51 protein-coding genes and 3 pseudogenes (2 of these 54 cut by a window edge) are annotated in these 56,230 nt (G+C 69.8%); 24 read left to right on the forward strand and 30 right to left on the reverse strand.

The window, feature by feature from the left end:
* The 6 genes and pseudogenes from AB0K21_RS25480 to AB0K21_RS25505 all read right to left on the reverse strand — a co-directional run.
* Positions 1–690 carry the 5' portion of a LacI family DNA-binding transcriptional regulator gene (locus AB0K21_RS25480; RefSeq protein ID WP_364153979.1) on the reverse strand. Its footprint begins 339 nt before the window's first position, so 690 of the gene's 1,029 nt are visible here — the first part of the coding sequence; its start codon is at positions 688–690; its stop codon lies off the left edge, out of view.
* Positions 670–2,064 (reverse strand): annotated as a pseudogene (locus AB0K21_RS25485) (GH1 family beta-glucosidase); the annotation flags it as partial. The pseudogene AB0K21_RS25485 and the gene AB0K21_RS25480, both read right to left, overlap by 21 nt.
* 205 nt (positions 2,065–2,269) lie before the next feature.
* Positions 2,270–2,899 (reverse strand): TetR/AcrR family transcriptional regulator, encoded by a 630-nt coding sequence (locus AB0K21_RS25490; RefSeq protein ID WP_343961534.1) that lies wholly within the window; start codon positions 2,897–2,899, stop codon positions 2,270–2,272.
* A 99-nt stretch (positions 2,900–2,998) separates the two neighbouring features.
* Positions 2,999–3,787 (reverse strand): hypothetical protein, encoded by a 789-nt coding sequence (locus tag AB0K21_RS25495; protein ID WP_364153784.1) that lies wholly within the window; start codon positions 3,785–3,787, stop codon positions 2,999–3,001.
* Between the two features lie 6 nt (positions 3,788–3,793).
* Positions 3,794–4,435: a response regulator transcription factor gene (locus AB0K21_RS25500; RefSeq protein WP_364153787.1), complete on the reverse strand. Its 642-nt coding sequence runs from the start codon at positions 4,433–4,435 to the stop codon at positions 3,794–3,796.
* Complete coding sequence (locus AB0K21_RS25505) at positions 4,426–5,664, reverse strand: histidine kinase (RefSeq protein ID WP_364153790.1); 1,239 nt, start codon at positions 5,662–5,664, stop codon at positions 4,426–4,428. Before AB0K21_RS25505 ends, AB0K21_RS25500 begins: the two co-directional genes overlap by 10 nt.
* A 302-nt stretch (positions 5,665–5,966) precedes the next feature.
* Between AB0K21_RS25505 and AB0K21_RS25510 the strand changes: the two genes are divergently transcribed.
* Positions 5,967–6,929 carry an asparaginase gene (locus AB0K21_RS25510; RefSeq protein WP_364153982.1) on the forward strand — a complete coding sequence of 321 codons (963 nt, stop codon included), beginning with the start codon at positions 5,967–5,969 and terminating at the stop codon, positions 6,927–6,929.
* Between the two features lie 176 nt (positions 6,930–7,105).
* On the opposite strand, the gene AB0K21_RS25515 is transcribed toward AB0K21_RS25510, so the two are convergent.
* Positions 7,106–7,615: a VOC family protein gene (locus tag AB0K21_RS25515; protein ID WP_343961543.1), complete on the reverse strand. Its 510-nt coding sequence runs from the start codon at positions 7,613–7,615 to the stop codon at positions 7,106–7,108.
* Positions 7,616–7,686: 71 nt separating this feature from the next.
* On the opposite strand from AB0K21_RS25515, the gene AB0K21_RS25520 reads away from it, so the two are divergent.
* Entirely contained in the window at positions 7,687–8,139 is a 453-nt protein-coding gene (locus tag AB0K21_RS25520) for a MarR family transcriptional regulator (RefSeq protein ID WP_364153794.1), read from the forward strand.
* Between the two features lie 188 nt (positions 8,140–8,327).
* Here the strand turns inward: AB0K21_RS25520 and AB0K21_RS25525 are convergent, their stop codons facing one another.
* A complete protein-coding gene (locus AB0K21_RS25525) occupies positions 8,328–9,488 on the reverse strand; it encodes an ROK family transcriptional regulator (protein WP_364153797.1) in 1,161 nt (386 codons plus the stop codon).
* Between the two features lie 78 nt (positions 9,489–9,566).
* On the opposite strand from AB0K21_RS25525, the gene xylA reads away from it, so the two are divergent.
* The 6 genes from xylA to AB0K21_RS25555 all read left to right on the forward strand — a co-directional run bounded on the left by xylA (position 9,567) and on the right by AB0K21_RS25555 (position 16,077).
* The gene (gene xylA, locus AB0K21_RS25530; RefSeq protein WP_343961549.1) at positions 9,567–10,718 is read left to right on the forward strand and encodes a xylose isomerase; all 1,152 of its coding nucleotides are present in this window, start codon (positions 9,567–9,569) and stop codon (positions 10,716–10,718) included.
* Positions 10,715–12,085 (forward strand): xylulokinase, encoded by a 1,371-nt coding sequence (xylB, locus tag AB0K21_RS25535; protein WP_364153801.1) that lies wholly within the window; start codon positions 10,715–10,717, stop codon positions 12,083–12,085. Before xylA ends, xylB begins: the two co-directional genes overlap by 4 nt.
* A 114-nt stretch (positions 12,086–12,199) precedes the next feature.
* Positions 12,200–12,859 carry a DUF998 domain-containing protein gene (locus AB0K21_RS25540; RefSeq protein WP_343961553.1) on the forward strand — a complete coding sequence of 220 codons (660 nt, stop codon included), beginning with the start codon at positions 12,200–12,202 and terminating at the stop codon, positions 12,857–12,859.
* Between the two features lie 141 nt (positions 12,860–13,000).
* On the forward strand, positions 13,001–15,205 hold the full coding sequence (locus tag AB0K21_RS25545) for a nitrate- and nitrite sensing domain-containing protein (protein WP_364153805.1): 2,205 nt from the start codon (positions 13,001–13,003) through the stop codon (positions 15,203–15,205).
* A 114-nt stretch (positions 15,206–15,319) separates the two neighbouring features.
* On the forward strand, positions 15,320–15,709 hold the full coding sequence (locus AB0K21_RS25550; protein ID WP_343961557.1) for a roadblock/LC7 domain-containing protein: 390 nt from the start codon (positions 15,320–15,322) through the stop codon (positions 15,707–15,709).
* The gene (locus AB0K21_RS25555; protein ID WP_364153809.1) at positions 15,706–16,077 is read left to right on the forward strand and encodes a DUF742 domain-containing protein; all 372 of its coding nucleotides are present in this window, start codon (positions 15,706–15,708) and stop codon (positions 16,075–16,077) included. Before AB0K21_RS25550 ends, AB0K21_RS25555 begins: the two co-directional genes overlap by 4 nt.
* A 61-nt stretch (positions 16,078–16,138) precedes the next feature.
* Here AB0K21_RS25555 and AB0K21_RS25560 read toward each other — a convergent pair whose 3' ends face one another.
* The 4 genes from AB0K21_RS25560 to AB0K21_RS25575 all read right to left on the reverse strand — a co-directional run bounded on the left by AB0K21_RS25560 (position 16,139) and on the right by AB0K21_RS25575 (position 19,976).
* Entirely contained in the window at positions 16,139–16,714 is a 576-nt protein-coding gene (locus AB0K21_RS25560) for an ATP/GTP-binding protein (RefSeq protein ID WP_343961561.1), read from the reverse strand.
* On the reverse strand, positions 16,695–17,042 hold the full coding sequence (locus AB0K21_RS25565; RefSeq protein WP_030916054.1) for a DUF742 domain-containing protein: 348 nt from the start codon (positions 17,040–17,042) through the stop codon (positions 16,695–16,697). Before AB0K21_RS25565 ends, AB0K21_RS25560 begins: the two co-directional genes overlap by 20 nt.
* A gap of 67 nt (positions 17,043–17,109) precedes the next feature.
* On the reverse strand, positions 17,110–17,517 hold the full coding sequence (locus AB0K21_RS25570; protein WP_030916058.1) for a roadblock/LC7 domain-containing protein: 408 nt from the start codon (positions 17,515–17,517) through the stop codon (positions 17,110–17,112).
* Positions 17,514–19,976 (reverse strand): nitrate- and nitrite sensing domain-containing protein, encoded by a 2,463-nt coding sequence (locus tag AB0K21_RS25575; RefSeq protein ID WP_364153814.1) that lies wholly within the window; start codon positions 19,974–19,976, stop codon positions 17,514–17,516. Before AB0K21_RS25575 ends, AB0K21_RS25570 begins: the two co-directional genes overlap by 4 nt.
* Positions 19,977–20,141: 165 nt before the next feature.
* On the opposite strand from AB0K21_RS25575, the gene AB0K21_RS25580 reads away from it, so the two are divergent.
* Positions 20,142–20,948 (forward strand): SDR family NAD(P)-dependent oxidoreductase, encoded by an 807-nt coding sequence (locus tag AB0K21_RS25580; RefSeq protein ID WP_343961568.1) that lies wholly within the window; start codon positions 20,142–20,144, stop codon positions 20,946–20,948.
* A 107-nt stretch (positions 20,949–21,055) separates the two neighbouring features.
* On the forward strand, positions 21,056–22,084 hold the full coding sequence (locus AB0K21_RS25585; RefSeq protein WP_364153817.1) for an acyltransferase family protein: 1,029 nt from the start codon (positions 21,056–21,058) through the stop codon (positions 22,082–22,084).
* A gap of 18 nt (positions 22,085–22,102) precedes the next feature.
* On the opposite strand, the gene AB0K21_RS25590 is transcribed toward AB0K21_RS25585, so the two are convergent.
* The gene (locus AB0K21_RS25590; RefSeq protein ID WP_364153820.1) at positions 22,103–24,073 is read right to left on the reverse strand and encodes an FAD/NAD(P)-binding protein; all 1,971 of its coding nucleotides are present in this window, start codon (positions 24,071–24,073) and stop codon (positions 22,103–22,105) included.
* 471 nt (positions 24,074–24,544) lie between these two features.
* Between AB0K21_RS25590 and AB0K21_RS25595 the strand changes: the two genes are divergently transcribed.
* The 3 genes from AB0K21_RS25595 (at position 24,545) to AB0K21_RS25605 (ending at position 26,701) form a co-directional block, all read left to right on the forward strand.
* Entirely contained in the window at positions 24,545–24,745 is a 201-nt protein-coding gene (locus AB0K21_RS25595) for a hypothetical protein (protein ID WP_343961574.1), read from the forward strand.
* Between the two features lie 32 nt (positions 24,746–24,777).
* Positions 24,778–26,268: an SPFH domain-containing protein gene (locus AB0K21_RS25600; protein ID WP_364153823.1), complete on the forward strand. Its 1,491-nt coding sequence runs from the start codon at positions 24,778–24,780 to the stop codon at positions 26,266–26,268.
* A gap of 160 nt (positions 26,269–26,428) precedes the next feature.
* Positions 26,429–26,701: a GlsB/YeaQ/YmgE family stress response membrane protein gene (locus AB0K21_RS25605; RefSeq protein WP_343961578.1), complete on the forward strand. Its 273-nt coding sequence runs from the start codon at positions 26,429–26,431 to the stop codon at positions 26,699–26,701.
* Positions 26,702–26,832: 131 nt separating this feature from the next.
* Here the strand turns inward: AB0K21_RS25605 and AB0K21_RS25610 are convergent.
* Together AB0K21_RS25610 and AB0K21_RS25615 are read right to left on the reverse strand one after the other, a co-directional pair.
* Positions 26,833–26,967, reverse strand: a pseudogene (locus AB0K21_RS25610) (transposase); the annotation flags it as partial.
* Positions 26,968–27,014: 47 nt separating this feature from the next.
* A pseudogene (locus AB0K21_RS25615) lies at positions 27,015–27,758 on the reverse strand (TetR/AcrR family transcriptional regulator); the annotation flags it as partial.
* A 32-nt stretch (positions 27,759–27,790) separates the two neighbouring features.
* Between AB0K21_RS25615 and AB0K21_RS25620 the strand changes: the two are divergent.
* Both AB0K21_RS25620 and AB0K21_RS25625 read left to right on the forward strand, forming a co-directional pair.
* Positions 27,791–28,735, forward strand: coding sequence for an ATP-binding cassette domain-containing protein (locus tag AB0K21_RS25620; protein ID WP_343961582.1), 945 nt, complete (start codon positions 27,791–27,793; stop codon positions 28,733–28,735).
* Entirely contained in the window at positions 28,732–29,550 is an 819-nt protein-coding gene (locus AB0K21_RS25625) for an ABC transporter permease (RefSeq protein WP_343961584.1), read from the forward strand. Before AB0K21_RS25620 ends, AB0K21_RS25625 begins: the two co-directional genes overlap by 4 nt.
* Before the next feature lie 156 nt (positions 29,551–29,706).
* On the opposite strand, the gene AB0K21_RS25630 is transcribed toward AB0K21_RS25625, so the two are convergent.
* The 4 genes from AB0K21_RS25630 to AB0K21_RS25645 form a co-directional block, all read right to left on the reverse strand.
* Positions 29,707–30,633: a leucine-rich repeat domain-containing protein gene (locus tag AB0K21_RS25630; RefSeq protein ID WP_364153828.1), complete on the reverse strand. Its 927-nt coding sequence runs from the start codon at positions 30,631–30,633 to the stop codon at positions 29,707–29,709.
* Positions 30,634–30,888: 255 nt separating this feature from the next.
* Positions 30,889–31,113: a DUF397 domain-containing protein gene (locus AB0K21_RS25635; protein WP_343961588.1), complete on the reverse strand. Its 225-nt coding sequence runs from the start codon at positions 31,111–31,113 to the stop codon at positions 30,889–30,891.
* 108 nt (positions 31,114–31,221) lie between these two features.
* Positions 31,222–31,461: a DUF397 domain-containing protein gene (locus tag AB0K21_RS25640; protein WP_343961590.1), complete on the reverse strand. Its 240-nt coding sequence runs from the start codon at positions 31,459–31,461 to the stop codon at positions 31,222–31,224.
* Complete coding sequence (locus AB0K21_RS25645; RefSeq protein ID WP_343961594.1) at positions 31,458–32,402, reverse strand: helix-turn-helix transcriptional regulator; 945 nt, start codon at positions 32,400–32,402, stop codon at positions 31,458–31,460. Before AB0K21_RS25645 ends, AB0K21_RS25640 begins: the two co-directional genes overlap by 4 nt.
* 124 nt (positions 32,403–32,526) lie before the next feature.
* On the opposite strand from AB0K21_RS25645, the gene AB0K21_RS25650 reads away from it, so the two are divergent.
* Positions 32,527–32,814, forward strand: a complete 288-nt coding sequence (locus AB0K21_RS25650) for a hypothetical protein (protein WP_364153833.1) — start codon at positions 32,527–32,529, stop codon at positions 32,812–32,814.
* Positions 32,811–33,344, forward strand: coding sequence for an ATP-binding protein (locus AB0K21_RS25655; protein WP_364153836.1), 534 nt, complete (start codon positions 32,811–32,813; stop codon positions 33,342–33,344). Before AB0K21_RS25650 ends, AB0K21_RS25655 begins: the two co-directional genes overlap by 4 nt.
* A 501-nt stretch (positions 33,345–33,845) precedes the next feature.
* On the opposite strand, the gene AB0K21_RS25660 is transcribed toward AB0K21_RS25655, so the two are convergent.
* The 3 genes from AB0K21_RS25660 to AB0K21_RS25670 form a co-directional block, all read right to left on the reverse strand.
* The gene (locus AB0K21_RS25660; protein WP_364153839.1) at positions 33,846–35,903 is read right to left on the reverse strand and encodes a glycosyltransferase; all 2,058 of its coding nucleotides are present in this window, start codon (positions 35,901–35,903) and stop codon (positions 33,846–33,848) included.
* A gap of 63 nt (positions 35,904–35,966) precedes the next feature.
* Positions 35,967–37,136: a UDP-N-acetylglucosamine 2-epimerase (non-hydrolyzing) gene (wecB, locus tag AB0K21_RS25665; RefSeq protein ID WP_343961605.1), complete on the reverse strand. Its 1,170-nt coding sequence runs from the start codon at positions 37,134–37,136 to the stop codon at positions 35,967–35,969.
* A 49-nt stretch (positions 37,137–37,185) separates the two neighbouring features.
* On the reverse strand, positions 37,186–37,686 hold the full coding sequence (locus AB0K21_RS25670) for a hypothetical protein (protein ID WP_364153842.1): 501 nt from the start codon (positions 37,684–37,686) through the stop codon (positions 37,186–37,188).
* On the opposite strand from AB0K21_RS25670, the gene AB0K21_RS25675 reads away from it, so the two are divergent.
* The 5 genes from AB0K21_RS25675 (at position 37,670) to AB0K21_RS25695 (ending at position 44,289) form a co-directional block, all read left to right on the forward strand.
* A complete protein-coding gene (locus tag AB0K21_RS25675) occupies positions 37,670–39,220 on the forward strand; it encodes a glycosyltransferase family 4 protein (RefSeq protein ID WP_364153845.1) in 1,551 nt (516 codons plus the stop codon). The two genes, AB0K21_RS25670 and AB0K21_RS25675, sit on opposite strands and share 17 nt — an antisense overlap.
* A 129-nt stretch (positions 39,221–39,349) precedes the next feature.
* A complete protein-coding gene (locus AB0K21_RS25680) occupies positions 39,350–40,615 on the forward strand; it encodes a nucleotide sugar dehydrogenase (RefSeq protein WP_343961611.1) in 1,266 nt (421 codons plus the stop codon).
* A 19-nt stretch (positions 40,616–40,634) separates the two neighbouring features.
* Entirely contained in the window at positions 40,635–41,723 is a 1,089-nt protein-coding gene (locus tag AB0K21_RS25685; RefSeq protein WP_343961613.1) for a glycosyltransferase, read from the forward strand.
* 60 nt (positions 41,724–41,783) lie between these two features.
* A complete protein-coding gene (locus tag AB0K21_RS25690) occupies positions 41,784–43,601 on the forward strand; it encodes a DUF4434 domain-containing protein (RefSeq protein WP_343961615.1) in 1,818 nt (605 codons plus the stop codon).
* A gap of 19 nt (positions 43,602–43,620) precedes the next feature.
* Entirely contained in the window at positions 43,621–44,289 is a 669-nt protein-coding gene (locus AB0K21_RS25695) for an NUDIX domain-containing protein (RefSeq protein ID WP_343961618.1), read from the forward strand.
* A 94-nt stretch (positions 44,290–44,383) separates the two neighbouring features.
* Here the strand turns inward: AB0K21_RS25695 and AB0K21_RS25700 are convergent, their stop codons facing one another.
* The gene (locus tag AB0K21_RS25700; protein ID WP_364153851.1) at positions 44,384–45,007 is read right to left on the reverse strand and encodes a Uma2 family endonuclease; all 624 of its coding nucleotides are present in this window, start codon (positions 45,005–45,007) and stop codon (positions 44,384–44,386) included.
* 62 nt (positions 45,008–45,069) lie between these two features.
* Here AB0K21_RS25700 and hisC point away from each other — a divergent pair, with 62 nt between their 5' ends.
* The gene (gene hisC, locus AB0K21_RS25705; RefSeq protein ID WP_343961622.1) at positions 45,070–46,131 is read left to right on the forward strand and encodes a histidinol-phosphate transaminase; all 1,062 of its coding nucleotides are present in this window, start codon (positions 45,070–45,072) and stop codon (positions 46,129–46,131) included.
* Positions 46,132–46,209: 78 nt separating this feature from the next.
* Here hisC and AB0K21_RS25710 read toward each other — a convergent pair whose 3' ends face one another.
* The 5 genes from AB0K21_RS25710 to purD form a co-directional block, all read right to left on the reverse strand.
* Positions 46,210–47,151 (reverse strand): EamA family transporter, encoded by a 942-nt coding sequence (locus AB0K21_RS25710; protein ID WP_364153854.1) that lies wholly within the window; start codon positions 47,149–47,151, stop codon positions 46,210–46,212.
* Between the two features lie 219 nt (positions 47,152–47,370).
* Positions 47,371–48,660, reverse strand: coding sequence for a GTP cyclohydrolase IIa (locus AB0K21_RS25715; protein ID WP_343961626.1), 1,290 nt, complete (start codon positions 48,658–48,660; stop codon positions 47,371–47,373).
* A 225-nt stretch (positions 48,661–48,885) separates the two neighbouring features.
* The gene (murA, locus tag AB0K21_RS25720) at positions 48,886–50,154 is read right to left on the reverse strand and encodes a UDP-N-acetylglucosamine 1-carboxyvinyltransferase (RefSeq protein ID WP_364153857.1); all 1,269 of its coding nucleotides are present in this window, start codon (positions 50,152–50,154) and stop codon (positions 48,886–48,888) included.
* A gap of 244 nt (positions 50,155–50,398) precedes the next feature.
* Complete coding sequence (locus tag AB0K21_RS25725; protein ID WP_364153860.1) at positions 50,399–51,433, reverse strand: hypothetical protein; 1,035 nt, start codon at positions 51,431–51,433, stop codon at positions 50,399–50,401.
* A gap of 181 nt (positions 51,434–51,614) precedes the next feature.
* Complete coding sequence (gene purD / locus AB0K21_RS25730) at positions 51,615–52,847, reverse strand: phosphoribosylamine--glycine ligase (RefSeq protein ID WP_343961633.1); 1,233 nt, start codon at positions 52,845–52,847, stop codon at positions 51,615–51,617.
* Positions 52,848–53,297: 450 nt separating this feature from the next.
* On the opposite strand from purD, the gene corA reads away from it, so the two are divergent.
* Positions 53,298–54,416 carry a magnesium/cobalt transporter CorA gene (gene corA, locus AB0K21_RS25735; RefSeq protein WP_343961635.1) on the forward strand — a complete coding sequence of 373 codons (1,119 nt, stop codon included), beginning with the start codon at positions 53,298–53,300 and terminating at the stop codon, positions 54,414–54,416.
* A 9-nt stretch (positions 54,417–54,425) separates the two neighbouring features.
* Here corA and AB0K21_RS25740 read toward each other — a convergent pair whose 3' ends face one another.
* Both AB0K21_RS25740 and AB0K21_RS25745 read right to left on the reverse strand, forming a co-directional pair.
* The gene (locus AB0K21_RS25740; protein WP_343961637.1) at positions 54,426–55,352 is read right to left on the reverse strand and encodes a glycerophosphodiester phosphodiesterase family protein; all 927 of its coding nucleotides are present in this window, start codon (positions 55,350–55,352) and stop codon (positions 54,426–54,428) included.
* A 188-nt stretch (positions 55,353–55,540) separates the two neighbouring features.
* Positions 55,541–56,230: the 3' portion of an adenylosuccinate synthase gene (locus AB0K21_RS25745; RefSeq protein ID WP_343961640.1), read on the reverse strand. 594 nt of this gene lie beyond the right edge of the window; the window shows 690 of its 1,284 coding nt (coding positions 595–1,284); the start codon falls outside the window, past its right edge; it ends in the stop codon at positions 55,541–55,543.

A 56,230-nucleotide genomic window follows, 5' to 3' on the forward strand; every position in this document is an offset into this window, starting at 1 on the left:
GGCGATGATCGACCGGTGCCCGGTGTCGCGCAGTGCCTCGCGGTATCCCCTGAGCCGGTCCTGCGCGGCGATCGTGTCCGGGGGACCGGCGATCGCGGCGATCCGCCGCCGTCCCCGGGCGAGCAGGTGCCTGACCGCGGAGGCGGCGCCGCCGGCGTTGTCGATGTCGGCGTACGAGGAGGGCACCGACACCGCGGGCCTGCCGAGCGACACGACGGGGATGCCGGTACGGGCCAGCGCGGCGGGCAGCGGGTCGGAGCTCAGCGTCGAGTTGAGCACCACCCCGTCCAGGTGCCCCGAGGCGGCGTACCGCTCGACTCGGAGCCGGCCTTCGGCCGAGTCGGCGAGCATGAGGGTGACCCGCTTGCCCGCCTCCTCCAGATACCGGGTGGCCGAGCGGACGATCGCGGAGAACAGCGGGTCGTCGGCGTGCGCCTCGGACGGGGAGTCGGAGACGACCAGCGCGATCGAGTCGGTGCGCCTGGTCACCAGGGAGCGGGCCGCCGAGTTGGGCACGTAGCCCAGCTCGTTGACCGCGTTCAGGACGATGGCGCGGAACTCGTCGCTGACCGTGTCCTCACCGTTGATCACCCGGGAGACCGTCGACCTCGACACGCCGGCGCGGGCGGCGACCGCCTCCAGCGTGGGACGCCGGACACGCTCGCGGTGCAGTCCGTTGTGCCGGATCACCTCGCGGTACCAGAGCGCGCTGTCCTTGGGCAGCCGCCGCTGCGTCTCGAAGTCGACGTGCACGATCCCGAAGCGCTTGTCGTACCCCTCGGCCCACTCGAAGTTGTCCAGCAGCGACCAGACCAGGAAGCCGCGCAGATCCGAACCGGCCTCGATGGCGGCGTGCGCGGCCCGCAGGTGGCCCTCGAAGAAGGCGGTCCTGTCGGTGTCGTGCACCTGGTCGCCCGTCACCACGTCGTCGAACGCGGCGCCGTTCTCGGTGACCAGCAGGCCGACCTCGGGGTAGTCGCGCGAGAGCCGGGTGAGCAGCTGGGAGAGCCCGGTCGGCACGATCGCCCAGCCCATCGCGGTCGTCGGGGCGTGGGCGCCGCTGAACAGGATGTCCTCGGTGCCGGGGTAGGCGGCGTTGGAAGGCTCGCCGGGCTCCGATCGCACCACGCAGGGCGTGTAGTAGTTGATCCCGAGCAGGTCGACGGGCTGGTTGATCGCTTCGAGGTCGCCGTCGCGGATGTGGCCGAGCCCGCCCACGCGGCCCATGATCGCGAGTACCGGTTCCGGATAGCTCCCGCGCAGGGCGGGGTCGAGGAACTGCCGGTTGATGAGGCAGTCGACCCGGTTCACCGCCTCGGCGTCCTCGGCGGACGGCACGAGGTCCGGGTCGCTCACCTGGCCGGGCGTGATCACCGGTGCGAGGTTCAGGGTGAGCGCGATCTCCCGGGCGCCCGCCTCGCGCAGCACCCGGGCACCCAGTCCGTGGGCGAGCAGGAGATGGTGGGAGGCGCGGAAGGCCTCCGCCGCCGACGCACGGCCCGGCGCGTGCACGCCGATGCCGTACCCCAGCACCGCGGCCACCCACGGTTCGTTGATCGTCATCCACGTCCCGACGCGGTCGCCGAGCCGGTCGTGCACGGCCCGCGTGTAGTCGGCGAAGCGGTAGGCCGTGTCGCGGTTGGTCCACCCGCCGAGGTCCTCCAGCGCCTGGGGGAGATCCCAGTGGTAGAGCGTCACGTACGGCGCGATGTCGGCCGCCAGCAGTTCGTCCACCAGCCGGTCGTAGAAGTCGAGCCCGGCGGCGTTGGCGGGTCCCGATCCCGACGGCTGGATCCGGGGCCAGGCCACCGAGAACCGGTACGCCCCGAGGCCCAGCTCGGCCATCATCCGGACGTCGCCGGCGTAGCGGTGGTAGTGATCGCAGGCCTCGTCGCCGGTGTGGCCGCCGGCGGTCCTGCCGGGCGTGTGGGAGAAGGTGTCCCAGATCGACGGGCCGCGCCCGTCGTCCCGCGCGGCGCCCTCGATCTGGTACGCGGCGGTGGCCGCACCCCAGACGAAGCCACCGGGAAAGGCCAGGGTCTCACCCCGAGCTGAGACGGTCATCGCGGTCATCCTTTGACAAACCCCCGTTGGTTCTTGCGGTCGTCGGGACGCGAGGAACGTCCTGGCCGACGGAAACACCTCACCGACATTCTGGGCATGGCCGGGGGTCGGCGTCGAGAGGACCACTCCCGCGTCCATGAACGGCGACAACGAGGGCATGCCGCCCGGCCCTCCGGAACCGTCGGAGACCTTCCGGCGCACGTCCTCAGGCGCCGCGCGGAGTCAGCATGCGGTCGACCAGCTGCCGGAGATGGGCGAGGAAGGGCTGCAGCGCCTGCGGGTCGGTGGAGGCGGGGCCGTGCCCATCGGCGTTGATCTCGCCGTGCATGAACCCGTACACGCTCCAGATCAGCGTCTGCACCGTCAGTTCCAGGTTCACCCGGTCGTCGATCAGGCCGGCCTCCACGGCGGGGCGCAACGCGTCGCAGATGAGGTTGATGACGGGGTCCCGGTAGGTCTCCTCAAGTCCGGGGATGTCGGCGGCGTCGCCGAGCCAGCGGTGTGCCCACAGCGAGGGGACCTGCGGGCTGGCGAGGAAGAACTCCAGAAGGCGCGTCGAGAGCCGGTACACGACGGCGCGGGCCTCCTCGGGGTCGGCGGCGGGGAGCGCGCCGAGCACATCCGCCACGATGCCGCGCTCCATCCGGCTGCCGTGATCGACGACGGTCAGGTAGAGCTCACGTTTGTCACCGAACCGCTGCTGTAACCACGCCATGTCCTCCCCCGAGGCCTCCGCGATGTCGTGCAGCGACGTGCCGTCGTAGCCGAACGCGGCGAAGAGCCGCGACGCGATGTCGATGACCGCCTGGCCCCGCGGGTCGTCGGAGGGAAGCATGATTCCCATTCAAGTCCCGCAGGCGGGTGAAGAGGGCCACGTACTGGTTTCGACCCGGTCAAACCTGTGTGCGCAATACGTCGTCGGCGAGGGAACGGATCATGAGGGGAGGACGCGGAGCTCGCCCGCCGCGGTCACGGCGGTGATCCGCCGAGGGGCGGCGGAGTCGCGCCGCACCTGGATGATCGCGTTCCCGTCGCCGGCCCGCACGTCGTAACCGTCCTCGTCCGGCACCCTGACCTCCACGTCCCCGGCCGTCCGCACCACGGCCCTGACGTCGCCGGGCGGGGCCGCGAATCCCAGATCGACGTTCCCCGCGCCGGTCTCGACGTCGGTCCCGGCGGACCGCAGGCCGGTGCCGCTCACGTTTCCCATCTCCGCCCGCACCCGCAGCGCGCCCTGTGAGTCGTCCACGACCACGTCGCCGGCGGCGGTCGAGAGGCGCAGGTCGCCCTGGACGCCGCCGACCGACACGGTCCCGAAGCGGCTCGTCACCTCGACGTCGGTGGTCATGGGCAGGATCAGGGTGTAGTCGGCCCGGCAGTTCGGGCCGTCTGGACGGTCACCGCCGGGGCAGCGGACGCCGATCGTGAGCGTCCGCCCGTCCCAGTCCTCGGTGACCACGGGCCGGTCCAGGGTCCACTGGAGCGTCCGCTCCAGGTCCAGCCGCCGATCGGCGCCACCGACGACCGAGACGTTGACGTGACCGGTGGTCTCCACGGCGATCCCCGGGGAGGTGAGCGCGTGGGACCGCAGCGTGGTCTCGGCGACCCGGCGGGCCTGGGTGACCTCGCTCCACGCCGCGATGGAGGTGATGCCCACGGTGAGCGCGGTGAGCGCACCGCCCACGACGATCCAGGCTTTTCTGGTGTTGCTCCGTATCGGCATGTTCTCTCAAACCTTCAGGAATTGCAGGACGGCGAGTACCCGGCGGTGGTCCTTGTCGGCGCCGGAGAGGTCGAGCTTGGTGAAGATGTTGTTGATGTGCTTTCCGACCGCGCTCTCCGAGACCACCAGGGCCTCGGCGATCCCGGTGTTGGACCGGCCCTCCGCGATCAGCGAGAGCACCTCGTGCTCCCTGCGGGTCAGCCGGTCCAGCGGGTCGCTGTGCCTGCGCAGCAGGAGCTGGGCGACCACCTCGGGGTCCAGTGCGGTGCCTCCGGCGGCGATCCGGCGCAGCGCGTCGAGGAACTCCTCGACGTCGGCCACCCGATCCTTGAGCAGGTAGCCGATCCCGCTGGTCGCGGTGGACAGCAGCTGGGTGGCGTAGCGCTCCTCGACGTACTGGGAGAGCACCAGGATCGCGAGCGTCGGCCGCTGGCGGCGGAGTACGAGCGCGGCGCGCAGGCCCTCGTCGGTGTGCGTGGGCGGCATCCGCACGTCGGTGACGACGAGATCGGGAACGTGTTCGTCCACGGCGCGCAGCAGCCCCTCGGCGTCGGAGACGGCGGCCACGACCTCGATGCCCGCCGAGCCGAGCAGGCGGATGAGCCCCTCTCGCAGCAGTACGGAGTCCTCGGCGAGCACTACGCGCACGGTAGCTCCACTCTGATCGTCGTCGGCCCGCCCGACGGGCTGTCGACGTACAGGATGCCGTCCACGGAGCCGACCCGGTGGGCCAGGCCGCGCAGCCCCGTGCCCAGGTCGGGGTCCGCGCCGCCCTGGCCGTCGTCGTGGACGGCCAGGTACAGCCGGTCGCCGCGACGCTCCACCGTGACCTCGGCGCCGGACGCCCGCGCGTGCTTGGTGATGTTGGTCAGTGCCTCGGAGACGACGAAGAACGCCACCGCCTCGACCGTGGCGGAGACCCGCTCGGAGATGTCGACGTCCAGCCGCACGGGGAAAGGGGCACGCGCGGCGAGGCCGGACAGTGCCGCGTCCAGGCCCTGGTCGTTGAGCACGGCCGGGTGCAGTCCCCGGACGAGGTCGCGCAGTTCCTTCAGCGCCTGCTTGGCCTCCTCGTGCGCCTGCACGATCACCTCGCGGGCCGGTTCGGGCAGGTCGGTGAGGGTCGCGCGGGCCATGCCCAGGTTCATCGCCAGCGACACCAGCCGCTGCTGGGTGCCGTCGTGCAGGTCCCGTTCGATGCGGCGGCGCTCGGCGTCCGCGGCGTCGACCACCCCGGCCCGGCTCTCCCGCAGCGTCTCGACCCGCAGCACCAGCTGGTCGCTGAGGCTGGGCCCGAGCAGGGCCTCGGCGGCGATCACGTCCAGCACCGCGAATCCGCGGGCCACCCACGGCCCGGAGACGAGCAGCGTCCCCGAGACGAGGACGAACACCGTGCTCTGCCAGGTCTCCCCCATCGCCCAGCTCCGCGTCGCGAGCGCGGCGGTGACCAGGCCGCCCGCCCACGCCCCGACGACCGAGGCGGCGCCGACACCGCTGATCAGCGGAGCCAGCAGGTGGTACGAGAGCCGGCGCCAGGTGCTCCGCGTCCTGGCCTCCTGGAGCAGCCGCCCGAAGGGGTTCCTGCTCAGCGGGCGGCGCGGGACCGGGGGGATGTCGACGTCGAGGAAGGCGGCGAACCGGGATCGCTGCACCCGGGTGAGCAGCCGGACGATCCAGAAGAACAGCAGCAGCGCGACCACCGGGACCACCACGGTCCATACGAACAGCACCGACGCCACGGTCAGCCCCACGATCACCGCCGCGCCCAGCAGGGCGATCGGCAGGCCCGTGACCAGGTGCGCGGTGCGGAGCCAGGTCCGGGCCGACCAGTGGGCGCTGATCCTCGACCAGGGGGTGGTCGCCTCGATGCTGCTCATGGGACCACCGTAGGGACCGCGGCGGTCAGGGCACATGGGCGAGGTATCCCGGAAAAAGGTGGGGTTTACCCCACCATTCCCGGCAGGGCCGGCGTGCTCTCGGCAGCCCGATTTCATCACGTGCTACCGGGATTTCCCCGCCCGGACCTCCTGACATCGCGGGAGCCCGCCCGGGTTCCCCGTCCGGTACGCCGTTCGCTCTGGACCGCGCCGCCCGAACATAACCCTAAAGGGGGTATCTGTGGGTTATAAATAGAGGTGATCGAACATGGCCCGTCGAAGGGATTCCGTCCTTGAAGCGTGTGCTGCTGCTGGCGACCGGTGACACCATCGCCCACTCCTACGATGCCGTCCGTCCGGGCGTCGCCTCGGGGGCCGAACTCCTGAGCGCGCTCCCGCCCGGCACGATCGCGGCGGACGTGCTGGCCGAGGACGTGATGGCGGAACCCAGCTGGGACATGTCCCCCACGACCATGCTGGAGCTGGCCCGCAGGGCGCGCTCGGCCATCCTGGACCGCGGATTCGACGGTGTCGTGATCACTCACGGCACCGACACGCTGGAGGAGACCGCGTACCTGGTGGATCTGCTCGCCGGCCGGGCGGCCGAGCAGGGCGCCATCGTGCTGACCGGTGCCGTCCGCTCCCTGGACGAGCTCTCTCCCGACGGCCCGCGCAACCTCGCCTCCGCGCTCGCGGCCGCGGCCGACGACGCGTTGCGGGGCGCCGGGGCCGTCGTGTGCGTGAACGACGAGATCCACGCGGCCCGCTGGGTCACCAAGGTCGACGCCGTCAGCGTCGCGGGGTTCTCGTCGGCGCCCTTCCCCGTGCTGGGCCTCCTGACCGGTGGCCGGGTCGAGACGCTGTCCGCCCCACCGCGCCGGCCGCCCGCCTTCGGTGGGGACCCGGCGTCGGACGTCGCGCTGATCAAGACCTATCCGGGGATCGAGCCCGTGCTGCTCACCGCCGTGGTGGACGCCGGAGCGCAGGGCGTCGTGCTGGAGGGGACAGGCCTGGGCAACGTGCCGGTCGGGCTCTTCACGGCGATCGCCGAGCTGACGGAGTGGGGGATCCCCGTGGTCGTCGCGTCGAGGTGCCGTACCGGTGCGGTCCCGCTTGACGAGATGCGTCTCGGTACGGGGCTCGCCGCCCGAGTCGGGGCGATCGGGGCCCGCGGCCTGGCGCCCTCGAAGGCCCGGTGCGCGCTGATGGTCGCCCTCGGGACCGGCGGAATCGACGCCGTACGCGACTGGTTCGGCAGGCTCTGACACCCGCGAGGAAATTATGGGCGGCTGAAAATCGTAAAAAAGGGAGTATCCCCGAATCGGGTGGGCAGGTCCGGGGAGACCGTGATCCGGCGGAGGGCTGGGGAGGCCTCCGCCGGGTCACCTTCCTTTCCCCCGCGCGGGTCGCGCGTGCTGGACGGCCCAGCCACCCGAGGTGGTCAGACGGGGATCGAGACGCCGAGACCGCCGCGGGTGTCGGCGCCGTAGCGCTCCTTCTCCCTGGCGATGTCGAGAGGTTTGATGCTGCTGCGCCCGCTCAGCGTCTCCGAGGTGAGCAGGTCGGCGGGGACCAGCCAGGAGACCTCGAACTCCAGCCCGTCGGGGTCCTTGGCGTAAAGGGCCTTGGTGGTGGAGTGGTCGGAGGCGCCGACGAGGGCGTTGAGCTCGCCGAGCTTGACGGCGATCCGCTCCAGCTCGGCCAGGGTGTCGACCTCCCAGGCCAGGTGGTAGAGGCCGACGGTCGAGCGCCCGGCTCCCGAGGGGCCCGCCTGCGCGCCGAGCTCGAAGAGGCCGAGGTCGTGGTCGTTGCTGGACCCGGAGGCCTGCAGGAACGCGGCGCCCGGCATGCCCATGACCACCCTGAAACCGAGCGCCTCCCGGTAGAAGGCGACGCTGCGCTCGACGTCGCGCACGAAGAGAACGGCGTGGTTGAGCCGCTGGACCGGCATAGTTCCTCCTGAAACTTGAACTCTCAAGTAGATTACCCCCGCTTTGTTGAGAGTTCAAGTAAGCTGGTTCCGTGACGCGATGGCTGGACGACGAAGAACAACGCACCTGGCGTGCGTTCATGGCCGCCTCACAGCTCGTCCAGGAGGAGCTGGACCGGCAACTGCAGCGCGACTCCGGCATGCCGCACGCCTACTACGCCATGCTGGTGAAGCTCTCCGAGGCGCCCGACCGGATGATGCGGATGAGCGAGCTGGCGACGGAGCTCAACTCCTCGCAGAGCCGCCTGTCGCACGCGATGAAACGGCTGGAGGAGCGTGGCTGGGCACGGCGCGAGCCGTGCGCCGCGGACAAACGGGTGAGCTGGGCGATCCTCACCGACGAGGGGCTCGCGGCCCTCACCGCCGCCGCCCCCGGCCACGTCGAGGCCGTCCGCCAGGCCCTCTTCGACCGCCTGACCCCCACCCAACTCCGCGGGCTACGGGAGATCTGCGCCTCTCTCCTCCCCACCTCGAACCCCTCGTAGCCGAACGAGCCCCAAGACCGCAGCCCCCGCCACCGGAGAGAAGCCGACCGTGATCCCGGCAAGTGGCCGGCTGAGTGAGGCCACCTGGCGCTTCGGCGCCATCGTCGCGCGCCTGCGAAGGGACATCAAGATCGGATGAGACTTCTCTTCGCGCTTCTTGGAACTTGCGAGCTTCAGCAGCGCACCCGCTAGGCGTTCTCACCGCGGCGCGTCAGCGTCGCGATCGGATTCGCGAGGACCCGGTGGATGATCTGTCCGGCGGCTCCCAGGGGCGCGGCGTCGCTGCCGAGGCGGGAGACGGTCAGGTCGGGGACGGTGTGCCGCATCCCGGTCAGCCGGGCGGCCATCGCCTGCCGGACCGGGTCGCGGATCCACGGGAAGAGCGGGGCGAAGACGCCGCCCAGCACGATCGTGCCGGGATCCATCAGATGGATCGCCGAGGTGAGGGCGATGCCGAGCGCGGACCCGGCGCGTTCGCAGGCTTCCAGCGCGCCGGGCTCGCCCGCGCGCAGGCTCTCCAGCAGTTCGGGGACGCCGGTCAGGCCGCAGGCTCCGAGCAGGGCCTCCTGGCCGGCGTACCGCTCCAGGCAGCCCCGGCCGCCGCAGCGGCAGGCCGGGCCGTCCGGGTGGACGACCACGTGTCCCAGCTCTCCGGCGAGACCGCGGGCGCCGCGGAACAGGGTGCCGCCCACCACCAGGCCCGCGCCGATGCCGATCTCCCCCGACACGTGCAGGAAGTCGCCGGGGGCCGAACCGAACCAGAGCTCGCCCAGGGCCGCGAGGTTGGCCTCGTTGTCCACCTCGACGGGGAGGTCCAGCAGGTCGGAGACGCGGACGTGGTGCCAGCCGAGGTTGGGGGCGGTGTGCACGAGTCCCCCGTCCACGAGACCGGGCACCGCGAGGGTCGACCCGGCGACGGCCAGGCCCTCCCGGCGGGCTTCATCCACAGCCCTGTGGGCAAGTTCTGCCAGGTGGGAAAGGGTTTCCACAGGGGAGGCCGCACGGTTGTCCACAGCCTGTGAATATCGGAGCCGCACCGCGAGGGTGAGGTCGACCACGCAGGCGGACAGGTAGTCGACGTTGATCTCCAGGCCGAGCGCGGCGACCCGCCGCCCGCTGAGCACCACCGCCGTGCCCGGACGTCCCCGCTCGCCGTCCCGCAGCGCGCCGGACTCGGCGACCATGCCCGCCTCGATCAGGTCGCCGACCATCTTCGACACCGTCGTCTTCGTCAGCCCGGTGATCTCGGCCAGCGCCGCCCGGGTGACCGGGCCGTTCCTGCGGATCTCGCCGAGGACCACGCCGAGGTTGCGGGCGCGCATCGAGTCATGGCGTACGGCCTGTGTCATGGAGCATCCACCTCTTGACGATCCCACCATCCCGATCCATATTAAGTCCATAAAGTGGATTAAATCGGAGGAACGTAGATGAGCGCCTACACCCCCAAGCCCGAAGATCGCTTCACCTTCGGGCTCTGGACCGTCGGCTGGCAGGCCCGCGACCCCTTCGGTGACGCGTCGCGGGCCCCGCTGGACCCGGTGGAGAGCGTTCACCGGCTCGCGGAGCTCGGCGCGTACGGCGTCACCTTCCACGACGACGACCTGCTCGCCGTCGAGCCCGACCGGGACCGGGCCATCGCGAACTTCAGGAAGGCACTGGCCGAGACCGGGCTCAAGGTCCCGATGGCCACCACCAACCTGTTCACCCACCCGGTTTTCAAGGACGGCGCGTTCACCAGCAACGACCGTGAGGTCCGCCGCTACGCGCTGCGCAAGGTCATCCGCAACATCGACCTGGCCGCCGAGCTCGGTGCGACCACCTACGTCTGCTGGGGCGGGCGCGAGGGCTCCGAGTCCGGGGCCGCCAAGGACATCCGGGCCGCGCTCAGCCGCTACAAGGAGGGCATGGACCTGCTCACCTCGTACGTGATCGAGAAGGGCTACGACCTCAGGTTCGCCATCGAGCCCAAGCCGAACGAGCCGCGCGGCGACATCCTGCTCCCGACCGTCGGCCACGCGCTCGCGTTCATCAACGAACTCGAACACCCCGACCGCGTCGGCCTCAACCCCGAGGTGGGCCACGAGGAGATGGCCGGGCTCAACTTCGCGCACGGCATCGCGCAGGCGCTCTGGCACGGCAAGCTCTTCCACATCGACCTGAACGGCCAGCACGGCCCCCGTTACGACCAGGACCTGATCTTCGGCCACGGCGACGTGAAGAACGCCTTCTTCCTGGTCGACCTGCTGGAGAACGGTGGCTACGAGGGCCCCAGGCACTTCGACTACAAGCCGCTGCGCACCGAGGACGCCGAGGACGTCTGGGTCTCCGCCGCGGCCAACATGCGCACGTACCTGATCCTGAAGGAGAAGGCGAGGGCCTTCCGCGCGGACCCCGAGGTCGTCGAGGCGCTCGCCGCGAGCAAGGTCGCCGAACTCTCCGAGCCCACGCTGGCAGCGGGCGAGACGATCGCGGACCTGAGCCGCGACTCCTTCGACCTCGAAGCGGTGGCCGCGCGCGGCTTCCACTTCACCCGCCTGAACCAGCTCGCCATGGAACACCTCCTCGGGGTCCGCGGATGACGCTCGTGGCCGGTGTCGACTCGTCGACCCAGAGCTGCAAGGTGGTGATCAGGGACGCCCGCACGGGCACCCTGGTCCGCCAGGGCCGCGCGGCCCACCCGGAGGGCACCGAGGTCGATCCCGAGGCCTGGTGGGAGGCGCTGCGGGAGGCTCTCACCCGGGCGGGCGGGCTGGACGGCGTCGAGGCGATGAGCGTCGGCGCGCAGCAGCACGGCATGGTCTGCCTGGACGACTCGGGCGACGTGGTCAGGAAGGCGCTGCTCTGGAACGACACCCGCTCCGCCGGGGCGGCGGCCGACCTGGTCCGGGAGCTGGGCGGCCCCGAGCGCTGGGCCGAGGCGGTCGGCAGCGTGCCGGTGGCGTCGTTCACGGTGACCAAACTCCGCTGGCTGGCCGAGCACGAGCCCGACTCCGCCCGTCGTACGGCGAAAGTATGCCTGCCGCACGACTGGCTCACCTGGCGGCTGGGCGGGGAGTTCGTCACGGACCGGGGTGACGCGTCGGGCACCGGATACTGGTCGCCCGCGACCGGGGAGTACCGGACCGATCTCCTTCGGGCGGCCTTCGGCGCCCTCCCCGAACTCCCCGAGGTGCTGGGGCCTCGCGACGGCGCGGGAGAGGTCAAGGCGTTCGGAGACGGGACGGTGCGGCTCGCGCCGGGGACGGGCGACAACATGGCGGCGGCCCTCGGGGTCGGCGCCCTGCCGGGAGACGTGGTGGTGTCGATCGGGACGTCGGGGACGGCCTTCGCGGTCGCCGGCAGCCCGAGCGCCGACCCGAGCGGCGCCGTGGCCGGGTTCGCGGACGCCACCGGGCGGTTCCTGCCGCTGGTGGCCACGCTCAACGCGGCCAGGGTGCTGGACGCCACCGCGCGGCTGCTCGGGGTCGGCCTCGACGAGCTCGACCGGCTGGCCCTGGCGGCGCCCGCGGGGGCCGGCGGCCTCGTCTACGTCCCGTACCTGGAGGGCGAGCGCACCCCGAACCTGCCCTCGGCCACGGGGTCGCTGCACGGGCTGACGCTGGGTACCTCCACCCCGGCCCACCTGGCCAGGGCGGCGGTGGAGGGGTTGCTCTGCCACCTCGCCGACGCCTTCGACGCCCTCGGGCTCGACCCGGCCAGGGTGCTGCTCATCGGAGGCGGCGCCAGGTCCGAGGCCGTACGACGGATCGCCCCCGCGGTCTTCGGGAGGCCCGTGGTCGTTCCCGAGCCGGGGGAGTACGTCGCGGACGGGGCGGCCAGGCAGGCCGCCTGGCTGCTCGGCGGCGACGAGCCTCCGGCCTGGGAGGCGGGCGGGTCCGAGCGCTACGAGGCCGACCCCGCGCCCGGGATCAGGGATCGCTACGCCGAGGTCCGTGGCCTCCGCTGAGACGGGCCGGGGCGTGAGGGGGCGCCCCGGCTTGGCCGTCTCAGGGACGGCTCAGGGTTGGATCAGGGGTGCCGCCGGATGCCCGAAACCTCCTCCCGCGAGCAGACTTGATCCATGCTCGCCTCGAAAAGGCTCTACCCCCTGATCGCGTGCGCCGGGATCGCGGCGGCCGCGGTGGCGGCCCTGGCCGTCGCGGTGGGGCGGCCCGACCCGGTTCCGTACCCGGACTCGCTCGATCTGACCATCAGCGAGTACGCCGCGCTGGACCGCAGCGGAGCCACCGGGTTCGTCATGGCGTCGCTGGGGATCTCCTCCCTCGCGCTGGTCGCCGGGCTGCGCGCGACCGGGGCGCCGGTGGGTGTCCTGGCCGAGCGGCTGATGCGGGTGTGGGGTGCCGGGCTCGTCCTTCTCGCGGTGCTGCCACCGGTCCTGCCCGGCACGGGCACCGACCTGATCGGCCAGACGTACCGCTACCTGTCGATCGCCGTGTTCGTGGCGATGCCGGTGGCGGGCGGCCTGCTGGTGGCGCGGTTCGACGAGGACGAGCGGTGGCGGCCGGTGGCCAGGACCGTGGAGTGGCTGGCGCTGGCCGGAGGTTTCGGCCTGTTGGCGATCACCTACGTGGCGCTCCCCGGGCACGGGGTGCTCGCGGGTCTCGCCGAGTGGATCCTGCTCGGCACCGAGGCCGCGCTGGTCGGCGTGCTGGCCGCCCGGCTCGCGCGGCTGGCCTGGACACGAAGCGCAACTCAGGCATCACACGCCGCTCTAGGCTGACTTCTCACTTCTCATGACTATTTCATGACATGTCACAAATAGGCTACAAATAGCAGGAGTCGCCAGTGCTATTCTCGTCGGCGATCTAGAGATCGTCCGGGGGCTCCCCCTGGCGTTCCGTGAGCGAGCCGTTGAGGTGACATGGCATCGAGCAAGTCCATCCGGTTCAAGGTCTCGGTGCTGCTGGCCATTCCTCTCACCTCGCTGGTGGCGGTATGGGGCTTCGCCTCGGTCGTCACGGTCGGCGACTCGATGAGCCTGCGCTCCATCGGCACGCTGTACGAATCCGTCGGCAAACCCTCGAACGACCTGAACAACGCGATCCAACGCGAGCACATCCTGTCCGCCGAGTACCTGGCCACCCGCTCCAACGCCGACCACAAGACCCTCGCGGGACAGCGCGCGGTCACCGACCAGGCCCGCACCCGCCTCCGCCAGGAGATGGGCCGGGACGAGGTGCAGGCGGTGATGTCCGACGAGACGAGGACCCGCCACGCCGAGCTGATCAGGCAGGTGGAGGGGCTCGACGCGATCCGAGCCAGGGTCGACGCGGGGCGGATCGACTCGGTGGGGCTCTCCGAGGAGTTCGCCCGGCTGCCGGACGCGCTGAACCGGCTCTTCAACACCCTGAGTCCCACCAACGACCTCCCGCTCTACCGCGAGTTGCGCGCCGTCACGATGGTCGACCAGAGCATGAACCTGTTCAGCCGCGAGCGGGCACTCGCCACGGGCCCGCTGGCGCTGCGGAGCCCGATGACGGAGCACGAGGCGCGAGTGTTCGCCCGGATCGCCGCCAACCGGGCATTCCTCATGGAACAGGCGATCTCCGAGCTGGGGCCCTCGCTGCGCGCCCCCTTCACGGAGCTGATCGCCTCCTCGACGTACGCCAGGTTCGTCGCCCTGGAGTCGCGCCTGCTGGCCGGCAGCGGTGTCTCGGCCACCGAGTGGCGTGCCGCGGGCGACGCGCTGGACGCCCTCTACCAGCGGTCGACGACGGAGGTCGGCCCCACGCTCGTCAAGCGGGCCGAGCCGGTGACCATGGGCGTCTACATCCGCGCCGGTGTCGTCGGCGTCCTCGGCCTCGTCGCGGTCGTCGCGTCGCTGCTCGTCTCGTACCGGATCGGCAGCGGGATCGCCAGGGAACTCGCCGGCGTGCGGCGGGCCGCCACCGACCTCGCGGAGGTGCGGCTTCCACGGGTGATGGAGAAGCTGCGCCGCGGCGAGAAGGTGGACGTGACGGCCGAGGCGCCCGAGCTGGAACCGCTGGGCAGCACCGCCGAGATCCACGATGTCGCCGCCGCCTTCGACAGCGTCCGGCGCCGCGCCGTGGACGCCGCCGTGGAGCAGGCCAGGCTGCGCGAGGGCGCCGCCCACTCCTTCCGCAACCTCGCCCGCCGGAGCCAGTCGCTGCTGCAGCGCCAGCTCAAGCTGCTCGACGGCATGCAGAAGCGGGCGGAGAACCCCGAGTCGCTGGAGAACCTCTTCAGGCTCGACCACCTCACCACCCGCATGCGCCGCCACGCCGAGGGCCTGGTGATCCTGTCCGGCGGGGCGGCGGGCCGCAAGTGGCGCTCGTCGGTGCCGATGGAGGACGTACTGCGCGGGGCCGCAGCCCAGGTCGAGGACTACGCCCGGGTGCGGATCCTCCCGACGGGCGGCACCACCCTGGTGGGCAACGCCGTCGCGGACATGATGCACCTGTTCGCCGAGCTCCTGGAGAACGCCACGGTCTTCTCCCCGCCCGGCAGCCAGGTCTCGGTCCGCGGCGAGCTCGTGGGCCGTGGCTTCGCCGTCGAGATCGAGGACAGGGGGCTCGGGCTGACCGCGGAGAAGCGTGCCGCGATCAACGAGCGCCTGGCCAGTCCGCCGGAGTTCGACCCGGCCGACACCGATCGGCTGGGCTTCGCCGTGGTCGGGTTGCTGGCCGCCAGGTACCGGGTCGAGGTCGCGCTGCACTCCTCGCCGTACGGCGGGACCGGGGTGGTCGTCCTGATCCCCGAGGAACTGCTCGGGGAGCCGGAGCCCGTCGAGCAGCCGTCGGAGCCGCCGGTGCTCACCGTCATCAGCGTGCGGCCCGAGCCCGAGGGGCAGCCGGAACGGGCCGGGTCCGGTGAACCCGCGGTACCGATTTCCACGGACCTGTGGCGGCCGCTGCGGCGCGGCGGCGGGTTGCCACGTCGGGTACGGCAGGCGAACATGCCGTCGATGCGGGCCAGGGAGCCACGTTCGCCCAACGCCGAGATCGAGGAGCGGTCACCGGAGGAGACGAGGGCGCTGATGAGCGCCCTGCAGTCCGGCTGGCAGCGCGGCCGGGCCGACGACGAGGACGGCGGTGCCGAGCGTTGAGCCGGGGCCGTGAGAGCGGGAGCGCGAACGGAGACGGGTCCATGAGACCGGCTTCGTCGCGCCGGTGGGGGGTAAAGATCAACAGGATCATCAGAGGGGAAGGGGTTTAACCACGTGCCGGGTGAGCTTTATTGGCTTCTGGATGACTTCGTCACGAGTGTGGCGGACGTTTCGCACGCACTGATCCTGTCCAACGACGGGTTGATGATGGCCTCGTCCAGAGGGTTGACCAAGGAGGACGCCGACCATCTGTCGGCGGTGGCGTCCGGCTTCCAGAGCCTTGCGAAGGGCACCAGCCTGCAGTTCGGCGGCGGAGCCGTACGCCAGACGATGGTGGAGATGGACTCCGCGTTCCTCTTCGTCACCTCCGCCGGTCAGGGGAGCTGTCTGTCGGTCATGACCACCGGCGCCGCCGACGTGGGCCTGATCGCCTACGAGATGGCCCGCCTGGTCACCAGGGTCGGACAGCACCTGGCCACCGGACCCCGGATGGCCGGCCAATGAGCGACGACATCGAGTGGGTGGACGAGGAGGCCGGTCCCGTCGTTCGCCCCTACGCGGTGACCGGGGGGCGCACCAGGGCGTCCTGCTCCTCGTTCGACCTGCTCTCGATGGCGGTGGCGACAGGGGCACCGGTCTCCCCGGGAGCGTCTCTGGGCTCCGAACACCGGCGGCTGCTCAACCTGGTCAGGCGGGCACGCCCGATCGTGGAGATCGCGTCGGACGCCGAGCTGCCGGTCGGCGTGATCAAAGTCCTCCTGGGCGACCTGCTCGACCAGGGCCTGATCCTGGTGAGATCGCCGCTTCCCGCCGCCTCCGTGCCGCCGGAGAGTCTGCTGAGGGAGTTGATCAGCGGCCTGCGGGCACTGTGATCTCCTGGCGGGGCGCCTGGGCTCTCGGTGGCGAGGGCCGGGGAACCCCCCGGCCCGCCTCTCAGCTCTGGCTGGCCGTCAGCACCTTCAGCGAGTGCTCCACGAGGGTCACGAGCACCGTCTTCGCCGAGACACGGCGCCGCACGTCGCAGAGGAGCACCGGCACGTCCACGTCGAGGTCCAGGGCGACGCGCACGTCCTCCGCCTCGTGCCGGTCGGCGCCGTCGAAACAGTTGACGGCCACGATGAACGGCGTGCCGCGCTGCTCGAAGTAGTCGATCGAGGGGAAGCAGTCGGTCAGCCGCCGGGTGTCGGCCAGCACCACGGCGCCCAGCGCGCCGTAGGACAGCTCGTCCCACATGAACCAGAACCGCTCCTGGCCCGGGGTGCCGAACAGGTAGACGACCAGACCCTCCCTGATCGTGATGCGGCCGAAGTCCATCGCGACGGTGGTGGTGGTCTTGCCCTCCACGCCGTCGACGTCGTCGATGCCGATACCGCGGTCGGAGAGCACCTCCTCGGTGCGGAGCGGCCGGATCTCACTGATGGCGCCCACGAGTGTGGTCTTTCCCACCCCGAAGCCACCCGCGATGAGAATCTTGAGGGCGACGGGTTCGTCAGAGGGCCCGAAGTCCATTGATCACTTCCTTGAGAATGCGCTCGCTCGCGGAGGCGCGCCCGATCGAGATGAGCTTGTGGTCCTGCAGGTCGCCGAGAAGGACCTTGACCACGCCGAGTGGCAGGTTGAGGTCCGAGGCGACGTCGGCGACCGAGGTCGGGGTGGTGACCATGGCGAGAATGCGTTCCTGTTCCGGCCCGGGGACGAATCCCCCGGACGGAACGGCGCGGGTCGAGGTGACCATCGCGACCAGGTCCAGAGTGTCACCGGAGGAGCGGGTGCGACCCCTGATGAGCGCGTAGGGCCGGACGACCGGTCCGGCCTCCTCGTCCATCCAGTGTGTCATCCGGACCTCCGGCACCGGGTTCGGGGATCCGACGGTTCATGGACGGCGCCACCACCCGCTCCCCCGCTCATGAGAGACCCTGGCGCGGACTGGTGGAGATATGCTGGCCCACCCGCTTGACCAGCATCGCCATCTCGTACGCGATGTGACCCACATCGGCGTCGGAGCTGCTCAGCACGGCCAGGCAGGTGCCCTGTCCGGCGGCGGTGACGAACAGGAACGCCGACTCCATCTCCACGATGGTCTGGCGCACCTCACCGCCGCCGAAATGGCGTCCCGCGCCGCGTGCCAGGCTCTGGAATCCGGCTGCGACCGCGGACAGATGTTCGGCGTCCTCGCGGTTGAGCCCCTTCGAGAAGCCGACGGCCAGCCCGTCGGTGGAAAGGATCACCGCCTGGCGCACCGCGCCCACCCTGGTGGTCAGGTCGTCGAGGAGCCAGTTCAGCTCGCCGGTGTTGGTCAATTTTCCGGTCATTTGTCCCCCTTGTCGCCTGTCGTGTGGTGTGCGAAGTCGTCGTCCTGCTCCTCGCGTCCGCGCCGCGCACCCGCCTGGAAGGCGGAGAACAACGCGCGGACCTCGTCGGGCGAACGCTCCTCGCACGGTTCCGCCCTTGGCTCCGGCTGGGCGGGCTCCGCCGCCTCGGACTCCTGACGGAGCTGAGGCGCCAAGTTCGCCTGCCGGATCCGGCGGGGCAGGCCGCCCGGCCCCTTGGGGGGCTGGGTGGCCGTCTTACGTGTCGGAGCGTCATTGCCGAGCTCGGACTCGTGAGGTGTCCGGAGGGTCTCACCGGTCCCCTGTGGCGTCTCCTCGGGCGACGCGGCGAAGGGGGCGTGGGCCCAGCCGGTCTCCTGGTCCGCGGTCCCGCCCGGATGTCCCACCTGCCCGGCGGACCGGGCATGGGCCGGCGGGTCGGTCACCACGCTGAGTGCGGGCGCGGCGGTGAACTGGGCAGGAGAGGCCGGCCTCATCCTGCGGGGCAGGCCGTTGCCGTTGGCGGAGGGGGCGAACGCGTCGTGCGAGGAGGAGTCGAACGGCTCTCCCGAATGCTCGGCGGCGAGTTCGGTGGCGGAGGACGTCTGCTCCACGGTGAGGGCGAGCGGCGCGCCCTGCTGGGCGATCACCGTACGGGGGATGAGCACGATGGCCGTGGTGCCGCCGAACGGTGAGCCGCGCAGGATGACCTGGATGCCGTGCCGGGAGGCGAGCTGGCCCACCACGAACAGGCCCAGCCGGTCGCTGTCGGCCAGGTCGAACTCCGGTGGGTTGGCCAGCCGCTCGTTGATGGCCGCGTACTCCATGGGGCTCAGGCCCAGGCCGCGGTCCTCGACCTCGACGGCGAACCCGTTGGCCACCACGTCGCCGCGCACGGTCACCATGGTCTGCGGCGGGGAGTAGATCGTGGCGTTCTCGATCAGCTCGGCCACCAGGTGGGTGATGTCGGCGACCGCGGCCCCGTCGAGCGAGATGTCGGCCACCGGCATCACGTTGACCCGGGTGTAGTCCTCGACCTCGGCGATCGCGGCTCGCAGCACGTCGACCACCGGCACCGGCTTGCGCCACGACCGGCCGGGTGCCGCGCCGGACAGGATGATCAGGCCCTCGGCGTGCCGCCGCATACGGGTGGTCAGGTGATCCAGCCGGAACAGGTCCTCAAGGCTGTCGGGGTCAGTCGCCCGGTGCTGCATGCTGTCGAGCAGGGTGAGCTGGCGGTGGAGCAGGCTCTGCTTGCGCCGTGCCAGGTTCACGAAGACCTGGCTGACGCCACGCCTCAGGTTGGCCTGGCCGACGGCGGCCTCGACCGCGGTCCGCTGCACCGAGCCGAAGGCCTGGGCCACGTCGTGCACCTCGGTCGAGCCGCCCGCCTGGATCGGCGGCGCCTCGGCCCGCACGTCGACCTCCTCGCCGCGCCGCAGGCGCTCCACGACGCGGGGGAGCCGCACGTCCGCCAGCTCCAGGGCGGCCGAACGGAGCCCGGCGAGCTCGGCGGCCAGGCGGCGGCCGAAGCGGACCGAGATGATGATCGACGCGACCACCGCGATCAGGCCGACGCCGCCGGCGATCACGATCCGGAGCAGGATGCCGGTGGCCGCCGTCTGGGCTCGCTCCGCCAGCTTCTTGGAGGCGGCGAGGTTGACCTTGTCCAGCCAGGCCGACATCTCGTTCGCGGTCGTCTTCCACCTGGCCGCCTCGGGGGCCAGCCGGTTACCGGTCGACCCGATGACGGCCTTCTCCAGGTCCGTGAACTTCTCGAAGGCCGCGGACTCGAAGGTCTCGCGGTAGGTCCTGCCCAGTTCGGGATCGAGCAGGGCCACACCCTTGGTGTGCAGGAAGTTCCGGGTGGTGACGTACTCGCCGAAGGCCTTGCGCTCCTCCTCCGACAGCCGGTAGTCGATCAGGGCCCCGCTGATCAGCGCGTTCTCCCTGGCGAACATCTCATAGGCGTTGCCCATGCCCTGCATGGCCGTGGCCTGCTGGAAGATCGACAGATCGGGCACCGCGGCCATCTGGTCGTACACCAGGAAGACCGCGTCGAGGATCCGGTTGTAGCTCGACAGCACGGTCAGCCGTGCCTGCTGTCCGCTGTCGACGCCCGACCGGATGTTCGGAAGCCGGTTGAGCTGGCTGAGCAGCGCGTCCAGTGAGCTACGCAGTTCCGGGCTGCCGGAACTCTCGGAGGCGGTGGCCTTCCTGAACGCCTCGACCGCCCGGTCGGTCCGGGAGCGCTGCTCACCCATCCCGCTCGTGAGGACCCGGGAGCTGATCGCCACCGACGACTGTGTCCGCTCCGCCTGAAGCTGTAGTCCCAGATCAGTGGAGGTGACACCCACCGACTGGTAGATGCTGTTCGCGTTGAGCAGCGTGATCCCGTCACCGACGGTCAGGTTGAGCACGAAGCCCCACAGTGCGCTCAGTGACAACAGCGGCAGGAGCAACAGCAAGAAAATCTTGAACCGAATCGAGCGGTTTCTAGAGCCCATGTCCACTCGTCCCAACCTCTGAGCGTGTGGAGGCTCGTGCCGGTTTAGGGATGGATAGGCCTCCGGAAGATCGCATAGGAGACTAGCACCGAATACGCTTTCTGCGCAGTGGAGGATCGGATGATTAGTGTGATTACCGGGGCTAGTGCCGGAATTGGTGAGGCGGCGGCGGTAGAGCTCGCGAGGCGCGGGCAGCGGGTTGTTCTGGTCGGCCGTAATCCCGGTAAGACAGCTCACGTGGCGGAAAGGGTGGCGGCGGTCTCGGGAACGGTCCCGGATACGTTCACCTGCGATTACACCTCCCTGGACGATGTGCGCAGACTGGCGGCCGAGCTGCTCTCCCGTTACGAGCGGATTGACATTCTCGTCAACAACGCGGGTGTCATGACCACCGAGCGCACGCTCACCCGCGACGGCCACGAGACGATGATCCAGGTCAACCACCTCGCCCCCTTCCTGCTGACGAACCTGCTGCTGGAGCGGATCGGGGAGCGGGTGATCACCACCTCCTCCCGGGCGGGCAAGACCGGGCGCCTCGATCCGTCCGATCTCGACCGCGAGCGGCGGCGCTGGAGCGGCTGGCTCCAGTACGGGGACTCCAAGCAGGCGGGCGCCCTCTTCACGGTGGAACTGGCCCGGCGCCTCGCGGGCACCGGGGTGACCGCGACCTGCTTCCATCCCGGTGTGATCAAGACCGAGTTCGCCCCGGCCACGCTGATGATGTGGATGGTGAAGAACATCCCCGGCATGGGCCAGACCGTCGAGGAGGGCGCGAGCACCATGGTGCACCTCGCCACCCACCCGGACGGCACCGCCCACCCGGGCCGCTACTTCGCCAAAAGCGCCCCGGCGGCCGTCCCCGGCAGAATGGCCGACCCCGCGCTGGCCCGCGCGCTCTGGGACGCCAGCGCCGCCGCCGTCGGGTAGCCGTCGCACGATCCCACCGGGTGGCACCGGTGGGACCGCGCGGGGATTTCCCCGGCGGTCACCGGTTGTTCGCCGGGCGTTGGGCGGGTCTGGCTACGGTCCGGGCTGTGACTGTCGCAACCCCGCTGCGGGCCGCTCTCCCGCCCGCCGCGGGCAGGGACCCGTTCTTCGACAACGCCAAGTTCCTGGCGATCACCCTGGTCGTCTCGGGCCACCTGATCGAGGACCTGCGGGACGTGCCGGTCGCGCACGCGGCCTACTTCTACGTGTACACGTTCCACATGCCGCTGTTCATCGTGCTCAGCGGCTACCTGTCGCGGAACTTCACCTTCTCCTCCGGCAAGGCGCGCAAGCTGATCAGCACGCTCGCCGTCCCGTACGTGATCTTCGAACTGCTCTACTCGCTGCCTCGCCTCATCCTGTACGGCAAGCTCGACATCAGCCTCCTCGACCCGTACTACCTGACCTGGTTCCTGATGTCGCTCTTCCTGTGGCGGCTGTCCACACCGGTCTGGCAGCAGCTGCGGTGGCCGCTGACGGTCGCGGTCGGGCTGTCGCTGCTGTCGGGGACGAGCAGGCTTCCCGACGAGCTGTCGATGAACCGGACCCTCGGCCTGCTCCCGTTCTACGTGCTCGGGCTGATGCTCCGTCCCGAGCACTTCGAGTGGCTCAGGCGGCGGTGGGTACGGGCCGCGGGGGCGATCGTGCTGGTCGGAGGCGGCATCCTGGCGCTCGCCACGCACAGTCTGGTGAAGACCGAGTGGATCCGGTGGCGGCACGCCAACGACGCGATCGGCGTCGACGACCTCACCGGCAGCCTGATCCGCCTCGGCATGCTGGCCGCCGGGGCACTGCTCGTCGCGGCGTTCCTGGCGGTCACCCCGGCCAGGCGCACCTGGTACTCGGGGCTCGGCGCGGCGACGATGTACGCCTACCTGCTGCACGGCCTGGTGGTGAAGGTCGCCGAGCGGTTCTACGGCGACTGGGCCCAGACCCTGCCGGGGGTGACGGCCGTGGCGCTTCTCGGGGTCGGGCTCGCCGCCCTGCTGTGCACGGAGCCGGTGCGGCGCGCCACCCGCTGGGCGGTCGAGCCGAGGATGAGCTGGGCCTTCACCGGGCTGAGAAAGCCCGTCTGATTCCCCGTCGGCACCCCGTCAGCGCTGTAGCTCCGCGACCGCGCGGTAGGCGGCGGTGACGGCCGCGTCGGCGCGGGCGGCGGGCACGGAGTCGGCGTTGGCGATCGCGATCCGGCCGTGCGGCCGGCGGGCGACGGCCGCCGGTGGCCGGCCGTCGGGGTAGAAGTCGAGATCCCACGGGGTGGCGTACTCAGGGGTGTGGCCGTGCCCCCACCGGTTGACCGTGATCGCCTCGATGTCGCGGGCCGCGTCGAAGCCTCCCGGGCCGAGCAACCGGGTGAGCTGGTCGCGGATGCTGTACTCCAGGTGCCCGTACGGCGTCTCGATCAGGGCGTACCGGCCGGCGACCGAGCCGTGCGCGGGTGACACGCCGGGTGTGACGGCCGTACTGACCATGTGCACCGCGATCGGCTCGGAGGGGGTTCTCGGACACCGGTAGCCGCCGATGTCGGCCGGGTCGTCGAGTTCGGCCACGCACCAGCGGGCGCCGGTGAACCTGGCGCGCCTGATCCCGATCTCCTGCCAGGCGCGCCAGTCACGGAGCTGGACCGTCGCGTACAGCAGGGGCACCTTGACCGCCCGGTACAGCGCCGCCCGCTGCGCGAGCGGCAGATCGCCGACCAGGTAGGGGATCATCGAGTTCCAGCAGGCCATGATCACGCTTCCGGCCCGCACGGTCCGCACCCGCTCGCCGTCGAAGTAGCCGACAGTGGCGCCGGTGGCCGCCTCGGGCCGGCCGTCGTTGGCCGCCGAGACCACCGGGCTGGACAGGCGCACCCGGACCCGGTTGCCCGGCCGGTCGAGCGCGCCGTAGTCGAAGCTCGCGGTGGTGATCCCCGCCATGTCGGCGGTCGTGGCGAAGCCGGGGATCATCCGGGCGGCCATCATCCGGACGATCGCCTGGTTGCCCTCGGGGAAGCGGTAGGCGCGCGGCTCGCCCGCGTCCCACTCCTTGATCACGGTCGGGGAGTTGTACCTGGACGGCTTGGAGGCGTCGAGGCCGAGCCCCTGGAATCCGGCGTACCGGTGCTCGTCGGCGCAGGCCCAGGCGTCGATCGCGCCGAAGGCGTCGGAGCCGTAGGCCCACTCGTCACTCGGCATGGTCTGGACGAACTTCAGCACGTCCGGATGGACCCCGCAGACCTCGGCGAGGAAACCCGAGTAGGTGAGCCTGGCCAGCCGCTCCTGTTTCTCCTCGCCGGACAGGCCGGGAAACCAGTCCGGCGGGTCGCCGTACAGCATGAGCAGGTCCTTTCCGGCCTGCTCCGCGACCGGCAGTTCGGCGATCCACCGCGGTGCCCCCTTGCCGGGGGTGAACACGACCAGCCGCTCGGCCGGGAAGGTCTCCCGGTCGCAGAAGACGCTGTCGTGCATCCCCAGGTCCGCGTAGAGCCTCCGCTCCCCGGCGAGCCTCTCGGGGCGGATGTCCAGCTTGGCGAGCAGGTCCTTCCCCTCGGGGGTCCAGGCCGCCGGGTTGATGATCGACCGTGACCCGCCGTACGCGACCAGCGGCCCCCTCCTGGCCCTCGGGCGGAACTCGTTGCGCAGGGCGTGCCCGCCGATGTCGTCGTGGTTGTCCAGGATCAGGATCCGTGCGCCCGGATCGCGTTCCAGCCACCGGTGGGCCGCGCTGAGGCCGCTGATCCCCGCGCCGACCACGACCAGGTCATAGCGCTCGCCGGTGGGTTCCGGCATCCCGGCGTATGCCCAGAACCGCTGGTCACGAAGGGCGTGGGGCACGCTCAGCGCCTCCGCGGTGTCACCGCGCAGCCCGGTGAGGGACGGCGGGTAGGAGGTGTCGGGCGAGAGCTCCAGGTCTTCCGCGCCCTTGGCCGGGGAGGTGTTCCGTCCGCCGATCCCGGGCAGCGAGCACGCCGCCGCGATCCCCGTGGCCGCGATCACCCCGTCGAAGAAGTCCCGGCGGGAGATGGGCCGGTCCATACCGAGTTCCAGGGCCTTACGTGGATTGATCTCATCAGGATCGGTCATGGGGCGATCATCACGATGTGAATGGATCGCCGCGGTCGCCGCGCTGTGTTTTCGGGAAGTTTTTACCCATGCCATTAGCGTGCTGTCACGATATCTCCTGCATGAGAGTCATGTCATGGTCGCCGGGAATTGAAAGGAGGGGCGGGCGACGACGGCACGCCGTGACCTATCCGGTCCGAGGAAAGGACCCCCACCTGGCGCGACCGGGACGTACCACTCCGCATGGTTCCCCGCTGCTCCGTCCCTTTCCGCCGCTGACCTCGGATTACCTGAGCCGGGGGACGGGTGCGAGGGAGGTGAGCCGTATGAGTTTTCAGGATAAGCCGGAACGTTATCGGAAGTCGGCTCGTTATCCCTATAAAGTGAGGCGCGGGGATTAACGTCCGGTCGAGTTCACGTCACGGCATGGTGCGTGGCGGAGCGAGGCGCGCATTCGTTTCTCCCTCTGACGGCTGATCCGGGGAGTAACGCGTGGTCGGTAAAGAGGGCAGGGTCACCGGAAAGATCGGCCCCGGCCTGGTCGGTGAGGTGATGGTGGTGGTCCGGGGCGGTGTCGAGGCGTTCTACGCGCATCCCACGGTTCCCGACGAGGAGTTCACCGTCGGCTCGATCGTCGTGATCGTCGACTTCTTCCCGCCGCGCACCGTCTACGTCTCCCGAGCGCTCGGCTGACAGTTCTCTCATCCCCCACCGCGGAGGCCGCGATGCCTACGGAGTACTTCGTCATCGGGGGCGTCGTCATCGTCGCCCTTTCCGTCATCGTCCTGCTCTTCAAGGCCATCTGGCGGGTGGCCGAGCCCAACGAGGCGCTGATCATCTCCGGGCTCGGCGCCCGGGGCAGGAGCGAGGAGGCCGACAGCCTCGGATTCAAGATCATCACCGGCAAGGGCACCTCCGTGCTCCCCGGATTCCAGACCGCGCGCCGCCTGCGCCTGGACAGCCGGGCCGCCAACCTCCAGGTGTCCTGCGTCACCCAGCAGGGCATCCCGGTGGTGGTACGCGGCGTCGTGATCTACAAGGTCGGCGACGACCTGCACTCGATCGCCAACTCCGCCCGCCGCTTCCTGGACCAGCAGGACTCGATGAACGGCGCCATCCACGAACTGTTCACCGGCCACCTGCGATCGATCATCGGCAACCTGACGGTCGAGGACCTCATCCTCAACCGGGAGCGGCTGACCGGCGAGACCCGCGCCTCGGCCGCCGACGAGATGATCAAACTTGGCCTGATCGTCGACTCCCTGCAGATCCAGGAGATCGAGGACGAGACGGGCTACATCACCAACCTCGGGAAGCCGCACGCCGCCAGGATCGCCGCCTCGGCGCGCATCGCCGAGGCCCAGCGTGACCAGGAGGCCACCGAGGCCGAGCAGGTCGCCGCCGCCAACAAGGCCGCGGCCTGGCGCGACTCCCAGATCAAGCAGGCCGCCTACCAGGCCGAGATCGACGAGGCGCTGGCCAGGTCCCGCCAGGCGGGGCCGCTCTCCGAGGCGTCCGCCCGCCAGGAGGTCGTCGTCCAGGAGACCCGTGCCGCCGAGCTTGAGGCGGCGCTGGCCGAGCAGCGACTGCAGGCCCAGGTCCGCAAGCCCGCCGACGCCAGGGCGTACGAGACGGTGACGGCCTCCCAGGCCGAACGCGACGCCCGCATCGCCCAGGCCGAGGCCGAGGCCCGCGAGACCGAGCTCCGCGCCGCCGCGCAGGCGTCGCAGGTCAAGCAGGCCGCCGCGGCCGAGGCGGAGTCCGTGCGGCTGCGCGGCCTCGCCGCCGCCGACGCGACCAAGGCCACCGGCCTGGCCGCCGCGGAGGCTTCCAGGGCGCAGGGACTCGCGGAGGCCGAGGCGGCCAAGGCGAAGGGCCTGGCCGAGGCCGACGCGATCCGGGCCCGTTCCGAGGCCCTCGCCGACAACCAGGAGGCGGTCATCGCCCAGCAGCTCGCCGAGAACTGGCCGCAGATCGTCGAGGCGGGGGCGAAGTCCTTCGGCAACGTCGACCACATGGTCGTTCTCAACGGCGCCCAGGGTGTCGAGGAGATGCTCGCCAAGGCGCTCACCCTCGGCGGCACCGGCCTCGGACTCGTCCGCTCCCTGCTGAGCGGCGCCACCCCCGGCGCTTCCGCCGTCCCCGCCGTCCCCGCCGTTCCCGCCGGCGACACGGCCGGCGAAACACCGGGAAGGTCCGCCGACCGGGTCTCCTGACACCGGGGTTCTCCGGGCGACGATCGCGGGTTGGAACCCGTATACGACCACTTCACAACAGGATCGTGACCGACGGCCAGTAATTCGGGTCACTCCGTTATGTGTTGTTCGTCTTTCCCAGGGCATACGCCTGGCAGCTGAGCAGACAGGAGCGTGGAACATGACAGTCACCGGCATCATCACCGCCATCGTCATCGGCGCCATCATCGGTGCCCTGGGTCGGCTCGTCGTGCCCGGCAAGCAGGCCATCCCGATCTGGCTGACCATCGTCATCGGTATCGTCGCAGCCCTCATCGGCACCGCGATCGCCGGAGCGCTCGGAGTCGCCACCACGTCGGGCATCGACTGGATCGAACTCATCATCCAGATCGCCCTGGCGGCGGTCGGCGTCATCCTGGCGGTGAGCCTGTACGGCAGGCGAGGCGTTCGGTAACCAAGTCCACCCGTGCCCGGGGCCGGGTTCCCGGAAAAGCCGGGAACCCGGAGACCAGCGCCCCGGCACCCACGACATCCCCGGCCCGGAATCCTCCGGGCCGGGGATGTCTCGTGTTCGGTATCACGGTCCTCGGCGTTGTAGATCTCCTGCAGAGCCTTCTTCGCCCCTGGCCGGGCGGGCTTCGGCAGGGAGTCGATCACATTGCGGGTCTTGTGAACCCGGCACCCCTGGTGACGAGCGTCGGGGAACACCCCTCTCGGTGCGCCGAGGTCGGAGGCTCGGCCGTTGACGGGAGGGCCGTGGCGATGCAGTCGAGGACGCGTTGGAGCCCGTGCCGGAACTGGTCGTCGCGGCTCAGGTGCAGTCGGCGCGCCTCCATCACGATCTTGCTGAAGATCGGATAGTCCCCGCTCTCCAGCAGCTGGTGGACCCGCGGGGAGCTCCGCACCATCCACTCCGACTCGCTGAGCCCGCTGCGGCGGACCTCCTCGGCCCAGCTGATCTCCTCGCGGACGGCGCCCTCGACATAGCCGTTCAGCATGGCCATGAGGCCGAGGTTCTCGTCGATGGAGACGTGCGGGTCGAGGGCACCCATCACCCGTTCGATCAGGCGCAGCTGGTTGGGGCCGAAGCTGGGGAGTGACCGCTGCACGGTGGCGATCCACGGGTGCCGCAGCCACATCGCCCGCAGCCCGTCGGCGTAGCGGGTCAGATCCGCGCGCCAGTCGCCGGAGGGCATGCCCTCGACGTCGACCTCGCCCTGCAGCCGGTCGGCGATGAGCTCGACGAGGTCGTCGCGGCTCGGGACGTACCGGTAGAGGGACATCGCGCCGGCGCCGATCTCGGCGGCGATGCGGCGCATGGTGGCGGCCTCCAGGCCCTCGGCGTCGGCGATCCGGACGGCCGCCTCGGTGATCTGCGCGCGGCTGTAGGCCGGCTTCGGCCCGCGGGCGGGGCGCTCGGGCCGCATCCAGATGTTCACGTACTCGGCGTCGGTCACCGTTCCACCCCCTACTTGCGTACATAGTACCCAGTGGCTTAGCCTGGCCGCCATACCGCGTACAACGTACCCAGTTGGAGGGGATCATGTCTGATCCGATCGTGGTCGCCGAGGGGCTGTACAAGTCCTTCGGCGACACCCATGCGCTGCGGGGTCTGGACCTGAGCGTTCCGAGAGGAACGGTCTGCGGCGTGCTGGGGCCCAACGGCGCGGGAAAGACGACCGCGGTGCGCATCCTGGCGACCTTGTCCGATCCCGATGCCGGGCACGCCCGCATCGCCGGATACGACGTCGTCCGCGAGGCCGCCAAGGTGCGCGCCAGGATCGGGCTCGCGGGCCAGTACGCCGCCGTGGACGAGAAACTCACCGGCCGTGGCAACCTGCGCATGTTCGGGCGCCTCTCCCACCTGTCCCGGCGCGAGGCGCACCGGCGGGCCGATGAGCTGCTGGAACGCTTCGGCCTGACGGACGCCGCCGACCGGCCGGTTCTCGGCTACTCCGGCGGCATGCGGCGCCGACTCGACCTGATCACCTGCCTCATCCTGCGCCCCCAGGTGCTCTTCCTGGACGAGCCCACCACCGGCCTGGACCCGCGCAGCCGCGGCGAGATCTGGGACAGCATCCGCGAGCTGGTGGCCGACGGCACCACCGTGCTGCTCACCACGCAGTACCTGGACGAGGCCGACCAGCTGGCCGACGACATCGCCGTCGTCGACCACGGGCAGGTGATCGCCACTGGCACGCCCGATGAGCTGAAGGCCACGATCGGCGACCGCCTCGACGTCACCCTCGAAGACCCCGCCGCGGTGCCTGCGGCGATGACCGTGCTGAACACCCTCACCGGCACCGATCCCACGACGACGGGCGCCGACCGGCTCAGCGTCGCCCTGCCCGGCGGCCGCCTCAGGCTCGCCGACATCGTGCGCGAGCTCGACCGCGCCGAGGTCGCCGCCGCCGACGTGAGCCTGCGCCGCCCCACCCTCGACGAGGTGTTCCTGCGCCTCACCGACCGCAAGGAGACCGTGCGATGACCGTCCTCACCTCACCACTGGGCCGCCTGCGCTGGACGCTCACCGACGGGCTGACCCTGGTCGGCCGCGAGCTGAGCCGGCTGCGGCAAGAGCCCGGGCAGGTCGTCGCCGCGCTGGTCTTCCCGGTCATCATGGTGGTGCTGTTCGGGTACGTCTTCGGCAGCGCGATCCAGGTGCCGGACGGCGGCGACTACCGCGAGTACCTCATGCCCGGCCTGTTCGCGATGGTGACCTTCTCCGCGTGGTTGGGGGTCATGGGGCGGATGGCCACCGACGCCTCTCGCGGCGTGATGGACCGCTTCCGCTCCATGCCGATGGCGCGCTTGGCGGTGCCGTTCGGGCAGACCGGCGCCGACCTGCTGATCGGCCTGCTGATGCTGGCCGCCATGGTGGCCACAGGCCTGCTGGTGGGCTGGCAGCCGCACCGCGGCCTGATCCCCACCGCCGGGGCGTTCCTGCTGATGACGCTGCTGCGGTACGCGCTGAGCTGGGTGGGCGTCTACCTGGGCCTGGCGGTGAAGGACGAGCAGGTCGCCGACGCGATGGTGCCGCTGGGCCTGCCGATCACGATGCTGTCCAACGCGTTCGTCCCGACCGACGGCATGCCCGCCTGGTTGCGGTTCATCGCCGACTGGAACCCGGTGAGCGCGCTCACCGCCGCCGCACGGGAGCTGTTCGGCAACCCGGGCGCCCCGTCCGGAGACGTGGCCTGGCCACTCGCGCATCCGGTGACCGCCGTCCTGCTCTGGTCGGCCGCGCTGCTGGTGATCTTCGTCCCGCTGTCGCTCCGCGCCTACACGCGCACAGGACGCTGACCCCCAGGCACCCGCGACCGCCTTGTTCTCCTCCAACGGTTCTCCGTCTCCGGTGCGCCGTCAGAAGACCGTTGCCGTGCATCGCATGCGGCCAGGACCCGACGGGTCACATCACGAACAGGTCGCTCGTATGCCGCGGGTCGGCCGGCGGGATCATCAAGAGTCGTGGCCTGGTGAGGCCGGTGGAATTCTCTGACCCCACCAACCCCAACGCTCCTCGTAGAAGACACTCAGTAGGAGCCTGGTGCCCTCGCTGAGGGCGGGAAGGTCACCCAGCCAGTCGGGCAGAGCGGTCAGCGGGTTATCGCTCACACTGAGCTCGGTGAGAGCGGTGAGGTTGCCCAGCGACTCGGGCAGAGCGGTCAATCGGTTACCGCTCATACTGAGCTCGGTGAGGGCGGTGAGGTTGCCCAGCGACTCGGGCAGAGCGGTCAACCGGTTAGCTCCTAGGCAGAGTTCGGTGAGGGCGGCGAGGTTGCCCACTGACTCCGGCAGAGCGGTCAGCCGGTTACCGGTCAGATCGAGCACGGTGAGCTCGGTGAGGTTCCCCAACGACTCCGGCAGAACGGTCAACTGGTTGTTGCCCAAGTAGAGCCACCAGAGCTCGGTGAGGTTCCCCAACGACTCTGGCAAAGCGGTCAACTGGTTGTTGTCCAGGCAAAGCTCGCTGAGCTTGGCGAAGTTCCCCGCTGACTCCGGCAAAGCGGTCAGCCGGTTACCCTCCAGGTGGAAATAGTCGAGCTCGGTGAGGTTTCCCAACGACTCCGGCAGAACGGTCAACTGGTTGTCGCTCAGATAGAGCCATCCGAGCTCGGTGAGGTTCCCCAACGACTCCGGCAAAGCGGTCAACCGGTTGTTGTCCAGGCAGAGTGCGGTGAGGGCGGTGAGATTCCCCAGCCAATCGGGCAGAACGGTCAGCCGATTATCGCGCAGGTAGAGATTGGTCAGATGGGTGAGATCGCCGAGCGATTCCGGCACCGTGTCCAGGTCGAGCCCGGACAGGTCCAGTGTGGTCGATCCCTCTCGCCGGCACCTGTCGATCCGCTCGTCAGCGGTCATCGGGTCGTTCCCGGTCTCCGTCAAGGTCTCTCTCCTCGTCGTCGCTCGGATGCCCGGTCGCCTCGGGCGCGAGGGTCGAGGATGAGGCTATGGATCGGCGCTGGGAACCTGCTTGGAGGGCGCTGAGGGCCGGCTGGTGGATGGGACATCGATGTCGGCGAACGCCAAGCGAACAGCCTCGACCGCACGCATGAGACCAGAGGCGAAAACGGCGGCGAGGCCCTCATGGGGCACCTGTGTCCCTCACCTCTCAGGAACCTTCCCTGACCTGCCACGCGCTCAGGGACGTGTGTCGAAGTCTCCGGTCTTGACGCGACCGAGGAAGGCGGTCCAGCCACCTGGTGAGAAGGCGAGCGTGGCGCCGCCAGGATCCTTCGAATCGCGGACGGCGACCAGGCCCGAAACGAAGGCGACCTCGACACAGTTGTCCGTCGTCCCCTGACTGCGCGAACTCTTCCGCCACCCCAGACGGGCTAGATCCCTCTCTGGCTGGTTCTCCGCCATCCAGCATCTCTTTTCCCTTAGCCCGGGCGCTGTCCTCCAGGTTTGCTGCCTACTGCGCGATGAGCAATCTCAAAGCGTCAGAAGCTAGGAGCAGCGTCTCCCGCTTGACTACCGCAGTTTGTCGAACTTGCCGTTCTTGACACCGTTGAGGAAGGTTCGCCACTCGTCAGGCGAGAAGACCAACGCCGGCCCCAAGGGGGCCTTACTGTCTCGGACGGCCGCGATACCGGGGAGGTTGGTGGCGACCTCGACACAGTCGGCACCACCATTGCCGCTGAGGCTGCTCTTGTGCCAGACGGCGTGAAAAAGGTCGGGTAGGTCTCGCGGCTCACGCTCTTCTACGGTCACGAAGTCATCTCCTCTATGACCACGCTCATCAGCGCGACGGACTCGTTCGGCGGCAGGGCAGCTGCGCGAATGTGGTCAAAAATGAGTCTATACCTGCGGACTTCCTCTGGCTTTTCCAGATATATGGAACCTGTCAGGTACTCGACGTAAGCAACATGAGTTTCGGAAGGCTGAGGGAACTCCAAGAGGTGAAAGGGGCCGAGCATGCCAGGGTGGGCGCCTCTGGCGAAGGGCAGCACCTGAAGAGTGACCCCTGCGAGTCGCCGCGCGTCACGGAGGCTGAGAAGTTGCTCACGCATTGTCGCCGGCCCGCCGATGGCGTGCCGTAGAGCCGCTTCGCTCATCACCGCCCACAGTTCCGGTGGGTTCGACCGGGTAAGGAGTTTCTGCCTTACCAGGCGCAGGGCGACAAGCCTGTCGATTTCCTCCTCGGACATCCCGGGATGGTCGGCTTCGATGACGGCACGTGCGTATGCCTCAGTTTGGAGAAGGCCAGGGATCAACTGAGGTTGGTAGGTCTGAATTGACGCGGCCTCGGCTTCGAGACCGATGAAAACTTCAAACCATGGCGGTACTGCGTCTCCGTGGGCGTGCCACCACCCTCGTTTGCTCGCTTCGCGTGCGAGATCAAGCACAGCTTGGGTCTCGTCATCGGCTGATTTGTACAGATCGAGGAGTTGAACGAGAACTTTCTGACGGATGGTGACCCTGCCGGTCTCAAAGCGGCTGATCGTCGAATCAGAGCGACCAATATGCTCGCCCGCTTGGATAGCGGACACATTCGCACGCTCACGGAGCCGACGGAGTTCCATACCGAGTTGGCGTCGCCGAACAGTAGGGCTCTGGCCTTCGGTCACGTGTCCACCTTCATGAGATTTACGCCGGGTTGGCCTACTTTGCGGATCGAGCTTTCCATGAAGTTCTTCTTCGTGCATATGCATTTGGGGTTGCATATGGGACTGCATGGCTGCATGCTCTGAGCATACGGTCAATGACAGTGCGTAAGCGTCAACGTCTCTGAAAGTGCGAGCGGGCCAGTTCAACAGACAAGGGGAAGGACGGGCTGTGAAGCCACGTGATCCGCAAGAGCAGTTGATTCACCTGGTGCGGCTGGGGTGGGACCTACGGGGCCTTGGAGTGGGCACCTTACTGGTGCTCCCCCAGGTGGGGCAGCCGATCCTGGAGGTCATGTCCGGGGGCGAGACACGGGTCCGGATCACCGTCATCCGCCGGGCCTGTGGCTGGATGTTCGTCTGGCGGCCCTGGTGGGCCAGGATGTGGCGGCCCGGCGAAGGGGTCTGGGCCGGGGCCGACAACGCCGCCGACGTCATCGTCTCGGCGGCGATCGCATGAACGTGAACGCCTACGAACAGGCCACCTGCCGCTACGAACGCAGGCGAGCGAGCACGGGACGCTGGGCCGTACTGCACCCGCTGGGCCACGCCGAGTTCGCGGGCCTGGCCTGCTCGGTCACGACGGTCCGAGCCTGGGCACGGGACCTGCTGACCGGCAGAGTCGACGCCTCCGCCCTCGACGACGTGGTGCTGCTGCTCAGCGAGGTCGTGACGAACTCCGTCGTCCACTCCGACTCCGGATGGACAACAGGCGGATCGATCACGGTCTGCCTGGGCCTGGGCGGCGGCATGATCCACGCCGAGGTCATCGACGACGGCTCGGCCACCAGCCTCCCCTTCGTCCGCGCGACCGACTTCGACAGCGACGGCGGGCGCGGCCTGCTCCTGGTCGAGGCCATGGCCACCGCCTGGGGCACCCACCACGACCCCGAAGCGGGCACCGCCGTCTGGTTCCACCTCCCGACCAACGAAACCAACAGAACCGACCGAGCCAACGGAGCCAACGGACCCGGCTCCCTCTCCAATTGACCCACCTGACCGGAAACGCCTCCCCGAGGCGTACCCCTCCCTCCGGTCACCGTGGCCGCAGCAAGCCGACCGGCGACGACAGTCACGACGGGCCTGACGAAATACGGCGAGCCCCCTGCGCTCCTTCCCGCACCGCCGCTTCAGCTACGGCGACGGACCCGGAACGACCCCCGTACGGATCGCTTCAGCGTCCAAGAGTTCAATGGGCGGCCCGCAAGGAAGCGACTACGGCCCGCAGACCGTACGGCGAGACAGCGGGTGCGCGGAGGTGGGTGGGTGCTCCGGGCGGCTTATAAGAATCCGTAACCACCGCGCCCGCCAGGCCGGAGGCCTGAAACACCAGACGGCAACCAACGACGGCCGCCCGGAGCACCCACCCACCGGAGCGCGAACACACACCCGCCAGAGAACAAGCCCCCGCCAGAAAACGCGTCCCTACCAGAGCGGCCGGCCCGTCATCGAGCACGCCGGAAAACCCTCCCGCGACGGCCCGGCCGAAAATCAGATCATCACATGCGCATCCGGATGCCCCACAAAGGAGAACTGCGCGTTACGCGTGAGCTTGATGTCGTCGGCCTGCCAGGTGTGCATGCCCGCGTCCCCACTGCGCCAGTAGACGAAGTTGAACCGGTCCGCGGAGTAGATCTTGACCCGGTCCTCCTTGAGCCGGCGGACCAGCCGGGTGTCCTCGCCCCGGGTGACGTCCTCGAACCCGTAGTGCCGGAACATGTCGGCCTTACCGAGGAAGGTGCCGCCCTGCACCAGGAAGGCGTAGCGGTGCTCCAGCCCCGGCAGGCGGAGCATCGTGGTGTTGCTGCCCTCGAAGTAGGCGTAGTGCGCGCCCTTGCCGACCAGTTCGGCGTCGGAGTAGTCGAAGGCGCGGGCCAGGTCCGACAGGTAGTGCTCGCCGTACAGGTTGTCGTCGTCCATCTTGGCGATCAGCTCGCCCTCGGCGGCGGCGATGCCCAGGTTGAGGCAGGCGCCCAGCGACAGTGACGAGTCGGCGGGCAGCACCACGACGTCGGTGATCCCGGCCATCCGCGCCTTGTCCGCCACCACGACGGGGTCGATGTCGAGCCCGTGCAGGACCATGACGAGCTGGACAGGGCGGTGGATCTGCTTGGCCACCGAGGAGATCGCGTGCTCGATCTGGGCGGCCCGGTTGGTGGGCAGCACCACCGAGATCGACCGGGTCCGCCGCTGCACCGGCTTGCCGAGGATCTCCAGGATCTGGTCCACCCGGTGCGAGAACAGGTGCTTGTCGAAGACCTCGCGCATCGCCAGGTGCCCCTGGCGGGCGCGCAGCTCGGGGCTGTTGATCAGGTGCAGGACCTGGTTGTACGACTCCAGCTCGTCACGGGCGATCGGGATCAGCGATCCGAAGGTCTCCTCGATGGCCCGCGACCAGCCCGAGACGATCGACGTCGAGCAGGCCGACAGCTCGAAGACCCGGCGGGCGCACATGGTCGGCGAGTCGAGTACCGAGTTCACGTTGAGGAAGACCTTGTACATCTTGTACGCGGCCAGCATCTGGTCGTACGGGAGCTCGCCCACGATGTGCGGAACGTACTCGGCAGGCCAGGCGTACTTCTCGTCCACGGTCCCGTTGCGCGCGAAGATGTGCAGGCCGAGTTCGCGGATCGGGGCGAGGACGGTCTCCATCTGTTCGCGGCGCTCGGGGTGCTTGTCCCTGAAGTACATGCCGGCGAAGACCACGTCGTTCAGGCGGCCGCGCTTCTCCTGGATCGGGTTGTGCACCCGGGGCTGCGCGGCGAACTGCAGCACGTCGACCCGGTCGTGACCCAGCACCTCGCGGTAGCGGGGGACCATGTCGCCGTCGCAGGTGAAGACGTAGTCGAACAGCTTGGCCGTGTCGATGAAGAAGTCGAAGTTCGGCGGGTCCTCCTTGTTCCAGAAGACCGTGGGGATCCCCTCGACGCGGCACCAGTCGATCAGGGCGCGCAGTTCGGGCTTGGGGGCGTTCGTCCCGGTCATCTGGTAGCGCCAGCGGCCCTGGTTGCCGTGCCAGGCCGACTCCACGAACAGCAGCTCGGGACGGCGCTCGGCGAAGATCTCCGGCCAGTCGCGGAGCCCGAACTCGATCTGGTCCCACTCGTACTTGAAGGCCATCCGGGAGAAGTCGTCCAGGATGACCGCGACCTTCATGTCCGGACGGACGATCGGGCCGGCCGGCCACTTGACCTGCGGCACGTCGACCACGGGCCCCTGCTGGTCGAGCTCGGCGACCACCTCGGCCACCGGGCGGGGCGGTTTGGGGCCCTTGCGCGTCTGCATCGCGGAGCGCAGTTTGCCCGGCAGCGCGGTGACCCCCGATCCCTTGGCCGCGGTCAGTGCCTCGGCCACCCGGTACGGGCGCTGTACCTTGGTCGACTCCAGCTTCCACTGCGCGTAGTCGGCCTTCGCCTCGGCGATGGCGAGCCGCCGCTCAAGGTCCCGGACACGCTCCTCGAAGCGCTCGACGACCTTGCGCTCCTCGGGCAGCCAGTTGATCGGCCCAAGACGCTGGAACTTCGGCTCTTCGGGGGTCTCTTCGCTCATGGGGGATCGCCTTTGTCCGGGGTCGTGCCAGGCTACGGCCTAAGCCGTGCCGAAATAGCCGTTTTAAAGTGATTTGGGCGGTACGGATTGCCCGGCCGGGGAGAGATTGCCGCCGCGCAGCCAGTTCTCGATCACCCGGGCGATCCGGGGACCGGCCTTGCCGTCCCAGAGCGGGGGCAGCTCGCCGGAAGGCGTCGCCGCGCCGTCCGCCAGTGCCAGGTCGGCGGCGGCGGGCAGCTGCGCGGGGGTGACCAGCCGGTTGGTGCCGTGCGTGATGGTGATCGGCCGCTCGGTGTTGGGCCGCACGGTGAGGCAGGGGACGCCCAGCATGGTCGTCTCCTCCTGCACGCCGCCGGAGTCGGTGACGACCAGCGTCGCGCCCCGCACCAGCGACAGGAAGTCCACGTAGCCCAGCGGGTCGATGATGCGCAGGTTCTCGGTGTCCACCAGCCCGGCCTCGGCCAGGCGGGTCCGGCCGCGCGGGTGCAGCGGCACCACGACCGGGAGGCGCTCGCTCACCGAGAGCACCGCCTCGACCAGCTCCTTGGCGGAGGCGGGGTCGTCGACGTTGCCGGGACGGTGCAGGGTGGCCACCCCGTACCGCTCGGGAAGGCCGAGCCGGGAGCGGACCGGGGCCGGGTCGAGGTGGTCCAGCGCGGAGAACAGGCTGTCGATCATCGGGTTGCCGACGAGGTGCACCCGGGCCGGGTCGACACCCTCGGCGGCCAGGTAGGAGAGCGCGTCGGGAGAGGTGGCGAAGAGGATGTCGGACAGCGCGTCGGTGACGATCCGGTTGACCTCCTCCGGCATCTCCCGGTCGAAGGAGCGCAGGCCCGCCTCCACGTGCGCGGTCGGCACGTGGAGCTTGGCGCACACCAGGATCGCGGCCAGCGTCGAGTTCACGTCGCCGTAGACGACGACCAGCGTCGGCCGCTGCTCAAGCACCACATCCTCAAGGCCGACGAGCAGCGCCGCCGTCTGGCGGGCGTGCGAGCCGGAACCGACGGCCAGGTTGGCGATCGGCTCGGGGAGACCGAGGTCGGCGAAGAACACGTCCGACATGAGCGCGTCGTAGTGCTGGCCGGTGTGGATGATGCCCTGCCGCACGCCCAGTTCGGCGAGCGCGCGCACCACCGGAGCGGCCTTCACGAAGTTGGGCCGTGCGCCGAGCACGTGCAGGACAAGGGGATTCTCGGGGCCCTGAGCAGCGCCCGGACCGGCAAAGTCCCTCATTGACCTCGCCTTTCATGCGGCAGTGGGGCAAACCTTGCCTATGGTACGGTCACGGCGTGGTATCCGATGCCAACAGGCCAGACTCCCCCTCGGTTCCCGCGAAGGTTCCCGCGAAGCCCTCGGCTCCCGCGAAGCCCTCGGTGCCGGCGACGCCCGCCACATCGGTGACGCCTCCGGCCGCCGAGCCTGACGCGGAGCCGGTGGCGACCTCGGGCACGGCGACGGCCCCGGAGGCGGAAACGCCCTCCGAACCGGAGACGACCGCGGCCGTGGAACTGCCTCCGGCCGTGGAGGTGCCCACCGAGCCCGCCCCGCCGCCGAGTGCGGAGACGCCCCCGGTCGTGGAGACGCTTCCCGGTTCGGACACGCCACAGGCGTCGGTGACGCTCCCCGCTCCGGCGACGCCCCCGGACGGTGGGAAGGCCCCCGCGGGGCCGGTGTCACAGGCTCCGGTGTCGGCGAAGTCGGCCAGGGCCGGCCTGCGCGGGTTGATCAAGGGTTTCGTCCAGCATCCGGTGATCGTCTCCCGGGTCGTGGCGACGAAGGTCAAGTCCGACCCGGTACGCGTGGCGCAGGCGGCGGCCGAGACGCTCCCGTCGAGCGTCCGTCCCATCGTGGGCCGGTTCGCCTGGCCCGTCGCGCGCCGCGCCAAGATCGTCGTCCGCAAGCTCGGCATGCGCATGGTGAAGGGCCCGTGGACCGAGGCGAAGGAGCACTTCGACGCCGGCCGGATGAGCGAGGCCGCCGAGGTGCTCCAGGCCCATACCCGCTACCCCTTCATCAAGCGCCGGGCCGCCTACTACGCCGGAGAGCTGGCCTCGATCCAGCCGAACCCGATCCCGCCCAAGGCGAAGGTGATCGTGGGTGAGCGGTTCGGTGGCCGGGTGCTGCACTGTGTGACCAACGCGCTGCCGTACACGCAGGCCGGATACACGGTTCGCACGCACCGCATCGTCACCTCGCAGAAGGCCGCCGGGCTGGATCCGCACGTCGTGACCAGCTGGGGCTGGCCGATGATGCAGGGCCACGCCGACGCGACGCCGTACGAGGAGATCGACGGGATCCCCTACCACCGGCTGCTGCCGAGCGGCGAGGTGCCCTTCGAGAGCCAGGGGCGGATGATCCGGGGCGCCGGAGAGGTCACCGAGCTGGTCAGGACCCTGCGTCCGCAGGTGCTGCACGCCGCGACCGACCACCGCAACGGCTCGGTGGCGCTGGCGGTGCGCGAGCGGACCGGCACGCCGATGGTCTACGAGGTCCGGGGCTTCCTGGAGGAGACCTGGGCCTCCCGCGACCCCAAGCGCATCGGTAGCCAGCGGCACGTGCTCCAGCGCGACCGCGAGGCGTTCATCATGCGCTCCGCCGACGCGGTGGTCACCCTCGCCGAGACCATGGCGACCGAGATCGTCGAGCGCGGGGTGCCGAGGGAAAAGATCTACCTGGCGCCGAACGCGGTCGACGACTCGCTGCTCAGTGCCGAGTACGACGGTATGGCGTTCCGCGCCGCCTACGGCATCGAGCCCGGTGACGTCGTCATGGGTTCGGTGTCGAGCATCGTGGCCTACGAGGGTTTCGCCACCATGATCAACGCCGCCGCGCTGCTGCGGGACGAGGGCGCGCCGGTCAAGATGCTGCTCGTCGGCGACGGCGTGGAGCGGGCGGCACTGCTGGAGCAGGTCGAGGAACTGGGGCTCGGCGACATCGCGATCATGCCGGGACGGGTCGGCCCCGACGAGGCGCTGCAGGCCCAGTCGGCGATCGACATCTTCGTCTGTCCCCGAGAGGACCTGCGGGTCTGCCGACTTGTTACGCCATTGAAACCGGTCGAGGCGATGGCTCTCGGCAAGCCGGTCGTGCTGAGCGACCTGCCCGCCCTGTCGGAGCTCGTGGGTTCCGACGGCGCCGGGCTTCTGGTGCCGGCGGGAGACCCCGAGGCACTGGCCAAGGCGATCGCCGGACTGCGGGACGATCCGGGGCGAAGGGCCGAGATGGGTGAGGCTGGACGGGCAGAGGTGGCCGCGAAGCGTACGTGGAGCCGCATCGCGGAGACGTACCGTGATATTTACCGATCCATTGCCGGTTAATGACCTTGTCATGGCACCGGGGATACCTGCCGTTTGTGATGCGTTCAATCGCATTAGGCGTAGCTCGTTCGGACTTGAGATAGCCTTTGCGACCATGAAGTGTTGTTTCCGGCGTTCCAAGGTCATCCAGTGACTGCCTACGACCTGGCCATCATCGGTCTGGGCTACGTCGGCATGCCCCTGGCCAAGGAGGCCACGGCAGCCGGTCTGCGGGTCATCGGCTTCGAGGTCGACCCCGGCAAGATCGCTGCTCTCAACGCGGGCAGGTCCTACATCGACGACCTGACCGACGCCGACCTTGAGCACATGCTGGCGGGGGGATTCACCGCCACGGGGGACGAGTCCGTGCTGGCCGACAGCCGGACCATTGTCATCTGCGTGCCGACCCCGCTCGACGAGGACCACCGCCCCGACCTGTCCGCGGTCGAGGGCGCCACCGGCACCGTCGCACGTAACCTTCGCGCGGGCTCGCTGGTGGTTCTGGAGTCCACCACCTGGCCCGGCACCACCGACGAGGTCGCCCGCCCCATCCTGGAGGAGGGCTCCGGCCTCACCGCGGGCACCGACTTCCACCTCGCCTTCTCGCCCGAGCGCATCGACCCGGGCAACCCCAAGTACGGCCTGCGCAACACCCCGAAGGTCGTCGGCGGCTACACCTCCGCCTGCAAGGACCGCGCGGTCGGGTTCTACTCCCAGTTCATCGAGCAGGTCGTGCCGGTCAGCGGCACCCGCGAGGCCGAGATGGCCAAGCTCCTGGAGAACACCTACCGCCACGTCAACATCGCCCTCGTCAACGAGATGGCGATCTTCTGCGACGAGCTGGGTGTCGACCTCTGGGAGTCGATCGAGGCCGCCGCCACCAAGCCGTTCGGCTTCCAGAAGTTCCTCCCCGGACCGGGTGTCGGCGGTCACTGCATCCCCGTCGACCCGTCCTACCTCTCCTACACGGTGCGCAAGCTGGGCTATCCGTTCCGCTTCGTCGAGCTGGCCCAGGAGATCAACGAGCGGATGCCGTCGTACGTGGTGGCCCGCGTGCAGCGCCTGCTCAACCGGCACAGGAAGCCGGTCAACGGCTCCAGAGTGCTGCTGCTCGGTGTCACGTACAAGCCCGACATCGCCGACGAGCGCGAGACCCCGGCCCTGCCGGTCGCGCGGGCGTTGCGGGAGCTGGGCGCGGAACTGGTCTTCACCGACCCGTACGTCAAGGACTGGCGGGTCGACGGAGTCCAGGTGCCGCGCGAGGAAGACCTCGCCAGGGGAGTCGTCGAAGCCGACGTGACGCTGTTGCTCCAGCAACACGCCGCCTTCGACCTGTCGATTGTCGAGGACCAAGGCAAGCTCGTGCTCGACACCCGAGGCGTGCTCGCCGAGGGTGAACGCGTCGAGCGGCTCTAGCGACGAAGGGCTGCGCGCAGTGCACGTGCTCGTCATGACCGTGGTGCATCATCCCGAGGACGCCCGGATCCTGCACCGGCAGATCCGCGCGCTCGTGGACGCCGGTCATGAGGTCACGTACGCGGCCCCGTACACGGCGCGGGGCGTCATGGCCCGATCCTGGGTGAACGGCATCGACCTTCCCCGTGCCGCCGAGCGCAAGCGGCTGTCGGCGGTGCGCGCCGCGCGCAAGGTCTTCAAGCGCATGCGCGGGCAGGTGGACCTGGTGGTCATCCACGACCCCGAGCTGCTGCTCGCGGTGGTGGGAGTGCGCAAGCGGCCCCCGGTGGTCTGGGACGTGCACGAGGACACTCCAGCGACGCTGTCGCTGAAGCCCTGGCTGCCGGCGTTCCTCCGCCCGCCGGTGCGCTTCATGGCCCGCCTCCTCGAAGGCACCGCCGAGCGATACCTGCACCTGCTGCTGGCCGAGACCGCCTACGCCGGACGGTTCCGCCAGGCCCACCTGGTGGTGCCCAACGAGACCTGGGTGCCCGACGAGGTGACGCCGCCGGGCGACGACCGCATCGTCTACCTCGGCTGGCTGTCGGAGGCGCGCGGGGTGCGCGAGGCCATCGAGGTGGCACGGCTGCTCCAGCCGTACCGGGTGGCGGTCGAACTGATCGGCTACGCCGACCCGCAGTCGCGGCCGACGCTGAACGAGGCGGTGGCGGAGGGTGTGCTGGAGTGGCGAGACTTCATGCCCAACGACGAGGCGCTCAAGCGGCTCGACGGCGCGCTGGCCGGCCTCTCCCTGCTGCACGACGAGCCCAACTACCGGCACTCCATGCCCACGAAGATCGTGGAGTACATGGCCCACGGCATTCCGGTGATCACCACCCCCTCGCCCCGCGCGGTGGAACTGGTCGAGCGCTACGACAGCGGCATGGTCGTGCCCTGGCGGGATCCCAAGGCCGTGGCCCAGGCCGTGCTCTTCCTCCGCGACGACGTCTCGGCGAGGCATGCCCAGGGCGCTCGGGGGTATGCGGCGGCCCGTGCGAACCACCACTGGCCCAACTCGGCCCGTCGTTTCGTCGCCCAGCTGGAGGCGTGGGCGGGCGTCAAGAGCTGATTTCCGGTATGACAAAGCTCCTTATGTCTGCCAGATCACAAGAACGGTAGTGTCCTGAACGTGCGCTGGCTCATCGCTTTCCTGGGCGTGGCGATCCTCGCGGGAGTGGCGGCGTTCGTGATGATCACGCCCGTCGAAGACGGCTCTCCGACCAGTGGGAGCTCGCCGCTCTCGCCCTCGCCCTCCCCTTCGGTGCCGGTGCCGGAGGCGACCGAGTTCACCGACCCGTGTGGAACGTTCGACACGGCCATGGGGGCGCCGTACGCGATCACCGGCTACTGGCTCGTCCCGACCGCCGACCACTGCACCTGGCGGCGGCAGTTCGCCGCCATCCACAAGGTGGGCGGCGACACCGTGATCCGGATCGGCTGGGGCCTGCAGGCCCGCAGGGTCGACGACGACGGCCGGATCCTCGACCGCGAGGGAAAGATCGATTCCCGCTACGAACCGTGTGAGGAGAACGGGGTGCCGTGCGTGACCGCGGCGGAGAACGACCTCAAGGCCGCCAACCCGGGCAACCGGGTGAGCTGGACGTTCGTGTACCGGACCGACGAGGCGTTCGGCTCCCAGCTCTTCCGCTGCCCCGAGTTCGAGCGGAAGATCGTCACAAGGAAGACCGTCTTCTACCGGATCGTCGCCACCGACGACGGCAGCGACGACGCGAGCTGCGAGAACATCAGGGGCAAGGGGCGCGGCTACCACGTGATCCTGATCGCGGGCGCGCACGAGGACAGCCTCACCGAGCTGCTCGACCTCGGTGACCAGTTCGGGGTGAAGGTGTTCCCCGCGCTGCCGCTGGCCCCCCGCGACCCGGCGCAGCAGACCCGGGCCGCCAAGCAGGGCACGGACACGCTCACCACGCTCACCCGGCGCATCATGCAGGACTACGGTGCCCGCTTCCGGGACCGGCCCTCGCTGGGCGGCTTCTACCAGCCGTTCGAGCTGCAGATGCGGGAGATGAAGTACACCGGCGAGTCGGACGACGACCATCCGACGCTCAAGATGTACGCCTCGCAGCACCAGATCGTCGAGCAGGAGATGCCCGGCAGCCCCGTCCTGGTCAGCCCCTACCTCGACGCCCGCAAGGACAAGTCGTTCAGCGCCACTCCCAAGCAGGTGGCCAGGGGCTTCGAGGCCCTGGTCAGAACCGGGGTCGGGATCATCGCGCCGCAGGACAGCCGGGGAACGGGGAAGGTCGGGTTGTTCTGGCCCGACCAGCGCGAGGAGAAGGCCGACAGGCGGCTGTGGCCGGTCGTCGGGGAGAAGCGCAACGGCGACGCCTACCACGGCTCGACCCGCGACTACTACCGGGAGATGTCGACCGTCCGGACGGAGATGGCCGAGCAGGGCCACAACGTGGAACTCTGGGCCAACGTCGAGGCGTTCGAGCCGTCCGGAGAGGAGACCTGCGCGGCCGGGTACGACAGGGGGAGCACCGACAAGGAACGGCTCGACACGGCCGTGGCGCAGGTCGGACGCTATGTCTCCAAGGTCGTCTCCTACATGTGGAGCGACTTCTACACCTGCGGCTCGCCCTCCCTCGCCGAGGAGATCGCCCGCGACTGGAACCGGCCCATCGCGGCCGACGCGGTCCGCATGCAACGCGACATCCAGGACGGCATGGAGATCCGCGGTTACAACATGCCCATGGGCTCCAAGGTCACGATCACCTGGGAGGGGCAGCAGGAGCCCCGTGTCGTCGACGTGGCCGGGGTGAACCTCACGGACATGCCGCCCGGTCTGCCGGTGCGGATGGAGACCGCGTGGATCCCGTTCGACTGGTCCCAGGTGCCCGAGGACACCTGGGTCAAGGTCTCGGTCGCCGCGGCCGACGGGCGTGCCGCCTCCGAGCCGTTGCACGTCCGGGTGAGGCTCTGACCGGTGTAACGTGCCTGCCATGGTTCCGCGCATTCCCGTCAGCGTGGACCTGGTCGTCCTCACGGTGCGTTTCCAGGCGCTGTGCGCGCTCGTCTGGCGGCGCGACAAGCCGCCGTACGAGGGACGCTGGGCCCTGTCAGGCGGCTTCATCCATCTCGACGAGGATCTGCCCGCCGCGGCGGAGCGGATTCTCGCGGAGCGGGCCGGTCTGCCGGGCGCGCCCGTGCACCTGGAACAGCTCCAGACCTACGGCTACCCCGACCGCGACCCGCGCCAGCGTGTGCTGAGCGTCGCCTACCTCGGTCTCGCCCCCGACCTTCCGGCCTCCACCGAGGCGCACATGAGCTGGCAGCCGGTCTCCTCGCTACTGCGCGAGATGGCCTTCGACCACCGGCGCATCATGGTCGACGGGATCGAGCGGGCCCGGGGCAAGCTGGAGTACACCCCGCTCGGCGCGGCCTTCTGCCCGCCGGAGTTCACCGTCGCCGAGCTGCGCCGGGTCTACGAGATCGTCTGGGGCCGTGTCCTCGACCCGCGGAACTTCCACCGCAAGGTCACCAAGGCCGAGGGTTTCCTGGTGCCCACCGGTGACACCACCACCCGCGACGGCGGCCGCCCCGCCAAGCTCTACCGCCGTGGGCCCGCCACGATGCTCCACCCCCCGATGCTCCGCTCCCTCAAGGACTGACGGCCCTTTCCGGCGTGGTACGCCGGGGATCTCTGCCTGGGTCTCCGCGGCACCCGCCGGGCTCCAGGAAGGACCTCACCGGCCTGCCGACCGGTCAAGGCCGAGGGTCGCCGATCTCCGTCAGATCGATGTCGATGTCGTAGGGGAGACTGAGCTTCAGCCGGTTTTGGTGAACGCCGGTGAGTGCGTACACCCCGGTCACCGGGTTCAGTTCGTAGACGTGGACGCTGGGGCGGCCCTCGACGTTCTCGATCCGCCAGAAATGGGGGATGCCGGCCTGGGCGTACATCTGGGGCTTACGGTTGCGATCGCGCTCCTCGGACTCCTCGGAGACGACCTCGATGGCGAGCAGCACGTCTTCCGCCTCGTAGAAAGTCCGCATCATGTCGGAGGGCGCGTGTGCGTGCAGGATCACCAGATCTGGCTCCGGCCGTTGACGTCGCCCCAGTTTCACCGTCATCTCCCGCTCTACCCGAAGGTGGGCGGGTGCCGTCCGATCAAGCTCTCTGTGCAGGAGGAAGAGCACGAGAGCGTGAAAACGGGTCTGGGGGCTCACGAACACGAGGGTGCCATCGATCAGTTCCGTATGAGGAGGGATCCCCGGAAGCCGGTCGAGGTCATCGGCGGTAAAGCCCTCTATGGGGGGGATCGCCCAGTCGGGGATGGGCTCGACGTCGGCCAGCGGTGCGATGCTCATGTCGTCCTTCCGCTCGGGCATGCCTCTCACCTCCAGTCTTACAGGATGATGCCTCATCCGCCCGCTGCTCATAAAGTAAGGCCATGCCTCGTTTCCGCGCGATCCTGGACACAATGCCCCCTTACCGGGCGGGCAAGGCCGTGGTGTCCGCCGACGGCCGGTCCTACAAGCTCTCCTCGAACGAATCCCCCTACGAGCCGCTGCCCTCGGTCGTCGAGGCGGTCGCCAGGGCCGCGGGTCAGATGCACCGCTATCCCGACCCGGCCGCCACTGGGCTGACCGAGGCGCTCGCCGAGCGGTTCGGTGTGCCGGCCGAGCACATCGCGCTCGGCGCGGGCTCGGTGACGGTGGCCCAGCAGCTCTTCGAGACCGTGAGCGAGCCGGGCGCCGAAGTGATCTACGCCTGGCGGTCCTTCGAGGCGTACCCGCTCCTGGCCGACCTGGCGGGGGCGACCTCGGTGCGGGTCCCGCTGCTGGGCGAGGGGCACCATCTGGAGGCCATGGCCGACGCGATCACCCCGCACACCCGCATGATCTTCGTCTGCAACCCGAACAACCCCACCGGCACCGTGGTCCAGGCGGCCGAACTGGAGGCGTTCCTCGACCGGGTTCCGCAGGACGTGCTGGTCGTGCTCGACGAGGCGTACCACGAGTACGTCAGGGACGCCGGGGTCCCCGACGGGGTCGACGTCTACCGCGACCGGCCGAACGTGGCGGTGCTGCGCACCTTCTCCAAGGCGTACGGCCTGGCCGGGCTCCGGGTGGGCTACCTGATCGCCGCGGAGCCGGTGGCGTCGGCGGTCCGCAAGACGACCGTGCCGTTCGCGGTCAACCAACTCGCCCAGGTCGCGGCGATCGCCTCGCTGGCGGCCGAGGAGGAGTTGCTGGAGCGGGTCGAGGTCGTGGTCAAGGAGCGCGACCGGGTCCGCGGAGCGCTCGTCGCCCAGGGCTGGACGGTGCCGGCGACCGAGGCCAACTTCGTCTGGCTCCGGCTGAACGAGCGCACGCTGGACTTCGCCGAGGCGTGCGCGGCCGAGGGCGTCGCGGTGCGGCCCTTCGCCGGCGAGGGCGTCCGGGTCTCCATCGGCGAGCCCGAGGCCAACGACACCTTCCTGGCGGTCGCCGCGGCCTTTCCGAGGGGCTGACCGCCTCGCCGCGGCGTTTCCGGCACCGGCCGGGAGCGCCGTGGCGGGATGACCACCGCGCGAGGGCGAGCCCGTGGCCTACACGGTCGCGGGCTCAGGGCCGGAGACGGGTTCCGGCTTCCTGCGCCGCTCCGTGGAGACCACCAGGGCCACGCCGAGGACGATCACCAGGCCGCCCACGATCATCGAACCGGTGACCTCCTCGCTCAGTACGAGGGCGCCCAGCACGACCGCCACGACCGGGTTGACGTAGGCGTAGGTGGAGACCAGCGAGATCGGGGCGTTGTTCAGCAGCCACACGTACGCCGTGAAGCCGACCAGCGACCCGACCATGATCAGGTAGGCGAGCGCGATCCACGACCGGGTGGAGACGTCCGCGAGGTCGACGTGCTCGCCCACCACGGTGGCGGTCAGGGCGAGCCCGACGCCGCCGGCGGCCATCTCGACGGCGCTCGCGGTGAAGGGGTTCGCGGGCATCGGGATGCGGGAGGTCAGGAACGAGCCGACCGACCAGGACAGCGACGCCAGCAGGATGATCACGATTCCGGTGCTGTCGGCCGCGCTGCCCCCACCGGTCAGCGAGAGGACCGCCACACCGCCGAACCCGATGAGCACCCCGGCGAGCGTCAGTACCTGCGGCCGGTCCCTGAACAGGACCCTGAAGATCACGAGCCAGAGTGGTGTCGAGGCCACCAGCAGCGCCGCCAGTCCGCTGGAGATGTGCTGCTCGGCCACGGCGACCATGCCGTTGCCGCCGTTCAGCAGCAGCAGGCCGACCAGGGCGGCCCCACCGGCCTCCTTCCAGGTCATCCGGAAGGACTCGCGCCCCTTCAGCAGGCGCACCGTGACGCCGAGGACGAGCGCGGCCGTGACGAAGCGGATGGCGCCGCTGAGCAGCGGGGGCATCGTCTCGATCACGATCATGATCGCGAGGTAGGTGGATCCCCACACCACGTACACGATCGCCAGCGCCCCCCAGACGAGGAGCGCCTTACGGCTGTCAGCACTGTCATGACGCATAGCTCGTGACAATACTGGCAAGGCCCGACATATCGCACGCGGGGTTCGGTCCCCTCCGCCACGCTGAGATCGACGCTCGCGGCCTGGCGGACCCTCGCCGCGCCGGGGCGGGCGGACCGTGCCCCCGCCGGTCGTGCCACGCCGAGCCGGACGGGCCGTGACCTGGGAGGTTCCGCCGTCCGGGTGCGGCGGAAGCCTCCAGGTCGAAAGGCGGAGGGCTCAGCGGGTGCCGAGCTTCTCCACGATCAGCCGGTACAGCTGGCGGGGACGGCCGGGTTGCGGCGTCCGGTTCGGCGGAAGCGGCCACGCGAGTCCCTCGTCTACCAGCGTGCGCAGCAATCGCCGTGCCGTACGCGGGGTGACGCCCAGCATCTTGCCCGCGCCCTCCGCGTCCACCACCGTGTCCCCACCCTCAAGCTTGGCGGCCAGCCGGGCCAGCACCTCCACACCCTTGGGCTTCAGCGGTCCCGTGCCCTGGGGAGGCATCCTGGGAGCCGGGATCAGTGCCCTGCCCTCGCGGTCGACCGCGAAGCCCTGGGCCTGCTTGCCCGCCTGGGTGCGCGCCAGAGCGGCCCTGGCGTGCGACTCGGCGTCGTGGGTGGTACGGCCCATGCCGACGCCGACCTCGACCGCCAGGCCGAGCTCGTCGCGGACCCGCGCGGCGAACGGCAGGACCCGGAACCCCTCGGTGGCCGAGGCCACCGAGCCGCGGGTCGCGGTGACCATGTAGCTGTGATCGTCGACCGCGGTGACCGACGCGTTGATCCGGTTGGCCTCCTGCACCAGCAACCGGTGCAGGGAGAGCCGGAGCTCGTCGCGCCAGTAGCGTGGCGCGGCCCGGCGGACCGGCTCGCGCAACGTGGGCACCTCCACCAGGACCACGGTGAGTTGTGACTCCTCCAGCCGGTGGTGCGCGCCGAGCAGCGCCGCCGTGTGCAGCGCCGTACGCACCGCGGCGGAGGTGGGGCGGATCCTGACCACGGGCACCCCTGCCGTCTGAAGGCGGTCGGCGACCGCGGGCAGGCAGGTGAGCGCCCCGCTCGTGCTGCCCTGGCGGGCGAGGCGTTCGTGGAAGGCCGCGATCGTGCCGGTGGCGCCCGGCTCGTCGCGGCTCTGCACGTCCCCTGAGGGAAGGCTCAGATCGCTATAGGCCTCCTCGACCTCTGCTCTGCTCAGGATGTCGATGCTGACCCTGCGCGGGTCTATCCGCTCGTCCAACGCGGCCCTCGCCAGCGCGGCGATCAGCGCGGCGCCGCCGAGCTGGACATACGTCGCGGGCATCGTCAGCACCCCCGATCGCCGGGCCAGGTCGTAGGGGACCGGACTGGCGAACAGACATGCGTCCACCCCGGCTCCCAACCGAGTGACCTTGTCCGCGGCCTCCTGCTCGTCACGGTATGCCGCCGCCACCAGGCGGCAGGGTAACGGGGCCGCCGCGTGCCCCATCAACATCACCCGTTCAACGAGGTCATGGGGGCCCACCACACCGATGGTGAGGTCTGGTGTCATGGCACCCGGGCGTGACACTCGTGGCGCTTCTTCGGCCCGCTCGACCAATGTTCGTCCCATCATGCCGTCCGTTTGTTTTCGGCTCTCTTTTGGAACGATCGCTTGTGAGGGCCGTAATGTCACGCCCGATTTGCGGCCAATTCCGGAAGCTGCTTCCGGGTTAAACCCATGACTGGCATCGTTTACACAGGTCAGCGCGGTTTTTGAGCAGCTCAAACCCGCTGATTATGACGCTGAAATCTCTCGGCGCACATCGCCGCCCAGGGCCTGCATGCGCTCGGCCAGATAAGAGTGCCCGCGGTCGATGAGATATCCCGATCCGATCACAGTCTCCCCTTCGGCGGCCAGACCCGCGAGCACGAGGGCGATTCCCGAACGCAGGTCGTGAGCGGTCACCTGTGTTCCAGTGAGCGGAGTCGCACCGCGAACCACGGCGCTGTTCTCTTTCACTTCAATATCGGCGCCCATTTTGTTCAGTTCTGAGGCCAGAGCGAAACGACCGTCGAAGATTCGTTCATGAATGTAGCTGACGCCGTCGGCGAGACAGGCGACCGTCATGATCGGTGACTGCAGGTCGGTGGCGAAGCCGGGATAGGTGTCGGTGATCACATTGATCGGACGCAGCGGACGATCCCTGCGCACGTGCAGCACCGCGCCGTGGTCGGCGAACTCCACCCCCATCTGCTCCAGCTTGTAGCGGACCACGCCGAGGTGGTCCAGGTCGGCACCGACCAGGTTGACCTCTCCGCCGGTGACGGCGGCGGCCATGGCGAACACGCCCGCGTCGAGGCGGTCCGGCATCACGGTGTGCTCGACGGCCTGGAGCTCCTCCACGCCCTCCACGGTGATGAACCCGGTGCCGCCGCCGCTGATCTTCGCGCCCATCCGGGTCAGCATGTCGATCACATCGAGGACCTCGGGCTCCAGCGCGGCGTTCTCGATCACGGTGGTGCCGCGTCCGAGGGCGGCGGCCATGATCAGGTTCTCGGTGCCGGTGTGCGAGGGGGTGTCCAGGTACAGGGTGGCGCCGGTGAGGCCCGCCGACTTGACGTGGATGACCGCGTCACCCTCGTCCACGATCGCGCCCAGGCGCTTGTAGCCCAGGTAGTGGAAGTCGAGGTTGCGGCTGCCCAGGTTGCAGCCGCCCACGCCCTCGATGATCGCCTCGCCGAGGCGGTGCAGCAGGGCGGGCACGAACAGCACCGAGCCGCGGAAGCGCCGGGCGATCTCCGCGGGCAGCACCGGGCTGCTCAGCGTCGAGGCGTCGATCACCAGTGTGCGCTCCGCCTCGTGGAGCTCGACCTTGGCGCCGACCGTCTCTGCCAGCTCGACCGCACGCCGGACGTCCTCGATGATGGGGACGTTGCGCAGGACCGTGCGACCTTTGGAAGCCAGCAGCGCGGCACCGATCATGGGCAACACGGCGTTCTTGGCACCCTGGATGAAGGCGGTTCCACGAAGTGGGTTGCCACCGCGCACGCGGTAACGGACCATGCGTCATGCTCCTTGGAAGTGTTCTGGGTAACTCGTGTGGCGCGAGGCGGCAGCCGAGGTTATCGGCCAACAGTAGCCGTTGAATGCCCCTGAACCGGCCAGTTCGAGGGTGAACTGCCCATGAACCGGCCGATAAGTCATCTGCCGCCGCCGTGTTGCGCGGCGACCACGCCCTCGCCTGCGGTTTCCGGGCTCGCGGGTGTCACTGTGGGGTGCGGCACCGGGAGCCCCCGGGCCTCGGATGCTACCTGCCCTTCGTGTTCACCGCGGTGGTGAGCGGGGAGGCGGCCGACAGGAGACTGTCGGCCCGCTGGTCCACGAAGCGGGTGACGACCTGCTGTCCGTACCCGAACGCCATCGCCCAGACCAGGATCGCGGGCTGCGAGCCGAGCCCCGCGAAACCGGGCACGAAACCCGAGTTCAGGATCAGCAGCCCGAGCACGGCCGTGGCCACCCCCGCGGGCGCCTTGAGCAGGTTCTGGACGACGGCCAGCGAGTAGCGGGTGGACAGCTCCGAGCGGGTCGACAGCGAGGCGGCGGTGGCCAGCGCCGCGCCCAGCATGCCGATCAGGGCCACCAGCGGGACGTCGCCGTGGCCGGGCCGCAGGCCGCCGGTCGGGCAGATCTGGGCGGGCAACAGCCCCTGGGTGCGGATCACCGACTGGTCGCCGCACATCGGGATGACGTCCGGCCAGATCGCACCGATGACCACCACGCTCAGCACGATCAGGGAGAGCATGACCACCCCGCCGAGGAGCAGGTTGCGGAAGCTGCGGACCCGCCCGGTGTCCATCGCCTGCGCGGTGTACGCGGCCCGGAGCACCGACTGCATCAGCGGCCGGTCGTTCTCACCGAGGTCTCCCGCCGCCAGCCTGGCCTGGAGGTGGACAAGCCGGGGGTCGTCACCGGGCAGGTAGGCCCGGCCGATCGCGACCACCTCCGGCGCCCGCCCGCACAGCTCCGCCACCGGCAGCACGCCGTACAGCATCACGGTGGCGCTGTTGACGTTGGACCAGGCGCCCTCGATGGCCTGGCCGGTCAGCCAGCGCCGCACGCCGTGCCTGCTGCGCGCGTACGCCTGCGCGCGGGCCAGGTGTGTGCCGATGCCCTCGCCCGCCGAGACCAGCCGGCCCGCCTCGTCGCACATCGTCAGGGCGCGCTCGGCGTCGGCCCTGATCTCCTCGCTCCGGGTGGCCACGTAGACCCGCCAGGTCCCCGGCCAGCGCAGCACGCCGGTGTCGCCGATCCGCTCGGCGGTCAACGCTGGATCAAGCGACATCGTTCCTCCGGGGGGCGGAGTCGGCCTGGGCGGGGCACCGATGCCCCAGGCTTATCGCGACATGCCGATCAGGCGCTACCCGAATGCGGGCCGGTGCCCCGGCCTTCAGTCCGGGGTGAAGGCGGCACGGGCTGAATCCCCGGGGAGCGCGTCAAGCCTCACCGGGAAGGCCGTGCCGCCTTCAGAGGGCGCGGCCCGCGATGTCGGTGCGGTGGTGCGAGCCGCGCAGCCGGATGTGCTCCACCGCCTCGTAGGCCGCCGCCCGTGCCGCGGGGACGTCGGGCCCGGTGCCGACCACGCTGAGCACCCGGCCGCCGTTCGAGACGATCCGGTCGCCGTCCGGCGCGGTGCCCGAGTGCAGCACGTAGGCGTCCTCGACCGGGTCGGACAGCCCTTCGATCACGTCGCCCTTCACCGGATCCGCCGGGTAGTTCTCCGCCGCGATCACCACGGTCACCGCGGCGCCGTCGCGATAGGAGAGCGGCCCGAACCGGTCGAGCGTCCCGTTCGCGCAGGCGAGCAGCAGGCCCGCGAGGGGCGTCTGGAGCCGGTCCAGCACGACCTGGGTCTCCGGGTCGCCGAACCGCGCGTTGAACTCGATCACCTTCGGGCCCTTGGAGGTGAGGGCCAGCCCCACGTACAGCACCCCCGTGTACGGCATGCCACGCCTGGCCAGCTCGGTCACGGTCGGTATGACGGTCTCGGCCATCACCTGGTCGGCGAGGTCGTCCGGGGCCCACGGCAGCGGCGTGTAGGCACCCATCCCGCCGGTGTTGGGGCCCTGGTCGTCGTCGTAGGCGCGCTTGTGGTCCTGGGCGGGCTGGAGCGCCACGGCCGTGGCGCCGTCGCAGAGCGCGAACAGCGAGACCTCGGGGCCGTCGAGGAACTCCTCGACGACCACCCGCCCGCAGGCGGCGGCGTGCCGGAGCGCCTCCTCGCGGTCGTCGGTGACCACCACGCCCTTGCCGGCGGCCAGGCCGTCGTCCTTGACCACGTACGGGGTGCCGAACTCGTCGAGCGCCGCGGCGACCTCCTCCGGCGTGACGCAGCTGTGGGACCGCCCGGTGGGCACGCCCGCCGCGACCATGACGTCCTTGGCGAAGGACTTGGAACCCTCGATCTGGGCCGCCTGCCGTGAGGGGCCGAAACAGGGGATGCCGGCCTGCCTGACGGCGTCGGCGACGCCGGCGACCAGCGGGGCCTCGGGGCCGATCACGACCAGCTCCGCCCGGAGCCGCTCGGCCAGTTCGGTAACCGCGGCCGGGTCTGTCGGTACCACCGGATGCAGGGTCGCGACCTGCGCGATACCCGCGTTTCCGGGAGCACAGTGAACCTCGGTGACCTGGGGGTCCGCCGCCAGCGACCGGCACAGGGCGTGTTCACGCCCGCCGGTTCCAATCACAAGAACGCGCACTTGTCAGAGCCTATCGTCCCTGCGGATCGTCCCTCGGGCCGTGTCCGGCACGCCCGGATTTCGCCGGTGCCCGAACCCCCCAGGGTTATCCACAGGCTGTGGATAACCCTGGGGGGTTCGCGAGGTGTCGGTACGCACGAGAGGTACCGGTAAACAGGGTGTGAATTTTGTCAGGTTGTGCATGATCGATGCTTGAACCTGGGAGTAAGCTGAGAGCCATTCCCCCGTTCGTGTTAAGTTTTGAGTTGCTTTGCGTGTCCCTTGCTGATTGGAGGTGGTTCGGGATGTCCTCTGGCGATCCCAGCAGTACGTGCTCGCGCACGCCTGCTGTGCGCACCCTCGACCACCCCATCTCGGTGCCCGACCGGCACCGCACGCATCGCCGCCTCCCCTTGTGGTGACAGCGCATCGCGTGCGGAATCCCGCCAGGTTGGGCGGGAAAGGCTCGCCATGCGCTCCTCGCTCCTTTTTCCCCGTATCAAGCACGCCCGCACGATCCGTGCCCCGCACGCGCCCGCCGTCTCGCTCGGTGTGCGGATGAGCGGTGTCTGCGTCCCGCCGAGCGACTCGCTCGTCGAGTACGCCGCCTACATCGACGGCAAGAAGATCGAGGCCCTGGGCATCCCCGACGCCCTGGAGCTCGTCCGCGCGCACAACGCGTCCGTCGAAGGGAACAACGCCTTCGTCTGGGTCGGCCTGCACGAGCCCGACGCCCCCGAGGTCGAGTGGCTGGCGGAGGTCTTCGCCCTGCACCCGCTCGCCGTCGAGGACGCCGTCAAGGCTCACCAGCGACCCAAGGTCGAGCGCTACGGCGACTCGTTGTTCGTGGTCCTGAAGACCGTCGCCTACCTCGACCACGACGTGCTGACCGCGACCAGCGAGATCATCGGCACCGGAGAGATCATGGTGTTCGTCGGCACCGACTTCGTGGTGACCGTGCGGCACGGCCGGCACTGCCCGCTCTCGGAGGTGCGGGAGCGCCTTGAGGACAAGCCCAAGCTGCTCAGCCGGGGCCCCACCGGCGTGCTGCACGCGATCGCCGACCACGTCGTCGACAAGTACCTCACCGTGGCCGACCGGATGCAGACCGAGCTGGAGGACGTCGAGGCGATGGTCTTCGCGGACGTCAGCGCCCGCGACATCGGCCGGATCTACAACCTCAAGCGCGAGATGATCGAGATGAAGCGGTCCGTCACACCGCTCCAGGCGCCGATGTCCACGCTGGCCCAGCGCCGGATGATCCCCTCCGAGATGCGCGAGTACTTCCGTGACGTCGTCGACCACCTGGCCCGCGTCTGCGAGCAGGTCGAGTCGTCCAACGAACTCTGCAACTCCATACTGCAGGCGGCGCTCGCCCGTTCCAACGCGCTCGCCAACGAGGACATGCGGAAGATCTCCTCGTGGGTCGCCATCATGGCCGTCCCCACGATGATCGCCGGCATCTACGGCATGAACTTCGAGCACATGCCCGAGCTCGACTCCGTCTTCGGCTACCCGCTGGTGCTCGGCGTGATGGTCGTCGCCTGCACGCTGCTCTACCGTGGCTTCCGCCGCAACGGCTGGATGTGATCCGATCCCTCAGGCGCTCACCGGGCGGGCGGGGGTGACCGGCTTCGGGATACGCATGCCCCGCCCGGCCCACAGGGCGATCATCCGGTCGGGATAGTCGGTGACGATCGCGGCCGCCCCGAGATCGAGCAGTTCGGCCGCCCGCCCGGGGTCGTTGACGGTCCACACGGCCAGCGGCAGGTCGGCCTTCTCCGCTCGCCGGGCGAGCTCGGGGTCGACCATCACGTGCTCGGGGGAGAGCGTGGTGCCTCCGGCCTCGGCGGCGGCGGCCGGGATGTCGCCGCCGAAGTCCTCCAGACGGAGGCCGTCGAGCCAGGCGCTGTCCATGGTGGCACGTTCGATCAGGGCGTACCGCCCGGTCGCGGGGGCCAGGGAACGGGCGATCCGCAGGACGCGCCAGTCGAAGCTGAGGATGGCCGCCCGGTCGAGCCTGCGGTGCCGGTCGAGCTCGGCGACCACCATCTCGGTGAACTCACCGACCTCGGCGCTCAGGTCGGGCCTGGTCGGGTCCGACTTGAGCTCCACGTGCACCCGCACCCCGTCGGCTCCGTAGGCGTCCATCAGCCCCAGCACGGAACCCAGGGTCGGCATCCGGGTGTTCGGCACCGGCAGCTGGGTCGGGACGAAACGGTCTTCGGGGTGGCGCGGCACCCGTACTCCGCACTCCAGCGTGCGCAGCTGCGCCAGCGTGAGCTCGCCGACGGGCCTGCCCACGTACGGGAAGGCGGGATCGCCGCGGAAGGCGGGCCGGACGTCGGTACTGGTCACAGCGGACACGGTGAGGTCGTGTGTGAGCACCAGCCGCCGATCGGCGGTCAGTGCGACGTCGAGCTCCAGTGCGTCGACGCCCAGCTCCAGGGCGTGGGCGAAACCGGGCAGGGTGTTCTCGGGACGGAGCCCACGGGCCCCACGGTGACCGTGAATCTCGGCATGCACACAGGGACCTTATCCATCTCGCGTACCGATCCCCCATTACGGCTCGCGCCTCGGCGACGCCGGGCATGACCGTACCGGTCGAAACCATGCCCTTGGCACTTTCGCCCGCCGCGGTGCCGCCGGCCATCGCGCTTCGTGCGGCGTCACCCGGCCGGTCCCCGCCGCGGCGGGGACCGGTGGGAACGGACCTAGATCAGCGGGTGGATCTGGAGCGTCTCGGTGCGGCCGGGGCCGACGCCGATCGCGGAGATCCTGGAGCCGCTCATCTGCTCCAGGGCCTTCACGTAAGCCTGCGCGTTGGCGGGCAGCTCCTCGAAGCTCCTGACGCCGGTGATGTCCTCCTGCCAGCCGGGGAACTCCTCGTACACCGGCTTGGCGTGGTGGAAGTCGGTCTGGGTCATCGGGATCTCGTCATACCGGACCCCGTCGACCTCGTAGGCGACGCAGACGGGAATCCTCTCCAGGCCGGACAGCACGTCCAGCTTGGTGAGGAAGTAGTCGGTGACACCGTTGATACGGGTGGCGTACCGGGCGATGACCGCGTCGAACCAGCCGCAGCGGCGGTTGCGGCCGGTGGTCACCCCGTACTCGCCGCCGGTGGTGCGCAGCCAGTCGCCCATCTCGTCGTCGAGCTCGGTCGGGAACGGACCCGAGCCGACGCGGGTGGTGTACGCCTTCAGGATGCCGATCACGCGGGTGAGCCGGGTCGGCGGGATGCCGGAACCCGAGCAGGCGCCGCCGCTCGTCGGAGAGGAGGAGGTGACGAACGGGTAGGTGCCGTGGTCGATGTCGAGCAGGTTGCCCTGCCCGCCTTCGAGCAGCACGACCTTGCCCTCGTCCAGGGCCCTGCTGAGGATCAGCGAGGTGTCGGCGATGTG

This window comes from Streptosporangium sp. NPDC049248, from assembly GCF_040678965.1.
Lineage (GTDB): Bacteria > Actinomycetota > Actinomycetes > Streptosporangiales > Streptosporangiaceae > Streptosporangium > Streptosporangium fukuiense.

Excerpts from the sequence above, each read along its gene's own strand:
- AB0K21_RS25490 (WP_343961534.1), bottom strand. The coding sequence starts at position 2,899 with ATGCTTCCCTCCGACGACCCGCGGGGCCAGGCGGTCATCGACATCGCG.
- AB0K21_RS25495 (WP_364153784.1), bottom strand. The coding sequence starts at position 3,787 with ATGCCGATACGGAGCAACACCAGAAAAGCCTGGATCGTCGTGGGCGGT.
- AB0K21_RS25505 (WP_364153790.1), bottom strand. The coding sequence starts at position 5,664 with ATGAGCAGCATCGAGGCGACCACCCCCTGGTCGAGGATCAGCGCCCAC.
- AB0K21_RS25515 (WP_343961543.1), bottom strand. The coding sequence starts at position 7,615 with ATGCCGGTCCAGCGGCTCAACCACGCCGTTCTCTTCGTGCGCGACGTC.
- AB0K21_RS25525 (WP_364153797.1), bottom strand. The coding sequence starts at position 9,488 with ATGACACAGGCCGTACGCCATGACTCGATGCGCGCCCGCAACCTCGGC.
- xylA (WP_343961549.1), top strand. The coding sequence starts at position 9,567 with ATGAGCGCCTACACCCCCAAGCCCGAAGATCGCTTCACCTTCGGGCTC.
- xylB (WP_364153801.1), top strand. The coding sequence starts at position 10,715 with ATGACGCTCGTGGCCGGTGTCGACTCGTCGACCCAGAGCTGCAAGGTG.
- AB0K21_RS25540 (WP_343961553.1), top strand. The coding sequence starts at position 12,200 with ATGCTCGCCTCGAAAAGGCTCTACCCCCTGATCGCGTGCGCCGGGATC.
- AB0K21_RS25545 (WP_364153805.1), top strand. The coding sequence starts at position 13,001 with ATGGCATCGAGCAAGTCCATCCGGTTCAAGGTCTCGGTGCTGCTGGCC.
- AB0K21_RS25555 (WP_364153809.1), top strand. The coding sequence starts at position 15,706 with ATGAGCGACGACATCGAGTGGGTGGACGAGGAGGCCGGTCCCGTCGTT.
- AB0K21_RS25560 (WP_343961561.1), bottom strand. The coding sequence starts at position 16,714 with ATGGACTTCGGGCCCTCTGACGAACCCGTCGCCCTCAAGATTCTCATC.
- AB0K21_RS25565 (WP_030916054.1), bottom strand. The coding sequence starts at position 17,042 with ATGACACACTGGATGGACGAGGAGGCCGGACCGGTCGTCCGGCCCTAC.
- AB0K21_RS25570 (WP_030916058.1), bottom strand. The coding sequence starts at position 17,517 with ATGACCGGAAAATTGACCAACACCGGCGAGCTGAACTGGCTCCTCGAC.
- AB0K21_RS25580 (WP_343961568.1), top strand. The coding sequence starts at position 20,142 with ATGATTAGTGTGATTACCGGGGCTAGTGCCGGAATTGGTGAGGCGGCG.
- AB0K21_RS25590 (WP_364153820.1), bottom strand. The coding sequence starts at position 24,073 with ATGACCGATCCTGATGAGATCAATCCACGTAAGGCCCTGGAACTCGGT.
- AB0K21_RS25600 (WP_364153823.1), top strand. The coding sequence starts at position 24,778 with ATGCCTACGGAGTACTTCGTCATCGGGGGCGTCGTCATCGTCGCCCTT.
- AB0K21_RS25605 (WP_343961578.1), top strand. The coding sequence starts at position 26,429 with ATGACAGTCACCGGCATCATCACCGCCATCGTCATCGGCGCCATCATC.
- AB0K21_RS25620 (WP_343961582.1), top strand. The coding sequence starts at position 27,791 with ATGTCTGATCCGATCGTGGTCGCCGAGGGGCTGTACAAGTCCTTCGGC.
- AB0K21_RS25625 (WP_343961584.1), top strand. The coding sequence starts at position 28,732 with ATGACCGTCCTCACCTCACCACTGGGCCGCCTGCGCTGGACGCTCACC.
- AB0K21_RS25635 (WP_343961588.1), bottom strand. The coding sequence starts at position 31,113 with ATGGCGGAGAACCAGCCAGAGAGGGATCTAGCCCGTCTGGGGTGGCGG.
- AB0K21_RS25645 (WP_343961594.1), bottom strand. The coding sequence starts at position 32,402 with ATGCATATGCACGAAGAAGAACTTCATGGAAAGCTCGATCCGCAAAGT.
- AB0K21_RS25655 (WP_364153836.1), top strand. The coding sequence starts at position 32,811 with ATGAACGTGAACGCCTACGAACAGGCCACCTGCCGCTACGAACGCAGG.
- AB0K21_RS25660 (WP_364153839.1), bottom strand. The coding sequence starts at position 35,903 with ATGAGCGAAGAGACCCCCGAAGAGCCGAAGTTCCAGCGTCTTGGGCCG.
- wecB (WP_343961605.1), bottom strand. The coding sequence starts at position 37,136 with ATGAGGGACTTTGCCGGTCCGGGCGCTGCTCAGGGCCCCGAGAATCCC.
- AB0K21_RS25695 (WP_343961618.1), top strand. The coding sequence starts at position 43,621 with ATGGTTCCGCGCATTCCCGTCAGCGTGGACCTGGTCGTCCTCACGGTG.
- AB0K21_RS25700 (WP_364153851.1), bottom strand. The coding sequence starts at position 45,007 with ATGCCCGAGCGGAAGGACGACATGAGCATCGCACCGCTGGCCGACGTC.
- hisC (WP_343961622.1), top strand. The coding sequence starts at position 45,070 with ATGCCTCGTTTCCGCGCGATCCTGGACACAATGCCCCCTTACCGGGCG.
- AB0K21_RS25710 (WP_364153854.1), bottom strand. The coding sequence starts at position 47,151 with ATGCGTCATGACAGTGCTGACAGCCGTAAGGCGCTCCTCGTCTGGGGG.
- AB0K21_RS25715 (WP_343961626.1), bottom strand. The coding sequence starts at position 48,660 with ATGACACCAGACCTCACCATCGGTGTGGTGGGCCCCCATGACCTCGTT.
- murA (WP_364153857.1), bottom strand. The coding sequence starts at position 50,154 with ATGGTCCGTTACCGCGTGCGCGGTGGCAACCCACTTCGTGGAACCGCC.
- AB0K21_RS25725 (WP_364153860.1), bottom strand. The coding sequence starts at position 51,433 with ATGTCGCTTGATCCAGCGTTGACCGCCGAGCGGATCGGCGACACCGGC.
- corA (WP_343961635.1), top strand. The coding sequence starts at position 53,298 with ATGCGCTCCTCGCTCCTTTTTCCCCGTATCAAGCACGCCCGCACGATC.